A 53,732-nucleotide genomic window follows, 5' to 3' on the forward strand; every position below is an offset into this window, starting at 1 on the left:
TGCGGGAATAGCTCAGTTGGTAGAGCGCAACCTTGCCAAGGTTGAGGTCGCGAGTTCGAGTCTCGTTTCCCGCTCCAAATCCTGACCAGGCCCCGTTCTCGGGGTCTTGTTTTATAGGGTCACCGGCCTGGTGGCAGAGTGGTCATGCAGCGGACTGCAAATCCGCGTACGCCGGTTCAATTCCGACCCAGGCCTCCAGTAATTCGACAAACCCCGCTTCGGCGGGGTTTTTCGTTTCCGCCCTTCACCTCGCCCGGACGAGCACGCACCTACTGTGCAGTACCGTTTCGTGTCGAGGATGTTCGATGGATATCGCCTTGTGGTTTGCAGCCGTCGGCGCGCCCGGTTCGTTCTGGGATTCGCCCAGCAACGTCAGCGGCGTGGTCGTGCTGGGGTTTGGGCTGGCGGCGATCCTGCTCTCGTTCGGCCTGGCCAAGGTGTTCAAGCGCTTCAACGGCGTGGCCTGGATGGTACTGGGCGCCGGCGTGGCCATCAGCGCCTATGGCATCTGGCGGATGGGGGGCTGACCCCTCGCTGGGCCTTCGCGGGCTGACATCACGGTGTCAACAGCCGCGCGGCATCCTGCCTGCGTGGGCAGGGGCGTGCCTGAACCATTCAGGGCCTGTTTGATCGCCTGTTCACCATTGGTTGACTTGGCGAGAAGGGCATGAAAGGGTGGAGTGAAACGTGGGTGAAGTCCTGCCGCCTCCCAGCGGCGGGGCGACAGGCGCAAGCCTGGCAGGGGGAATTGCTCGTCTTCGATGCAGGGCAGGTCCAAGGGAGGTCGTATGCGATACGGCGCGAATGACTTGGCTGACGGCGTCCGCACCGAGCTGGAGGCCAGCTACAGCAAGCATGGGTGTGGGCCGGAGTTCTGGACCACCTACCAGCAGGTGCTTGAACGCCTGGTGCCGCAGGGCCGCGGCCGCACCCAGGTGACCAACGAACTGGCCCTGATCATTGAACAGCTCGGCATTGTCCGGCGCGCGCAGATGGTGCCGCCGCCCGACAACCGCACGCGCTGAAGCCAACCGCCCGGGGATGGCGGTTACAGGTAATGCAGCCCGATACCGAGCAGCGCGGCCAGGCTGAGCAGTGCCGCCAGCGTGCGCGGACGAAGCCACCGTCGCGGCCTGCCCTGCATCGCGTTTTCGCTGGCCAGCTGGACCAACCCGGTCGGAAACCGCCACGCGCGCATCTGCGCATCGCAGGCATCCACGCACGCGCCACAGGCGATGCACTCCGGCTGCGGCCCGGCGCGCACGTCCAGCTGCATCGGGCACACCTGGACGCAGGCACCGCAGTCCAGGCAATCGCCCAGCCGATCGTCGGCGAAGCGCGGCGGCGGGCCGGCCAAGGCCGGATGCGCCGCACGGAAGGCGTAGTCGCTGGCACTGGTCGGATCAAGCAGGCCACGACCACGTTGCTGCACCGAACCTTGTCCACGCTGGCGGGCGCCGCGCGGTTCGGCGCGGCGGGCGTCGTAGCAGACCTTCGGGGTGTCGGCATCGCACAGCATCGGGGCCACCCGCGCATACGGGCACAGGTCGATGCAGACCTGTTCGCGCAGGAAGCCGGCGTTGGCCCACGCGGCCGTGGCGTAGAACAGCACCCAGAACGTTTCCCAGCCGCTCCAGCGGGCCGGCCAGAAGCCGGCCACCAGCGGTTGGATCGGACTGAACAGGCCGACGAAGGTGATACCGGTCCATAGTGCGACCGCGGCCCACGCCAGGTGTTTGACCACGCGGGCCAGGGCCGGCGGTCGCAGTCGTCGCGTGGCGCTGCGTTCAATCCAGCGGAACAGGCCGCTCCACAACGTCTGCGGGCAGGCATGCCCGCACCAGACCCGCCCGGCCACGGTGGTGAGCAGCACCAGCGCGCAGGCCAGCACCGCGACCAGCCCGAACAGCACGCCGACATCCTGCGGCCACAGGGTCAGCCCGAACAGGTCGAAGCGGCGCGCCGGCAGGTCGAACAGCAGCGCCTGCCGCCCGTTCCAGCGCAGCCAGGGCAGGGCGTAGAACAGCATGAGCAGCGCTGCCCATACCAGGGCGCGCCAGCGCAGGGCAGGGGGCGCAGCCGGCGTCATCCCAGCGGCAGCTCGTCGTCATCGCGCGGCCGCGGCCGCAGCAGGTAGCCGGTAACCGCGCTGGCGGCAGCGGTGACCGACCAGAACATGAAGAAGCCCAGCGTGTAGCCCAGTTCGCGACTGAGCGCCTGGTCCGGAAAGGTGATGTCGCGCAGGCGCAACGGATCCACGAAGGCGAAAAACACCGCGCAGGCCAGCCCGGCGGCGACAAAGCTCGGCCACAGCACCGCACCCCACTGCTGGATCAGCAGGCGGCGGCGGTTGCCAGGCGGGGCGTTCAGCGTGTCCATGGCCTGCACGGTAGGCCCTGCGACAGCACGCCACATTGATCCTGATCAAGGCGGCGTAGCATCATGACCGAATGTCCTCGTCCGTCGCCCCCGTGCTGCCGGCCGCCTCCCTGGCGCTGTGCAGCGAGCAGGAAGTCACCCGCCTGGTGCACGACTTCTACGCCCGCGTGCGCCAGGACGAGCAGCTGGGCCCGGTGTTCGAGGCGCGCATCCACGAGTGGGACGTGCATCTGGCCCAGCTGGTGGATTTCTGGTCGGCCATGCTGCGCGGCACCCGCCGCTTCAACGGCAACCCGATGTCCAAGCACATGGCCATGCCCGAGCTGGAGCGCGCGCTGTTCGACCGCTGGCTGCTGCTGTTCCGGCGCACCACCGCAGTGCTGGGCAACCCGCCCATGCAGCAGCTGGCCGACGACGTGGCCACGCGCATCGCCGACACCTTCTGGCGGCGCATCCAGATGCAGCGCTGGCCCGAACTGCCGCTCGCCGGAAGACCGCGCCTGGATTGATCTGGCTCAATGCGGGGCCGCGCGCGGGCGCGCACGCTTGGGCCATGGATACCCTTTCGCCTGCCGCTGCCGGGCTTGCCTGGCACTTCGACCCGGACCTGCTGCGTCGTTACGACCGGCCCGGCCCGCGCTACACCTCCTATCCCACCGCGCCGCATTTCCACGACGGCTTCGATGAGCATGGGCTGCGTGCCGCGATCGCGGCCAGCAATGCCGAAGCGCTGCCGCTGTCGCTGTACGTGCATGTGCCGTACTGCAGCAGCCCGTGCTTCTACTGTGGCTGCAACCGGGTAATCACCCGCGACCATGGCAAGGGCGTGGCGTATGTCGCGCGCGTGCTCAGCGAAGCCGACCTGATCGCACCGCTGTTCGACGCCTCGCGCGAAGTGGTGCAGCTGCACTTCGGCGGTGGCACCCCGAACTTCCTCGCCGCGACCCAGATGCGCGAGCTGATCGAGGGCCTGCGCCAGCGCTTTTCGTTCAGCACCTCGGCCGGTCGCGACTTCTCGATCGAGCTCGATCCGCGCTTCGTCACCCGCGAGGACATTGCCCAGTTGGGCGCGTTGGGCTTCAACCGGGCGAGTCTGGGCATCCAGGATTTCGACCCGCTGGTACAGCGCGCGATCAACCGCGAGCAGGGCGTGGAGGCCACGCTGGAGGTGTTGCGTGCGTGCCGCGAACATGGCCTGCGCTCGGTCAACGTGGACCTGATCTATGGCCTGCCGCACCAGACCCTGGAGGGCTTCGCGCGCACCCTGGAAACGGTGCTGCGCGAACGCCCCGACCGGTTGGCGATCTACGGCTATGCGCACCTGCCGAACCTGTTCAAGGCGCAGCGGCAGATCCCCGATGCCACGCTGCCCAGCCCGGAACAGAAGCTGGCGCTGCTCGGCCTGGCGGTGCGTCGACTGTCGCTGGCCGGATACCAGTACATCGGCATGGATCACTTCGCACTGCCGGAAGAGAACCTCTCCCGCGCCCAGCGCGCCGGCCAGCTGCACCGCAACTTCATGGGGTACACCACCCACGCGCAGACCGACCTCGTCGGGCTGGGCGCCAGCGCGATCAGCCGCATCGGCAACTGCTACAGCCAGAACCCGCGCGACCTGCCGGGCTGGGAAACGGCGGTGGATGCCGGGCGCCTGCCGGTGTGGCGGGGGCTGACCCTGGATGCGGACGATGCGCTGCGCGCCGCGCTGATCAACCAGCTGATGTGCCAGGGCGAGGTGGATGGCCGCGCGCTGGGGGCACGCCATGGTGTCGATTTCGACCAGTACTTCGCCGATGCGCTCGCCGCATTGACGGCGCTGGAGGCCGACGGCCTGGCCGAGTACCGCGACGGCATTGTGCGCGCCACCGCGCGGGGGCGTCCATTGCTGCGCCTGCTCGCGATGTGCTTCGACCGTTATCTGGCCCAGCCGGATCAGCCGGTGCGCTATTCGCGGGCGATCTGAGGTGGTGCCCGGAGCCGGAATCGAACCGGCATGGGGTTGCCCCCGGCGGATTTTAAGTCCGATGCGTCTACCAGTTTCGCCATCCGGGCGGCGCTGCGGAGGGATTGTAGCGGAATCCTAGGGGGCGCTAGCATCAGGCTTTCCTGCTCCGGCCCATTCTGCATATGCTGAAACTGCACATCGGCAACAAGAACTACTCCTCGTGGTCGATGCGGCCGTGGGTGCTGATGACCCAGGCCGGCATTCCGTTCGACGAGGTCGTGCTGCGCTTTGACAGCTTCGACCCGGACTCGCAGTTCAAGCGCAGCGCCGAGGCGTTGTCGCCCTCGGGCACCGTGCCGGTGCTGGTCGATGGCGCGCTGGTCGTCTGGGATTCGCTGGCCATCGCCGAATACCTGGCCGAACGGTTTCCGGAATCGGCGTTGTGGCCGCAGGAGACCAGCGAACGTGCGCTGGCCCGCAGCGCGACCGCCGCCATGCACAGCGGGTTCGGCGCGTTGCGCTCGCACTTCCCGATGAACATCGAAGCACTGCTTCCCGAAGTGGGGGCGCGGGTACTGCGCGAGCAACCGGATGTGGTGGCCGACCTGCAGCGTCTGCAGGCGCTCTGGGAGCGGTTGCTGGCACGCCACGAGGGCCCGCTGCTGTTCGATCGTTTCAGCATCGCCGATGCGTTCTTCGCGCCGGTGGTGATGCGCCTGCACACCTACGCCGTGCCGGTGTCGCCGCGCGTTGCCGCCTACATGCAGCAGGTGCGGGCGCTGCCGGGCGTGCAGGCATGGATCGCGGCGGCGCTGGACGAGCACGATTTCCGCCCGTTTGAAGAGCCCTATCGGCAGGCACCGGACCCGGGCTGATCGGCACCGGGACTTGAGGCACGGTTTACCCCGCTGCGCTGCGCGCCGTACGCTGCACGGCAGGCGCACAGGAAGGTGGACAGGCATGGCGAAGAGGGCAGCAGCAGGCGCGTTGCTGGTGTGGCTGGCCTGTGCGGGTGTGCCTGAAGGCAGGGCGCAGCAGGCACCGCCCGAGGTGGTCGACCTGGCGCCGGTGGTGGTCTCCGGCGTGCAGCCCGGGCCGGGCATGTGGCGGGTCACCAATGCGCAGGGCCACACGCTGTGGATCCTGGGCACGGTATCGCCGCTGCCGGCCAGGCTGGACTGGCGCGCCGACGAGGTCAAGGCGGTCATCGCCAGCGCAGATGCCGTGTTGGGGCCGCCGGGCTGGACGCTGGATGCCGATGTCGGCTTTTTCAGCCGGCTCACCCTGCTGCCCTCGGCCATGAAGGCGCAGCACGACCCGCAGGGCAGGCGGCTGCAGGAGATTCTGCCGCCGGAGCTGTATGCGCGCTGGCAGCCGTTGAAGGCGCGTTACCTTGGGCGCGGCAATGGGGTGGAGAAGGACCGCCCGCTCGTGGCCGCCACGCGGCTGTACGTGGCTGCCCTGGACGAGGTCGGGCTCAGTCCCCGATCCGGCGTGGGCAAGCTGCTTGAAAAGGCGTACAAGGCCCGCGGCCTGACGCCCGTGGTGACCCGGGTGGAGGTCAAGGTGGACGATCCGCGCGCCGCGCTGAAGGAAGTGCGCGCCAGCCCGCTGCAGGACGTGGCCTGCCTGCAGCGGACGCTGGACGTGGTTGAACACCAGATGCCGCTGCTGGTCGAGCGCGCCAACGCCTGGGCGGCAGGGGATATCGACGCGCTCCAGCAGTTGGCCTTGAAGAGCCAGTACGACGCCTGTGTCGGCGCGATTGCCGACAGCGAGCTGGGGCGCCGGCGTGGCATGACCAACCTGGATGCACGCGCGGCGGAGAAGTGGATGGGCGCGGCACGCACAGCGCTGGCCGGCAACGCGGTCACCTTTGCGACCGTGCCCGTGCACACCCTGGTGGAACCGGGTGGCTATCTCGAGCGGCTGCGCCAGGCCGGCTACCACGTCGAGTCGCCCTGAGCCGGAAAACCATCTTTTCACCCCCGCGATCTTCATGGCATAGTCATGTGGACTTCACCGGGGGGTGCATATGGCGTTGCAGGCGTTCGCCTATGTAAGCGAGGCAGTCGACGGCATCGACGGTCCGGGCATCGACCGCATCCTCGCCGAGGCCTCCAACTTCAACCGCGTGGCCGGTGTGACCAGCGTGCTGATGTTCGATGGCCGGCGCTTCCTGCAGTACATCGAGGGCCCGGATGATGGCGTAGCCCCGGTCGAGCAGCGCGTGATCAACGCGCGCAGCCACCAGCAGATGCGCGAACTGGCACGCGGCGAGGTCGGCACGCGTCATTTCCCGCGCTGGACGATGGCCTCTGCCCGCATCGACCCGGACGTGATGAGCGCGATCATCGATGCCGACTGGACGGGGTTCGCCGCTTCCGCGCCCGTGGATGGCCAGCGCCGGGTCGGCTTCGCGCGTCTGCTCGAGGTATGGACCGGCGTCTCCGGCGAACTCGAACCCGCAGCCGTGACGCTGGGCTCGTGAGTGGCGTCGCTCGTAACACAAAGATCACAGTCCGCTTCGTACCATGTGTCTACCAGCTGTGACCGGTCCGGGGTATGCCCCGGGGTTGTCTGAAAGGGAAGTAACCGCAGCTGGACCACTTGTTGGCCGTCGTCCGTACTCTCCGCGGGCGGCGGCTTTGTTCTTTGTGGCGCAGCGCCTGCCGCGTTAGGCTTGTCGCAACTGTTTCCTGGTGGTGCCCCCGCATGATCGATCATTCCCCCGCGTACCTGCTGCCGCGCCTGCGTGCGCCTGCGGGGCTGGCCGGATGACGGCGGCCGACCGCGCCGCACAGGCACGCATCGGCGTGATCGGGCTGGGCTATGTCGGCCTGCCGTTGACGGTGGCGTTCGGCGCGCAGCTGCCCACGCTCGGCTACGACATCGACCATGCGCGCGTGGCCGAACTGCAGCAGGGCCGCGACCACACCCTGGAAATGTCGGCGGACGAACTCGCCGCTGCGGTGCAGGCGCGCTACAGCGTCGACCCGGCCGACCTTGCCGCGTGCACCGTTTACATCGTGACCGTGCCCACCCCGATCGACGCACACGAACAGCCGGATCTTGGCCCGCTGCGCGACGCGAGCATCCTGATCGGCAGCGTGCTCAAGCCCGGCGACCTGGTGATCTACGAATCCACCGTCTACCCCGGCACCACCGAAGAGGTCTGCGTGCCGCTGCTGGAAGCCGGCTCAGGGCTGCGCTTCAACCAGGACTTCCACTGCGGCTACAGTCCGGAACGGATCAACCCGGGCGACCGCCAGCGGCGCCTGCCCGACATCCGCAAGATCACCTCCGGGTCCACCCCGGAGATCGCCGCGCTTGTCGATGCGTTGTACGCGCGCATCATCACTGCGGGCACCTGGCCGGCACCGTCGATCCGCGTGGCCGAAGCGGCCAAGGTGATCGAGAACATCCAGCGTGACGTCAACATTGCGCTGGTCAACGAGCTGGCACTGATCTTCGACCGGCTCGGCATCGATACCCAGGATGTCCTGGATGCCGCCGGCAGCAAATGGAACTTCCTGCCGTTCCGCCCCGGCCTGGTCGGTGGCCACTGCATCGGCGTGGATCCGTACTACCTGCTGCACAAATCCGAAAGCGTGGGCTACCACCCGGACCTGATCCACACCGCGCGGCAGGTCAACAACCGCGTCGGCGCGCACGTGGCGCAACGCGTGCTGGCGCTGCTGGCCAGCCGCGGCAAGGCACCGCAGGGCGCACGCGTGCTGGTGCTGGGAGTGACCTTCAAGGAGAACTGCCCGGACCTGCGCAACAGCCGCGCGCTGGAACTGGCCCAGGCCCTGCAGTCCAGCGGCGCGCAGGTGCAGGTGCAGGACCCGTGGGTCGGTCCGGCCACGCTGGAAGGCAGCGGTGTGCAGTGGGTGGAACAGCCTGACCCGCAGGGCTACGACGCGGTGGTGCTGGCGGTGGCGCATGACCGCTTCCGCGCGATGGACACCGCACGGATCCGCGCGCTGCTCGCGCCGGATGGGATCGTCTACGACGTGAAGTCGGTCTGGCCACGGGACGTGGTCGACGACCGGCTGTAGACTCGAACCCGGTTGTTGATCGAGGAAAGCCATGCATCGTTACCTGGTCTACGTGCTCGCCATCCTGTTGCTCCCGGTCTCGCTGTATCTGGCCGGGTACTGGGCCGCCTGGTACTGGGGCGTGGGCATCAGCGCGGCGATGGTCATCGTGGGCACCTGGGACCTGCTGCAGAAACGCAGCACGCTGCGCCGCAACTACCCGGTGATGGCGCATTTCCGTTACGGGCTGGAATCGATCGGCCCGGAAATCCGCCAGTACTTCGTGCAGAGCGATCTCGAGGACGTGCCGTTCTCGCGCCAGCAACGCGCGCTGATCTACCAGCGCTCCAAGAACGAAATGGACGTGGTGCCGTTCGGCACGCTGCGCAGCACCTACGCGGTGGACTACGAATGGATCAACCATTCGCTGGCGCCGACCGAGGTGGCCGACCACGACTTCCGCGTGCTGATCGGGCCCAACTGCGCCAAGCCGTATTCGGCCAGCGTGTTCAACATCTCGGCCATGAGCTTCGGCTCGCTGTCGGCCAATGCGATCCGTGCACTCAACGAAGGCGCGCGCCGTGGCGGTTTCTACCATGACACCGGCGAAGGCTCGATTTCGCCCTACCACCGCGAGTTGGGGGGCGACCTGGTCTGGGAAATCGGCTCCGGCTATTTCGGCTGCCGCGACGAGCACGGCGGTTTCAGCGAAGAGCGTTTCGTCGCCAACGCCAACACCGACCAGGTGAAGATGATCGAGATCAAGCTGTCGCAGGGCGCCAAGCCCGGCCACGGCGGGGTGCTGCCGGCCGCCAAGGTCAGCGCCGAGATCTCCGCCACCCGCGGCGTACCGATGGGCGTGGACTGCGTGTCGCCGTCGAAGCACTCGGCGTTCAACACGCCGGTGGAACTGCTGCAGTTCGTGGTGCGCCTGCGCGAGCTGTCCGGTGGCAAGCCGGTCGGTTTCAAGCTGGCCATCGGCCACCCGTGGGAATGGTTCGGCATCGCCAAGGCAATGCAGGAAACCGGGCTGCTGCCGGATTTCATCGTGGTCGACGGTGCCGAAGGCGGCACCGGCGCGGCGCCGGCCGAGTTCATCGACCATGTCGGCGTGCCGATGCATGAAGCGCTGTTGCTGGTCCACAACACGCTGGTCGGCCTGGACCTGCGCGACCGGATCCGGGTCGGGGCGGCGGGCAAGGTCAGCAGTGCCTTCGAGATCGCGCGCACCATCGCGCTGGGCGCGGACTGGTGCAATGCCGGGCGAGGTTTCATGTTCGCGCTGGGCTGCATCCAGTCGCTGAGCTGCCACAGCGACCGCTGCCCGACCGGCATCGCCACCCAGAACCCGAACCGCTGGCGGCACCTGGACCCGGCCGACAAGGCCACCCGCGTGCACAACTACCACGAGAACACCCTGCGTGCGCTGCGCGACCTGCTGTGCGCGGCCGGCCTGCAACATCCGGCCGAACTGGGCCCGGAACACATCGTGCGCCGCGTGTCGCCGGTGGAGATCCGCTCGTTGGCCTCGCTGTACCGCTATCTCACCCCGGGCGAACTGCTGCGCCGGGTGCCCGACCACGCGGTATTCCACGACTTCTGGGCGGATGCACGCAGCGACTCGTTCCAGCCACCAGCGCGCATCCAGGCGCTACGCAACAGCAAATCGCGCTGACGCGCGATGTGCTGTTGCGCCGCCCGACCAACGGTCGGGCGCTACCGGCGTGTGCCGACCGCTGCCTGTACGCTACCGGTAGGTACCGACCGGTGGTCGGTACGCGGCGTCATCGCGCGAGGTACTCCACCACACCACGCCCGGCCCGCAATCCGCTGGCGAAACACGCGGTCAACAGATACCCGCCGGTAGGCGCTTCCCAATCCAGCATCTCCCCGGCGCAGAACGTGCCGGGCAGGTCGCGCAGCATCAACGTGTCATCCAGCGCTTCCAGCCGCACGCCGCCGGCGGTGCTGATCACCTCGTCGATCGGTCGCGGCCGCAGCGGCGACAGCGTCAGCCGCTTCAGCGCGGCGGCGATGGTTTCGGCCGGCAGCTGGCCGGCGTCCTTGCCCAGCACTTCAAACAACAGCGCCGATTTCACCCCACTGAGACCCAGCTGGCGGCGCAGGTGTTCGCCGAAGCTGCGGCCCTGGCGTGGCTTGTGCAGCTTGTCCAGCAGCTGCGCTTCGGTCTGCCCGGGCAACAGGTCCAGCTGCAGCTGCACCTGGCCATCGCGCGCCAGGCGGTCGCGCAGGTCCGCGGCAAGCGCGTAGATGAGGCTGCCTTCAATGCCATTGGCCGTGATCACGCACTCACCCTGCTGCGCGTGTTCCTGGCCGTCCAGCCCGAGCCAGTGCGCGACCACCGGCTTCAACGGGGCGCCGGCCTGGCGGTCGCGGAAGTAGGGCGTCCAGTCGATGTCGAAACCGCAGTTGGCCGGTTTCAGCGGTGCGATGTCGATGCCGCGCGCGGCCAGCGGCGCCACCCACGCGCCATCCGAGCCCAGCTCGGGCCAGCTGCCACCGCCCATCGCCAGCACCACTGCATCGGCCTGCACCGTGGCAACCCCGTCCGGCGTCTCGAAGCGCAGCGCACCGTCGACCTGCCAGCCGGTCCAGCGGTGCTGCACATGGAAGCGCACGCCCTGTTCCTTGAGCCGCCGCACCCAGCCACGCAGCAGCGGGGCGGCCTTGCGGTCGACCGGGAACACCCGCCCGGAGGTGCCAACATAGGTTTCCACGCCAAAGCCTGCCGCCCATTCGCGCAGTGCGGAGCCGTCGAAATCGGCCAGCCATGTGCCGACCTCGGTCGCACGCTCACGGTAGCGGGACACGAACACGTCCTGCGGATCGGAATGGGTGAGGTTCAAGCCGCCCTTGCCGGCGATCAGGAACTTGCGCCCGGGCGAGCCCTTGGCCTCGTACAGGTCCACGGCGTGGCCGGCGGCGCGCACGGTCTCGGCCGCCATCAGCCCGGCCGGGCCGCCGCCGATGATCGCCACGCGTCGCGCAGGGTGGGCGGGAGTGCTCATGCGGTTCAGCGCGGCTTGACGTCGAGCAGCTCGACATCGAACACCAGCGAGGCGTTCGGCGGGATCGGGCCGGCGCCGGAGGCACCATAGCCGTAGTCAGCCGGAATCATAAGGGTGCGCTTGCCGCCGACCTTCATGCCGGCAAAGCCTTCGTCCCAGCCTCTGATCACCCGGCCCTGGCCCAGCCCGAAGCTGAACGGCTCGCCGCGATCGACCGAGCTGTCGAACTTTTCGCCGTGCTTGTCGGCGGCTTTCTCGTCGTACACCCAGCCGGTGTAATGGACCACGATGGTGCTGCCCGGGGTGGCCTCGGCACCGGTGCCGGGCTGGGTGTCGATCTTCTCGAAGGCGGCGATGCTGCCACCCGGCGGCGGGCCGGGCGGGGTGCAGGCGGCCAGCAGCGACAGCAGCGCGGGAACGAGCAGGAACTTCGGCAGAGCACGCATGGGCGGCACCGGATGGAAAATGGGACGCAAGGGTAGCGCATCGCCGGGCGCTATCATGGGCGCATGTCGAAACTGCTGCTCAACCTGCGCAATGTCGCGGACGATGAAATCCAGGATGTGATCACCCTGCTGGACCGGGCGGGCATCGCCCATTACCGCACCGAACCCAGCCCGTGGGGAATCTCCTTTGGCGGGATCTGGATCCGCGACGACACCGACCAGCCCCGGGCCAAGGCCCTGATGGCCGAGTACCAGCAGGCGCGCGGCGAGCGGGTCCGCGCCGAGCGCCAGGCCGCGCTGGCCGACGGCAGCGCCGAAACCTTCAGCACGCTGCTGCGGCGCCGCCCGCTGTTCGTGGTGGCGGTGCTGGCCGGCATGCTGGTGGCCGCCGCGCTGGTACTGCTGCCGTTCGTGCTGCTGCGCGGCTGAATGGCCGGTTGGGCGGGTGGGGCGGGGCCCGGGTAAAATGGGCGGATGATCGCCAATACCGCCGCCTATCACTTCACCCCGATCGCCGACCCGGACGCGCTGTGTGCCACGCTGCTGGCGCGCGCCGAGGCGGCCGCACTGCGTGGCACCGTGCTGGTGGCGGGCGAGGGCATCAACCTGTTCCTGGCCGGCCCTGAAGCCGGCATCGACGGCTTCTACGCCGCGCTGCGCGCCGATCCGCGCTTCGAGGGGTTGCGGGTGAAGACCAGCTACAGCCGGATGCAGCCGTTCGCCCGGCTCAAGGCCAAGGTCAAGCCGGAGATCATCAGCTTCCGCATCGACGACGGCCAGCCGCTGGCCTATCCACGCGCCCCCTCGGTGGACCCGGCCACGGTGCAGCGCTGGCTGCGCCAGGGCCATGACGATGACGGCAAGCCGGTGGTCATGCTCGACACCCGCAACACCCAGGAAATCGAATACGGCACCTTCCAGGATGCGCTGGTGCTGCCGATAACAAAGTTCACCGACCTGCCCGAGGCACTGGCCCCGCACCGCGACGCGTTGCGTGACAGCACCGTGGTCAGCTTCTGCACCGGTGGCATCCGCTGCGAAAAGGCCGCGCTGTGGATGCGCAACGACGGCATGGACAACGTGCTGCAGCTGGACGGCGGCATCCTCGGCTACTTCGAGGCCGTGGGCGGCGAAGGCTACGACGGCCGCTGTTTCGTGTTCGATGAACGCGTGGCCCTCGACGCGGAATTGAAGCCGCTGGTTGACCAGGCCGCCGATTGATATCGCGCGGGAATCAGCATTCCGCCAGCGGCCATGGTGTCCTTCGAGCGGCGCCCCCATCAACAGGGGATAACCTTTGATGGAATGCCCCATGCAACTGTCGATTCTTGATCTGGCCCCGGTCTGCGAGGGCAGCGATACCACCCAGGCCTTTGCCAACATGCTGGACCTGGCCCAGCACGCAGAAGGCTGGGGCTTCCACCGCTACTGGCTGGCCGAGCACCACAACATGCCAGGCATCGCCAGCGCCGCCACTGCGGTGCTGATCGGCCACGTGGCCGGCGGCACCCAGCGCATCCGCGTCGGGGCTGGCGGGATCATGCTGCCGAACCACTCCCCGCTGCAGGTGGCCGAACAGTTCGGCACGCTCGCCTCGCTGTACCCGGACCGCATCGACCTCGGCCTGGGCCGCGCGCCGGGCACCGACCAGCCCACCGCACGCGCCCTGCGACGCTACTTCGACAGCGCCGACCAGTTCCCGCAGGACGTGCGCGAGCTGCTGCACTATTTCGAGCCGGCGCAGCCCGGGCAGGCCGTGCGCGCGGTCCCCGGCGCGGGCATCCCGGTGCCGGTGTGGCTGCTGGGCTCCAGCCTGTTCAGTGCACGCTTGGCGGCGGCAATGGGCCTGCCGTTTGCCTTCGCTTCGCATTTCGCCCCGGATGCGATGGACGAAGCGCTGGCGGTGTATCGCCGCGAGTTCCGCGCCTCGCAGTACCTCACCGCGCCGTACGCGGTGCTGGGCCTGAACGTGGTGGCGGCCGAATCCGAAGCCGAGGCCAAGCGCCTGTTCACCACCCAGCAGCAGAGCTTCGTCAACCTGCGTCGCGGCCTGCCGGGCCTGATTCCACCGCCGATCGACGACATCGAAGCCTTCTGGCAGCCGCACGAGAAGATCGGCGTGCAGAACGCGCTGGCCTGCGCGGTGGTCGGCGACCAGCGCCAGGTCAGCGAAGGCATGGCCGCGTTCGCCGCACGCCACAAGCCCGACGAACTGCTGCTGACCGCCAACATCTACGACCATGGCGCGCGCAAGCGCTCGTTCGGGTTGGCGATGCAGGCGTGGAAATCGGCGACGCGCTGATGGGTAAGCCAGCCCTGCGTGGCTGGCGCACTCCACACGCGAAGGCGACGTGACCATCCGGTTCACGTCGCCATTCCCACCCTTCCGGTGTGATGGAGCTCCTTATTCCAGGAGTCACCGCATGGCCGACCAAGATCGCCAGCAGCACATCGAACAGCTGGCCGAACTGATCCGCGACGTGGACATCGCCATGTTCACCACCACCGGCGTGGACGGGCGCCTGTACAGCCGCCCGCTGGGCACCCAGGAAGTCGAATTCGACGGCGACCTGTGGTTCGCCACCGCCGCCGACAGCCCCAAGGTGGCCGAGATCGCGCTCAACCCGCGCGTCAACGTGGCCTATGCCTCACAGTCGAAGAACACCTACGTGTCGGTGGCGGGCATCGCGCGCATCGTCGACGACCGCGCCAAGGTGGAGGAACTGTGGTCGCCGCCGATGAAGCTGTTCTTCCCCGGCGGCAAGGATGATCCGAACCTGCGCCTGATCCACGTGCGTGCCGAATCGGCAGAGTACTGGGACGGCCCCGGCACGCTGCTGGGCAAGGCGCTGAGCTTCGTGCTCTCCGCCGTCAGCGATGACCCGAGCACGTTGTCCGACAACGGCGTGGTCGACCTGCGTTAGAACCAGCGCTGGAACAGCTCGGTCAGGTAGTGCACCAACTGGCCGGAGCTGAAGCTGAAGAACAGCACCGCGGCAATCGCGCCGATCCAGTTGACCAGCATCAGGGTGCCGTCGCGTTCCAGCAGCGCCAGCGAGAACAGCAGCAGCTGGAACCCGAACAGGTAGTTGGTGAACGGGATCGGCAGCGACAGCAGCACGCCGGTCAGCACCAGCAGCAGGCCGGTGAACGCATGCGCCGGCAAGGGCACGAGAAGGGCCGGACGACGCGGCTTGAGCATGCGATCCAGACGGCGCAGCGCGCCGTCGATCTTCCCCAGGAATTTATGCATCGTGCCGCGTCGCGGCCCGCGGTTGGCGATGAACCCCGGCAGCCACGGGCGCCGCATGCCGCACAGCATCTGGACGCCGATCAGGACCACCAGCGGACCGCTCACGGCGCCCCCCAGCCCGGGAACCGGAATGAACGACGGCAGGATCGCAATGAACAGGAACACGCCGAACGCGCTCTGCTGCAGGCCCTGCAGGATCTGCCCCAGGCGCAGGCGTTCGTCGGGATCGCCGTGGTCGAACATCGCCAGCAGCGTACGGATGCCTTCGTTCTGGTATTCCGGCCGGCCCTGGTCCGGCGCCGGAGGCGGATCAGCCGGTGAGTTCATCAGTCTCCTCTTCGGCCAGCGTGCGCAGCAGCAGCTTGTCCACGCGCGCGCCGTCCAGGTCGACGATCTCGATGCGCCAGCCGGCCCAGTCGAAGTATTCCCCGGCATGCGGAATGCGGCCGAAGTAGTGGATGCACATGCCGGCAAGCGTGTAGTAGTCGCCGTCATCGGCATCGGGCAGTTCGGCGTTGCCCATCAGTTCGCGCAGGTCTTCGATCGACAATGACCCGTCCACCAGCAGCGAGCCGTCCTCGCGGGTCACCACCAGCGCGTCCTCGTCGACGTTCTCCACCGACTGCATGCGGCCGACCACCGCGCCCATCAGGTCGCTGATGGTCACCAGCCCCTGGATCTCGCCGTACTCATCCACCACCAGCGCCACCGACTGCTGCTCCTCGCGGAAGATCTCCAGCAGCTTCATCGCATGGGTGGATTCGGAGACATACAACGGCTCGCGCAGTTGCTGGAACAGCGAGTGCTCATCGCGCACCAGGCGGGTGACCAGGCTCTTGACCTCGAGCACGCCGACGATGTCCTGGTCGTTGCCGCGGAACACCGGGTAGCGCGAGAACTCGTGCTCGCGCATGGTGGCCAGGTTCTTCTCCGCGTCGGCCTGGGTATCCAGCCAGGCGATCCGGTTGCGCGGGGTCATCAGGCTGTCGGCAGTGCGGTCGCCCAGGCGCATGACCCGGTTCATCATGTCGCGCTCATGCGCGTCGATCACGCCGGCCTCGTGGCTTTCGGCCACCAGCATGCGGATCTCCTCTTCTGTCACGCTGGCCGCTTCGTCCTTGCCCAGGCCCAGCAGGCGCAGAACCAGCCGGGTAGTCTTGGACAGCAGCCAGACGAACGGGAAGGCCAGCTTGGCCAGCCAGCTCATCGGCAGGGCGACCAAGCCTGCGATGTCCTCGGAGCGGGTCAGCGCCAGGCGTTTGGGCACCAGTTCGCCGAAGATCAGCGTGACGAAGGTGATAAGGGTGACGGCCATGCCCTTGCCGACCAGTTCGGCATGGCCGAAGCCGGGCATCAGGCTCTTGATCCAGATGGCAATAGCCTCGCCGATGGCGTCGCCGCCGAGCAGGCCGGTCAGCACGCCGATCACGGTGATGCCGATCTGGACGGTGGAGAGGAAGCTTTCGGGCTTCTCGGACAGCTCCAGCGCCTTGGCGGCGCGCTTGGAGGTGCCGGCCATCTGCTTCAGGCGGCTCTTGCGCGAGGTCATGACCGACATCTCGGACATGGCGAAGAACCCGTTGAGCAGGATCAGGGCGAAAACAAGCAGGATCAGTTCAAACACGGGCGTCATCCCCGGTTGGTGGCAGGGAGGGCGTGTTCAAGCGCGGGCGGCTACCGGGCCAGGTCAGGCCTGGCGGGCGCGGCGGGGGATAAGGGTCGTCGTCCATAGAGTGCACCCGAAGGTGCCCGCGCATCTTAACAAAAGCCGGGGGGAGGGGTGCAAACAGGGTCGTTCAGGTGGCCCGGTGGCAGTGTGAAGACGACGGGAGTACCCGGATTGGACATCAAACCGTCATAATTCCGCCCGGTGCCGTCCTTCCTCGACGGCGAATAGGTTTCTCAATGTTCTCTCTGCAGACCATTTTCGGCTCCGGCAAACAGTTCTATACCCTGCTGGACGAGGCTGCCCAGGCGGCCTACGACAGCGCCAAGGCGCTGCATTCGATGCTGCGCGACGCCGACCGGCAGCCCGCGCTTGACGCGTTCAAGCTGGCCCGCCTGCGCGAACGCGCCGCCTCGGACAAGATCAGCCAGGCGCTGGTGGACAGCTTCATGACCCCGATCGAGCGCGAAGACATCGAAGCGCTGGGCTCGGCGCTGTACAAGATTCCCAAGCAGGTCGAGAAGTTCGCCGACCGCTACTCGCTGGCCACCAAGCATCTGGAACACATCGATTTCGCGCCGCGCGCGGCGATGCTCGAGCAGGCCGCCAGCGTGGTGGTGGAGATGGTCCACGACCTGCGCAACATGAACCTGGACCGGATGACCGCGCTCAACGAGAAGCTGCGTGCACTGGAGAACGAAGCCGACCGCCTGATGCTCGAGCTGTACCGCGACATCTACTCCGGTCGCCTGGACAACCTGCAGATGTTCCTGCTCAAGGAATTCTTCGAGATCCTGGAAAAGGCCATCGACCGTTGCCGCGAGGCCGGTGTGGTGGCCTACCAGATCGTGCTGAAGAACAGCTGACGGACGCCACAGCATGCTGACCCTCGTTCTGGTGGTGATTCTGGCCGCGCTCGTCTTCGAGTTCATCAACGGCTTCCACGACACCGCCAACTCCATCGCCACCGTGGTGGCGACCAAGGTGCTCTCGCCCGGCTGGGCGGTGATGCTCGCCGCCTTCATGAACCTCATCGGCGCCCTGACCGGCACCGCCGTGGCGCTGACCATCGCCTCGGGCCTGCTCAACACCGGCGTGGTGGACGTGACCCCGCAGGTGATCCTGTGCGCGCTGCTGGGCGGCATCATCTGGAACCTGATCACCTGGTGGAAGGGCCTGCCGTCGTCGTCCTCGCACGCGCTGATCGGTGGCCTGTGCGGCGCCGGCCTGGCCGCCGCCCACAACAACTGGGACGCGCTGATCTGGTCCGAACGCATCGGCACCTGGGCGCAGAACAAGGGCCTGCTGTGGAAGGTGTTCCTGCCGATGATCACCTCGCCGATCGCCGGCTTCCTGCTCGGCATCGTGGTGATGCTGCTGCTGTGGGCGATCATCGCGGGCATGGCCAAGGCCGGTGGCTGGCTGGGCCGCCTGGCCCGCCCGCGCATCGTCAACGCGTTCTTCGGCAAGGCGCAGATCGTCTCGGCGGCCTACATGGGCTTCGCCCACGGCCACAACGACGCGCAGAAGACCATGGGCATCATCGCCATGACCCTGATCGGCGCCGAGGCGACCGGCGCACTGAACGACCTGCCGTCCTGGCTGGCCTTCATGCACCCGGACGCGCACGCCGGTGACGGCATCGCGATGTGGATCGTGCTGACCTGCGCGGTGGTGATGGCCGCCGGTACCGCCTCGGGCGGCTGGAAGATCATCAAGACCCTGGGCCACAAGATGGTCAAGCTGCACCCGATCCACGGCTTCGCGGCCGAGACCAGCTCGGCCACGATCCTGACCCTGGCCGCGCACTTCGGCATGCCGGTTTCGACCACCCACAGCATCTCCACCGCCATCATGGGCGTGGGTTACGCCAAGAACCCGCGTTCGCTGCGCTTCGGCGTGATCGAACGCATCGTCTGGGCCTGGATCCTCACCATCCCGGCGGCGGGCGGCTGCGCCTACCTGATCCTGAAGCTGTTCGAGCTGTTCGGCTGGACCTGATCGGGGTTGGTTTGGAAACGCGAAAAACCCGGCTTCGGCCGGGTTTTTTTCTGCTGGCTGGTCGCGAAGAGCAGCGTTTTCATTCTTCCGAGCCGGGGCGGCCGACGGGCAGCCCCCGACAGATGGTCGCGTGCGGATGGGCACGGCAGACACGCATGGCGTGGCCCTACGCGGCAGGTACGCCGGTAGCGTCGGTTCCCGAACGACGGCACGGAACGCCACCGCGGCCGGTAACGCATGAAAATAATCGGCACCGCCGTTGATCTCCCATGGCCACCAACAAACCCTCGAGGGTCGGCGGGGGCGGGTTTGCGGGACTGTCAAAAACATGGATGTTTTTGCCAAGCCCCCATGGATGGGTTTACGGCGTGTCCCGCAAACCCGCACCCGCCGGCCCAGCTCAGGCCAAGCGACGGCCATCGGCTGTTCGCCCAGAAGCATGAAGCTGCCGGGCAGGGCCCGGCACTACAGGAGTGTCTGCAACCCCGACGTTTGCAGGCCACGCAGGCGGGCACCCAAAAAAAAATCCCGCCGAAGCGGGATTTTTCATCAGCAATCAAACTTCGAGGGAAGCCAGGTCGCCCTTGTTCTCCAGCCACTGCTTGCGGTCGCCCGCGCGCTTCTTGGCCAGCAGCATGTCCATCAGCGCGCTGGTCTGCTCCCCATCGTCCACCGTCAGCTGCACCAGGCGGCGCGTATCGGGGTGGATGGTCGACTCGCGTAACTGGTGCGGGTTCATCTCGCCCAGGCCCTTGAAGCGGGTCACGTTGACCTGGCCCTTGATCTTCTCGCGCTCGATCTTGTCCAGCAGCGAACGCTTTTCTTCCTCGTCCAGCGCGTAGAACACCTGCTTGCCCACGTCCACGCGGAACAGCGGCGGCATCGCCACGAACACGTGGCCCGCATCCACCAGCGACGGGAAGTGCTTCAGGAACAGCGCCGTCAGCAACGTTGCGATATGCAGGCCGTCCGAGTCCGCGTCGGCCAGGATCACCACCTTGCCGTAACGCAGCCCGCTGATGTCCTGCTTGCCCGGATCGCAGCCGATCGCGATGGCCAGGTTGTGCACTTCTTCCGACGCCAGCACGCTGCCCGACGACACTTCCCAGGTGTTCAGGATCTTGCCGCGCAGCGGCATGATCGCCTGGAAGTCCTTGTCACGCGCCTGCTTGGCACTGCCGCCGGCCGAATCACCTTCCACCAGGAACAGCTCCGTGCGCGACAGGTCCTGGCTGATGCAGTCCGCCAGCTTGCCTGGCAGGGCAGGGCCCTGGGTGACCTTCTTGCGCACCACCAGCTTTTCGGTCTTCAGGCGCGCACTGGCACGCTCGATCGCCAGCTGCGCGATCTGCTCGCCCAGCGCCACGTTCTGGTTCAGCAGCAGGCTGAAGGCGTCATGTGCCGCGCCTTCGACGAACCCGGCGGCCTGGCGCGACGACAGCCGCTCCTTGGTCTGCCCGCTGAACTGCGGGTCGGTCATCTTCAGCGACAGCACGAACGACACCCGGTCCCACACGTCTTCCGGGGCCAGCTTCACCCCGCGCGGCAGCAGGTTGCGGAAATCGCAGAACTCGCGCAGCGCCTCGGTCAGGCCCGTGCGCAGCCCGTTGGCGTGGGTGCCGTGCTGCGCGGTTGGAATCAGGTTGACATAACTTTCCTGGACCAGCTCGCCTTCCGGCAGCCACGCCACCGCCCAGTCCACCACCTCGGTATCTTTTTTCAGCTGGCCCACGAACAGCTCGGCCGGCAGCATTTCGCGCTCGCCCAGCTCAGCCTTCAGGTAATCGCTCAGGCCATCTTCGTAGTACCAGGTGTCCTGCTCGTCGGTGGCCTCGTCGCGCAGCTTCACTGTCAGGCCCGGGCACAGCACCGCCTTGGCGCGCAACAGGTGGCGCAGCGCCCGCAGGTTGTACTTGGGCGTGTCGAAGTACTTCGGGTCGGCCCAGAAGCGCACCCGCGTACCGGTGTTCTTCTTGCCCACGCTGCCGACCACTTCCAGCGGCGTGGCGCGGTCGCCATTGCGGAAGGTGATGCGGTGCTCGCTGCCATCGCGCCGGATATGCACTTCCACCAGCGTCGACAGCGCATTGACCACGCTCACGCCCACGCCATGCAGGCCGCCGGAGAAGGTGTAGTTCTTGTTGTTGAACTTACCGCCCGCATGCAGCCGGGTCAGGATCAGCTCCACGCCGGGCACCTTCTCTTCCGGGTGGATGTCCACCGGCATGCCGCGGCCGTCATCGGTGACCTCGCAGCTGCCGTCCTTGTACAGGGTGACCTCGACCGTCCGGGCGTGCCCGGCCAGCGCTTCGTCCACGGCGTTGTCGATCACTTCCTGCGCCAGGTGGTTCGGGCGCGCGGTGTCGGTATACATGCCCGGGCGGCGCTTGACCGGGTCCAGGCCGGACAGGACTTCAATATCGGCGGCGTTATAGCGGGTGTTCATCTGTCTTCATAAAGCGCATAGCGACGGCGAAGTTTGCGGTCTGGCCGGTTTTTTTGCACGCCGCACGTTCAGGGGCCGGCCGAAGAGCGCGCGATAGACTGTAGGGGATGGGAAAACCGGAGCCCCGGCGCCCCATCCCCAGCCATACGCGAGGAGACCCCCATGAAGAAGTTGCTGACCATCGTTGCCATTGCCGCCGCCGTCGTGGCCGTGCCGCTGGCAATGGCGCAGAACGCCGGACAGGGCCAGTCCACCGCGCAGCAGGGCGAGCAGGCCGAGGCCAAGGCGCAGTCCGAAGCCGACGCCAAGGCCAAGCGCCGCGCGGCCGCCAACGCCGAAATGAAGGCCAAGGGCCAGCAGGCGCCCCAGCAGGAAGAGGAAGAAGAGGCCAAGAAGAAGCGCTGAACCAGCGTTTCGGCTTCCCCGACGCCCCGGCTTGCCGGGGCGTCTTCGTTCGTGCCCCTTGGGCTGGGCGCCCTCAATCTGTAAACTATGGCTTTCCGGGAGCAGTGCGTGTCATCCATCAGCGAATGGACTGGTCTGGTCGTGCGCGGCCGCCAGCAGGGTAGGCAGGAGGTGACGGTCCCAACGGCGACCGGCACGGCCGACCCGACCTCGCCGACCGGCCGCCACGTCATCGCTCCCCTGATCCCGGCCCTGGCGCGTGAACATCCCGCCGCCGCCCGGATCCTCCCCGATTCCCCCTTCACGTCGTCCGCCGCCCCGCGCGCCGGCGCCGTTTCCCCCTTCCTGACAGGACACCCCCAGCCATGACTCCCTTGATCTTCGTAACCGGCGGCGTGGTTTCCTCGCTCGGCAAAGGCATTGCCGCCGCCTCGCTCGCCTCCATCCTCGAAGCCCGTGGCCTGAAGGTCACGATGATGAAGCTCGACCCGTACATCAACGTCGACCCGGGCACCATGAGCCCGTTCCAGCACGGCGAGGTGTATGTCACTGACGACGGCGCCGAGACCGACCTGGACCTGGGCCACTACGAGCGCTTCGTGCGCACCCGATTGAGCCGCAAGAACTCGGTCACCACCGGCCGCATCTACGAGAACGTGATCCGCAAGGAGCGCCGCGGTGACTACCTGGGCGCCACCGTGCAGGTCATCCCGCACATCACCGACGAGATCCGCCGCTGCATGGACGAAGCCACCGAAGGCTTCGACGTGGCGCTGGTGGAAATCGGCGGCACCGTGGGCGACATCGAATCGCTGCCGTTCCTGGAAGCCATCCGCCAGGTGCGCACCGAGCGCGGCCCGGAGAAGGCCCTGTTCATGCACCTCACCCTGGTGCCGTACATCGCCGCCGCCGGTGAGCTGAAGACCAAGCCGACCCAGCACTCGGTCAAGGAACTGCGCTCGATCGGCATCCAGCCCGACGTGCTGCTGTGCCGTTCCGAGCAGCCGGTGCCCGACTCCGAGCGCCGCAAGATCGCCCAGTTCACCAACGTCTCCGAGCGCGCCGTGATCAGCGTGCCCGACGTCGACGTGCTGTACCGCATTCCGATGGGCCTGCACGCGCAGGGCCTGGACGAGATCGTCATCAACCAGCTCAAGCTCGGCGACAAGGCCGGTCCGGCCGACCTGCACGAATGGGAAGCCGCGCTGGATGCCACCCTGCACCCGGTGGATGAAGTCACCATCGCCGTGGTCGGCAAGTACGTCGACCACCAGGACGCCTACAAGTCGGTCGGCGAAGCGCTCAAGCACGGCGGCCTGCGCCAGCGCACCAGGGTCAACCTGAAGTGGCTCGAAGCGCAGGACCTGGAAGGCACCGACATGGCCGCGCTGAAGGATGTCGATGGCATCCTGGTGCCGGGCGGCTTCGGCGACCGTGGTTTCGAGGGCAAGGTGCTCACCTCGCAGTTCGCCCGTGAACAGCAGCTGCCGTATTTCGGCATCTGCTACGGCATGCAGGCCGCCGTGGTCGATTTCGCCCGCAACGTGGTCGGCCTGGAGGGTGCCAACAGCACCGAGAACGACCGCCAGTCGCCCAACCCGGTGATCGGCCTGATCACCGAATGGCGCACCGCCACCGGCGATGTGGAAAAGCGCGATGACAAGAGCGATCTCGGCGGCACCATGCGCCTGGGCCTGCAGGAGCAGCGCCTGAAGCCGGGCACGCTGGCCCGCGAGCTGTACGGCAAGGACGTGGTGTCCGAGCGCCATCGTCACCGCTACGAGTTCAACAACCGCTACCGCACCCAGCTGGAAGATGCCGGCCTGGTGATTGCCGGCAAATCGATGGACGACACCCTGGTGGAAGTGGTGGAGCTCTCGCGCGACAAGCATCCGTGGTTCCTGGCCTGCCAGGCGCACCCGGAATTCCTGTCCACCCCGCGCGATGGCCACCCGCTGTTCATCGGCTTCATCCGTGCCGCGCGTGAGCGCAAGGCCGGCGGCGCGCTGCTGCAGGAAGCAAGCGCCTGAGCGAGGACCCGTGGGCGGCGCAGTTGGCCCGTCGCCAGCGCCGCCACTGGCGGGCGTGGCCCTGGGGCTGGGCAGCGTTGGTCCTGTCGACAGCCAGCTGGGGCTGCGCGTTCGTGCTCATGGTGCTGGTGTTTTCCGCAGTGGGTTCGCCCGGTGACGGCAGCCATGCCATCCAGGCCGTCGCCACGCCCATCAACCTGACCCTGGCGCTGGGCGCAACCTGCGCGCTGGGCACCGTGCTGGCCGGCGTGCTGGCGTTGCGCCTGCGCTGCCAGCCGGCCGGTGGCGGCGCCGCGCTTGGCCTGCTGGGCCTGCTGTTGCTGGTGCTGCTGCTGCCCTCCCTGCTGTAGCCCCGAACGCTTTCCGCGCGCGGATTTGGCAAGCGGGGGGCAGGTGGGGATAATCACGCGGCACGTTTCAACGCATTGATTTTTGGCGTTCCCCCTTTCTGACTGGTAACCGGCCCGCTATGACCACGATCCGCAGCATCCACGCCCGTGAAATCCTCGACAGCCGTGGCAACCCCACGCTGGAAGCCGAAGTCACCCTGGAGGACGGCTCGTTCGGCCGTGCCGCCGTGCCGTCGGGTGCCTCCACCGGCACCAAGGAAGCGGTCGAGCTGCGTGATGGCGACAAGACCCGTTACCTGGGCAAGGGCGTGCGCAACGCCGTCAACAACGTCAACACCACCATCGCCTCCGCGCTGAAGGGGTTCGACGCGGCCGACCAGGAAGGCCTCGACCGGCGCCTGATCGACCTGGATGGCACCGAGAACAAGGGCCGCCTGGGCGCGAACGCACTGCTGGCCGTGTCCATGGCCAATGCCCATGCCGCCGCTGCCGCCAACAAGCAGGCGCTGTGGCAGTACCTGTCCAAGGGCAGCACCGATGTGAGCCTGCCGGTGCCGATGATGAACATCATCAACGGCGGCGCGCATGCCGACAACAACGTCGACTTCCAGGAATTCATGGTGCTGCCGGTCGGCTTCACCTCGTTCTCCGAAGCGCTGCGCGCCGGTACCGAAATCTTCCATTCGCTCAAGTCGGTGCTCAAGGGCCACGGCCTGAGCACGGCGGTGGGCGACGAAGGCGGCTTCGCGCCGGACTTCCGCAGCAACGTCGAAGCGCTCGACACCATCCTCGAGGCGATCGGCAAGGCCGGCTACACCGCCGGCGAAGACGTGCTGCTGGGCCTGGACGTGGCCTCCAGCGAGTTCTACGAGAACGGCAAGTACAACCTGGTGGGGGAGAACAAGCGCCTGACTTCGGAGCAGTTCGTCGATTTCCTGGCCGACTGGGCCGCCCAGTACCCGATCATCACCATCGAAGACGGCCTGGCCGAGAACGACTGGGCCGGCTGGAAGCTGCTTACCGACCGCATCGGCAAGAAGGTGCAGCTGGTCGGCGACGACCTGTTCGTGACCAACCCGAAGATCTTCAAGGAAGGCATCGAGTCCGGCACCGCCAACGCGATCCTGATCAAGGTCAACCAGATCGGCACCCTGACCGAGACCCTGGAAGCGATCGCCATGGCGCACCACGCCAACTACGCTGCGGTGGTCTCGCACCGTTCGGGCGAAACCGAAGACACCACCATCGCCGACATCGCCGTGGCCACCACCGCCACCCAGATCAAGACCGGCTCGCTGTGCCGCAGCGACCGCGTGGCCAAGTACAACCAGCTGCTGCGCATCGAGGAAGCCCTTGGTGCCGGCGCGCGTTACGCCGGGCGTGACGCGTTCGTGTCGCTGAAGCGCTGATCCGCATGCGCAACTGGCGCTGGCTGCTGCTGGTGCTCGCGGTACTGCTGGCATGGCTGCAGTACCGCTTCTGGTTCGGCCCGGGCAATTCGGGAGAAGTGATGTCGCTCGAAGCCCAGGTCGAATCCCAGAAGCGCGACAACGCCGGCCTGCAACAGCGCAATGATGCGCTGGCGGCCGAGGTCAAGGACCTCAAGGAAGGCGAGGCCGCCATCGAAGAGCGCGCGCGCAGCGAGCTGGGCATGATCAAGCCCGGTGAGAAGTTCTACCGCGTGGTCGAGAACGCTTCGGTGGCGGCGCCGCGTGCGCCGGCGCTGGCCGCCGACCCGAACGCGCCACACCCGGACGTGCCCTGATGGGCAGTGTCTGGGCCGTGGTTCCGGCCGCCGGCCGAGGTACCCGCTTCGGCAGCGACACGCCCAAGCAGTACCTGGTCGCAGGCGACCGGGTGCTGTTGGCGCACACCCTGGAAGCCCTGCTGTCACACCCGGTCGTGGCCGGGGTGATGGTGGTCATCGCCGAGAACGATGTCGACTGGCCGGGCTGGCAGTCGTTGGCCGACAAACCGATCCTGACCTGCACCGGCGGGGCGACCCGCGCTGCCTCGGTGCTGGCCGGCCTGCAGGCGCTGCCTGACAGCGTGCGGGCCGACGATTTCGTGCTGGTCCACGATGCTGCGCGGCCGAACCTGGCCGCAGCCGACCTCGGTCGCCTGCTGGAAGTGGGGCGTGCCGATCCGGTCGGCGCGATCCTGGCCGCGCCGGTGCGCGATACCCTCAAGCGGGCCGGCGACGACGGCGGCATTGATGGCACCGAGCCGCGTGCGCGCCTGTGGCGCGCGCTGACCCCGCAGCTGTTCCGCCGCCACCAGCTGGCCCGCGCGCTGCAGGACGCGGCCGCCGCCGGCGTGGACGTCACCGACGACGCCATGGCGATGGAGCGTCAGGGCCTGCGCCCGTTGCTGGTCGAGGGCAACGAGGACAACTTCAAGGTCACCACCCCGGCCGATCTGTCCCGATTCGAATTCGAGCTGTCGCGCCGCGGCTCCTGAGCCCGTCCGCGCCGGCCATCACCGCAGGTTTTTTGCCATGAACACCCCGTTTCCTCCGGTCCGCATCGGGCAGGGTTATGACGTCCACGCCTTCGGCGAGGGCGACCACATCATGCTGGGCGGCGTGCGCGTCGCGCACAGCTGTGGCGTGCTGGCGCACAGCGATGGCGATGTGATCCTGCACGCCCTGTGCGATGCCATGCTGGGCGCGCTGTCGCTCGGCGACATCGGCCAGCACTTCCCGCCGTCGGACATGCGCTGGAAGGATGCCGACAGCAGCCGCTTCCTTGACCACTGCAACAGCCTGCTGCGCGAACGCGGCTGGCAGGTCGGCAACACCGACATCACCGTGATCTGCGAGCGGCCCAAGGTCGGCCCGCATGCCTTGGCCATGCGCGAGCGCATTGCCGGACTGCTTGGCATCGCGCTGGATGCGGTGAGCGTCAAGGCCACCACCTCCGAGAAGCTCGGTTTCACCGGGCGCGGCGAAGGAATCGCTGCCCAGGCCGTCGTACTGTTGGTGGCGCTGTGATCCCCTTGCCGCTGGCCTTCGGCGAGCCGCTGCTGCGCGCCGACATCCGCACCGTCCCGGAAGATTTCCAGGTGGACGAGCTGCCGGCGTTCGAGCCCACCGGGGAAGGGGAGCACCTGCTGCTGACGATCCGCAAGCGTGGTGCCAACACCGTGCATGTGGCCAAGCTGCTGTCGAAGTGGGCGGGGCTGCCGGACATGGCGGTCAGCTATGCCGGCATGAAGGACCGGCATGCGGTCACCACCCAGCGCTTCAGCGTGCACCTGCCCAAGCGCATCGCGCCTGACATCGCGCTGCTGGCCTCGGATGAAGTGGAGGTGGTCGAGTCCACCTGGCACAACCGCAAGCTGCAGCGCGGCGCGCTGGCCGGCAACCGGTTCCGGCTGGTGCTGCGCAGCGTGCAGGGCGAGGCGAAGGCGATCGACGAGCGGCTGTCGCTGATCGCCGCGCGTGGCCTGCCGAACTGGTTCGGCGAGCAGCGCTTCGGCCGCGATGGCGGCAACGTGCCGGCCGCACTGGCCATGTTTGGCGGCCGCCGCGTGCGCCCCGACCAGCGCTCGCTGCTGCTTTCGGCCGCGCGCTCGGCGCTGTTCAACCAGGTGCTGGCCGAGCGCGTGGCGCAGGGCAACTGGGACAGCCCGCTGGAGGGTGAAGTGTGGATGCTGGATGGCAGCCGCAGCGTGTTCGGTCCCGAACCGTGGACCGACCTGCTGGCGGATCGGTTGGGCCGCTTCGACATCCACCCCAGCGGTCCGCTGTGGGGCGAGGGTGAGCTGCGCAGCAGCGGCGCCGCCGCCGCGCTGGAGCTGGGCGCGATCAGCGACGAGCAGTCGCTGCAGCTGCGCACCGGGCTGGAAGGCGCGCGCCTGAAGCAGGAGCGCCGCGCGTTGCGGTTGCGCCCGGCCAACCTGCAGCATCGCTGGCTGGAAGCCGATGTGCTCGAGCTGACCTTCGCGCTGCCGCCGGGGTGTTATGCCACCGCCGTGCTGCACGAGCTGGGTCCGGTGGACGACGCCAGCAGCGCTTCGTCGAACGATTGATTTCTACGTGGTGCGGGCGATCACCGTCGCGCCAACAGCACCAACACCGCCCCCGTCCCGCCTTGCCCGGCGGGCGCCGAATGAAACGCCAGCACGTCATTGCGCTGGCGCAGCAGCCGGTCCACCAGGTTCTTCAACACCGGTGCACCGCCATCGGACTGCAGCCCCTTGCCGTGGATGATGCGCACGCAGCCGTGCTCGTGCGCATGCGCTTCCAGCAGGAACTGGCGCATCAGCGTCTCCGCCTGGGCCACCGTGGCACCGTGCAGGTCCAGCTCGTCCTGCACCGAATACTGACCGCGCTTTAGCCGCTGGAACATCCGTGCCGGCAGGTTCTCGCGCCGGTAGCTGGCGGTGTCGCCGGCCTCCAGCGGGCTGCTGTCGCGAAGCAGCCTGGCGAATTCCCCGCGCGCGGCGTCCTCGTCCTGTTCGGCCATGCGCGCACGCGGCTTCGGTCGGGGTGTCGCCGGTGGCGCAGCCACCGGTTTGCGCAGCGGCGTGACCTCGCCGATGGCGGCGCGGAACAGTGCGGCCGGATCTTCGTCTTCAGGATGTGACATGCGTACAGCCTAATGCCCTGAATCGGCCGTGCCTACCTCCCGCCGGGGTAGGCCGATCTGCCCGCTTGCGGCACAATAGCTGACGCACTTGCGCGGTCGGTGATCCCGAAACGGGTGAAGGCCGGCCCCGCCAACGCTGGAAAGTGATGGAAATGAAGTCTTGAACAATCAAGCGGTTAAAACCCAGATGCGGATCCTGGTCAGCAACGACGACGGCGTCGATGCCCCCGGCATCAGGATGCTCGCCTCCGTGCTGCGCGAGGCCGGCCACGAAGTGATGGTGGTTGCCCCCGACCGCGACCGCTCCGGCGCCAGCAACTCGCTGACCCTGGACCTGCCGGTGCGGGTCAAGCGCATCGACCACTACACCTGTTCGGTAGCCGGCACCCCGACCGACTGCGTGCACCTGGCGCTGACCGGCCTGCTCGAATACGACCCGGACATCGTGGTGTCGGGCATCAACAACGCAGCCAACCTGGGCGATGACGTCATCTACTCCGGGACCGTGTCGGCGGCGATGGAAGGGCGTTTCCTCGGCCTGCCGGCGGTGGCGATGTCGCTGGTCACCCACAACCACGACCCGCGCAATTTTGAAACCGCCGCGCGTGCCGCCGTGGAGATCGTCACCCGGCTCAAGGCCGATCCGCTGCCGGCCGACACCATCCTCAACGTCAACGTGCCCGACCTGCCGTGGGCGGAGGTGCGTGGCTTCGAAGTGACCCGGCTGGGCAACCGCCACCGTGCCGAAGGCTGCATTGCCCAGCGCGACCCGCGCGGCAATGAAGTGTTCTGGATCGGCCCGGCCGGCCGCGAACAGGATTCGGGCCCGGGCACGGACTTCCATGCCGTGCGCAACGGATTCATCTCGATCACGCCGATCCAGGTCGACCTGACCCGCTACCAGGCACTGGAGAAGGTGGCCAGCTGGGTAGGCGGGCTGACCGCCGCGCTGGACCGGCCGGCATGAGCCAGCGCCTGCGCCTGCAGCCCGAAGCGGTCGGGATTGGCATGACCTCCCAGCGCGTGCGCGACCGCCTGGTCGAACGCCTGCGCGAGAGCGGCATTGCCGACGAAGCCACCCTCAATGCGATCCGGGTGGTGCCGCGGCATCTGTTCATCGACGAGGCCTTGGCCTCGCGCGCCTACGAAGACACCGCACTGCCGATCGGCCACGGCCAGACCATCTCCCAGCCGTGGGTGGTGGCGCGGATGACCGAAGCGGTGCTGCAGTCGGCGCCGAAGAAGGTGCTCGAAGTGGGCACCGGCTCGGGCTACCAGGCCGCCGTACTCGGTGCGCTGGGGCTGGAGGTCTACACCGTCGAGCGCATCGGTGACCTGCTGCGCCAGGCGCGCAAGCGCTTCCGTGCGCTGGGCATGAACATCCGCAGCAAGCACGACGATGGCCGCATCGGCTGGGCCGAACACGGGCCGTTCGACGCCATCGTGGTGACCGCGGCCGCGCCGGCGCTGGTCGATGCGCTGGTCGAGCAGCTGGCCGTGGGCGGGCGCCTGGTCGCGCCGGTCGGTGGGGCAGGGGCGCAGTCGCTGATCCAGCTGACCCGCCGCGACGACGGCAGTGTTGAACAGCAGGTACTGGCACCGGTCACGTTCGTGCCGCTGCTGTCTGGCATGCTGGACTGATTCCAAGGAGCGTTGCGTCATGAAGATTTTTGGTCCGCTGTACGAGCGGGCGATGAAGTGGGCCGCGCATGAGCGCGCCCCGACCTACCTGACGGTGCTCAGCTTCATCGAGGCGATCATCTTCCCGGTGATGCCCGAAGTGATGCTGGCACCGATGTGCGTGGCCCAACCCAAGCGCGGCTGGTGGTTCGCCACGCTCAGCCTGGCCGGCTCGATGGCCGGTGCGCTGGTCGGCTATGCGCTGGGCCACTACGCGTTTGAAGCGGTCAAGCCGCTGTTTGCGGCGATGGGCATGCTGACCAGCATCGAAGGCGGCATCGCCATCGTGCAGGCCAAGATGGCCGAATCCCCGTGGGCGGTGTTCACCTTCCTGGTGCTGGGCGGCTTCATGCCCATCCCGATGAAGGTCTTCACGTGGGCATCGGGTATCGTCGGGGTGCCGCTGCCGCAGTACTTCCTGAGCATGTTGATCGGGCGGGGCAAGCGCGTGTACGTGCTGGCGGCCGTCATCCGCATTGGCGGGGCGCGCGCCGAAGCCGCGCTGCGGCGTTGGATTGAACCGCTGGGCTGGATTGCCACCGTACTGGTGGTGGGTCTGGTGGCCTGGCTTGTCTGGAGAGCGAAGTTCGCATGAGTGCTGATCGTATGCGCGGGGCCACACGGCTGACCGCCCTGCTGCTGGTGGTGTCCACCCTGAGTGCCTGCGGCACCGCCACGGTGGTCAAGCCGTCCGGCGGGCGCACCACGCACACCACGCCGCAGACGTCGGTAGCCAAGCCGGGGCAGACCGCCGTGGTGCGCCGTGGCGACACCCTCTACGCGCTGGCACGCATCCACAACATCACCCCGCGCGACCTGGCCGCTTGGAACGGGCTGGGCGAGCCGTACACCATCTATCCCGGGCAGGTCATCCGCCTGTACCCCGGCAGCAGCCCGGGCCGCGCGCCGACCACCGTGGTGACTGCGCCGCGTCCGGGCACCGGTTCGACGCCTGCGCCTGCGCCGACGCCGTCGCCGACCACCGCGATCAAGAGCAACATCGACTGGCGTTGGCCGGCCGATGGTGCGCTCGTGGGCCGCTTCGTCGGCGCCGATGTCACCAAGCAGGGCGTGGATATCGCCGGCAGCAGCGGCCAGCCGGTGCGCGCCACCGCGTCGGGCGTGGTGGTCTATTCCGGTGCCGGCCTGGTCGGCTTCGGTGAGCTGATCATCATCAAGCACAACGATCAGTGGTTGTCGGCCTACGGCCACAACCGCAAGCGGCTGGTCAACGAAGGCCAGAGCGTGAAGGCCGGCGAGCAGATCGCCGAGATGGGCCGCACCGGTACCACCCGCGACATGCTGCACTTCGAGATCCGCTACAACGGCAAGCCGGTCGACCCGCTGTTGTACCTGCCCCCCAAGTGATCGCGCAGCCACGCAGGGCGTGGCGCTACCGCGGCGGAACCCACAAAAAAGGCTGCCAACGGCAGCCTTTTCTGAACGAAATCACCCAATATCAGCCCGGCAGGAGGATCGCCGCCGCTACGTTGCGGCCTTCACCGGCAAGCAGGTTGAACGTCCTGGCGGCCGCTCCGTTGTCCATGACTTCAATGCCGATGTTGCGGGTCAGACAGGCCCCCATGACCGCCGCGGATGGGAATTGCTGCTTTTCCCCCGTTCCAAGGATGACCAGTTCCGGCTGCTGGGCCAGCACCGTGGCCAGGTGGTCCGGGGTCAGCTCCTTGACGCTGGCGGGTGCCGGCCAATCTTCCAGCAATGCCTGCGGGGTGACGATGAAGCTCTTCACCACCCGCCGGGTGCCGGCGTTCACGCGGTCTTCGAACACCACCGAGTCGGCGCCGACGATGCGGAACGCATAGGCAAAATCCGGGATTTCGTGGTTCAGCTGCATGGCGATCAGCCGCGCGGAAGCACGATCTGGCGCTGTTCCTTGCTGGGGCGGTAGAGCACGGCCACGTGGCCGATGCGCTGCACCAGCGCGCTTTCCGAGGCCTGGACCAGCTCGGCGATCATGGCGTCGCGTGCATCGCGGTCTTCGGCGGCCACCTTCACCTTGATCAGTTCGTGGCGCTCCAGCACTTCGTTCAGCTCGGTCAGGAAGGCCGGCGTGACCCCCTTGCCGCCGATCTGCAGCAGGGCGTTCAGACCATGGGCTTGGCCGCGGAGGAAGCGGGTCTGGGAGGAGGTCAGGACAATAGACATTCAGGAACAAGCGGTTAACTGGGGCGATCAGGGTATCATGACCACCCCGTCCGGCCCTATCTCCAATGGTTTCCCGCAGCAAGAGCAGCCAACGCTGGTTGAAAGAACACTTCGCCGACCCCTTCGTGAAGAAGGCCCAGGCCGAGGGCATGCGCTCGCGCGCGGCGTACAAGCTGGAGGAGCTGCTCGCGCGTGACCGGCTGCTGAAGCCGCATATGGTCGTGGTCGACCTGGGCGCCGCCCCGGGGGGCTGGTCCCAGCAGGTCCGGCGCCAGATCGGCGACACCGGAAGGGTGCTGGCCCTGGACATCCTGGAGATGCCGCCGCTGGCCGGGGTGGAGTTCCTTCACGGGGACTTCAGGGAGCAGGCCGTCCTATCGCAGTTTGAAGCCATGCTCGGGGACCAGCCGGTAGACCTTGTGCTCTCGGATATGGCCCCCAATAAAAGTGGTATGGACGCGGTAGACCAGCCGCGGATGATGCACCTGGCCGAGTTGGCGCTGGATTTTGCCGACAACCATCTCAAGCCGGGTGGCGCGTTCCTGATCAAGCTGTTCCAGGGCGTGGGCTTTGACGACTACGTGCGCGAGATGCGCCGCCGGTACGACAAGGTCGTGATCCGCAAGCCTGAAGCGTCCCGGAAGCGCTCGCCCGAGGTGTATGCCTTGGGGCAGGGCAAACGCACCCAGATCAAGTAAGCTCAACCATACCAATTGCGTCAGGCATTAGAGGAACACCGGAGCCAATGAGGATGAACGACTTGACCAAGAACCTCCTGCTATGGGTGGTCGTCGCCGTGGTGCTCATGGTGGTGTTCCAGAGCTTCTCGCCAAAGAGCAGCGGCGCCGGTGCCCAGGGCGCCACGTATTCGCAGTTCCTGGACCAGGTGGATGGCGGCAACGTCCAGAAGGTCACCTTCAGCGGCGACATGCGCAGCGGCACCAACCAGATCTCGTACACCACGCGCAGCGGCCAGTCGGCCACGATCACCGCGCCGATGGACCGCGACCTGATCAACATCCTGCGCGCCAAGAACGTGGAAATCGTCCAGGAAGAGCCGTCCAGCGGCATCTCGCTGGGCGCGATCCTGATGAACTTCCTCCCGGTGATCCTGATCATCGGCTTCTGGTTGTTCATCATGCGCCAGATGCAGGGCGGTGGCGGCGGTGCCAAGGGCGCGATGTCCTTCGGCAAGTCGCGCGCCAAGCTGCAGGGCGAAGACCAGATCAAGGTCACCTTCGCCGACGTCGCCGGCTGCGACGAAGCCAAGGAAGAGGTCGGCGAACTGGTCGACTTCCTGCGCGATCCGACCAAGTTCACCAAGCTGGGCGGCAAGATCCCGCGCGGCGTGCTGATGGTCGGCCCGCCCGGTACCGGCAAGACCCTGCTGGCCCGTGCCATTGCCGGCGAAGCCAAGGTCCCGTTCTTCTCGATCTCCGGCTCGGACTTCGTGGAAATGTTCGTCGGCGTCGGCGCCAGCCGCGTGCGCGACATGTTCGAGCAGGCCAAGAAGCAGGCCCCGTGCATCATCTTCATCGACGAAATCGACGCCGTCGGCCGCCATCGCGGCGCCGGCCTGGGCGGCGGACATGACGAGCGCGAGCAGACCCTGAACCAGCTGCTGGTGGAAATGGACGGCTTCGAGGGGGGCGAGGGCGTGATCGTCATTGCCGCCACCAACCGTCCCGACGTGCTGGACCCTGCGCTGCTGCGCCCGGGCCGCTTCGACCGCCAGGTCGTGGTCGGGCTGGCCGACGTCAAGGGCCGTGAGCAGATCCTCAAGGTGCACATGCGCAAGCTGCCGCTGGCCGACGATGTCGAGCCGATGGTGATCGCGCGCGGTACCCCGGGCTTCTCCGGCGCCGACCTGGCCAACCTGTGCAACGAGGCGGCGCTGTTTGCCGCGCGCGGCAACGAGAAGGAAGTGCGCATGGAGCACTTCGACCGCGCCCGCGACAAGATCCTGATGGGTGCCGAGCGTCGTTCGATGGCTATGAGCGAGGAAGAAAAGACGCTTACCGCCTACCACGAAGCCGGCCATGCCATTGTCGGCCGCCTGGTGCCCGAGCACGATCCGGTCTACAAGGTCACCATCATTCCGCGCGGCCGCGCGCTGGGCGTGACCATGTACCTGCCGGAAGGCGACAAGTACTCGATGAACCGCGTGGCGATCGAATCGCAGCTGTGCTCGCTGTACGGCGGCCGCGTCGCCGAAGAGCTGATCTTCGGCGCCGACAAGGTCACCACCGGTGCCTCCAACGACATCGAACGCGCCACCAAGATGGCCCGCAACATGGTCACCAAGTGGGGCCTGTCCGACGAGCTCGGCCCGATCGCCTATGGCGAAGAGGACGATGAGGTGTTCCTGGGCCGTTCGGTGACCCAGCACAAGAGCGTGTCCGACGATACCGCGCGCCGCATCGATGAAGTGGTGCGCAGCATCCTGGACAAGGCCTACGCCCGCACCACCGAGCTGGTCACGGCCAACCTCGACAAGCTGCACACGATGTCCCAGCTGCTGCTGCAGTACGAGACCATCGATGCGCCGCAGATCGACGCCATCATGGAAGGCCGCGATCCGCCGCCGCCGATGGGCTGGGGCAAGTCCAACAAGGACGGTGGCAGCAACAACAACGACAAGGGCGGCGACGCCCGTCCGGTGCCGCCGATCGCCGGGCCTGCCGAACAGCTCTGACGATGAACAGGTAACGCATGGAGGCCGGGGAAACCCGGCCTTCATCGTTTCTGGCGCGGGCGATCCGGGCGACAATGCTTGCCCTACACCTGTCCCGGAGTATCCATGTCCACGCCGCCGCCCCCGGTCTCGCACACCACGGAAATGGTGATCGCCACGGTGGTCGGTGCCGCCGCAGGCCTGCTCAGTGGAAACTACCTGCTCGGCGGCATCGTAGGGATCGTGATCGGCATCGGCCTGAGCGTGGCCAAGACCTTGTACCTCGACCGCAAGCGCCGCCGCCGCTGAGCCCTTGCGCCGCTGCGTGGCAATCGGCACGATGCGCGGGCGCGGTTGCATGAGGCAGCCGCGGCCAACATTCCAGGGGGAATACCATGCGTCACTCACGGTACGCGGCGACAGCCGTGCTGCTCTGCCTTGCCACGCCTGCCATGGCGGACACCATCCACGTGCAGGATCCGATTCCGTTCTCGGAGTCCGCTTACATCGCCGATAACATCAAGGCCGAATGCCGCATGGGGGCGCAGCTTGCGACCGCGCTGGGCAGCAACGCCCCGAAATTCGGCAATACGATCGCGTTCGACGCGCAGCCCGTCTCCACGGGTCGGGCGCTGAAGCTGGAGCTGGTGGAGGCACAGAGTGCCGGCAATGCCTTCAGCGGTCACTTCAAGTCGGCGACCGTGCGCGGCGTGCTGACGCAGGACGGCCAGAAGGTTGCCACCGTGACCGCGCGACGGGTTTCCCGCGGCGGCGCATTCGGCGGGTTCAAGGGCTCCTGCGACGTGCTGGAACGGGTTGTCACCGCCATAGGCAACGACCTCGCCGAATGGCTGGCCAAGCCGACCGACGAGGCCAAGCTGGGCGATTTCTAGTCCGCCAGGGCCTGCGGGCCGCGGGCTATCGGAGTACGCCGGCGTAAACTAGGCGCTGGCGTATTTCGTGGAAAGCCCATGTTCGATACTTCTCCCCAGCTGGACTGCGCCGGCCGCGTGCTGCGGCTGGACCGCCCGCGCGTCATGGGCATCGTCAACGTCACCCCGGATTCGTTCTCGGATGGTGGCGCGCACGACAATACCGAAGCCGCGGTCGCCCATGGACTGCAACTGGTGGCCGAAGGCGCCGACCTGCTCGACATCGGCGGTGAATCGACCCGGCCCGGTGCCGCACCGGTGCCACTGGAAGAAGAGCTGCGCCGGGTGGTCCCGGTGATCGAACAGCTCGCGCGCCAGACGCAGGTGCCGATCAGCATCGACACCTTCAAGCCGGAGGTGATGCGCGCGGCGGTGGCCGCCGGTGCCGGCATGATCAACGACATCCATGCACTGCGGCAGGACGGGGCCCTGGCCGCCGCCGCCGAACTGGGCGTGCCGGTGGTGCTGATGCACATGCAGGGCGAGCCCGGCAGCATGCAGGACACCCCGCACTACGACGACGTCGTGGCCGAGGTGCACCGCTTCCTGGTCGATCGGATGTTCTCGGCCGAGATGGCCGGCATTGCAAAGAAGAACCTGGTGATCGACCTGGGCTTCGGCTTCGGCAAGACCACCGACCACAACATGATACTGCTGGCGCGCTCGGCGCGCTTCCTGGAACTGGGCGTGCCGATGCTGGCCGGCCTGTCGCGCAAGCGCAGCATTGGCGAACTGACCGGGCGCGAGGCGCCGCGCGAGCGCGTGGCCGGCTCGGTCGCCGCGCACCTGATCGCCGCCCAACGCGGCGCCACGATCCTGCGCGTGCACGACGTCGCCGCCACCGTGGACGCGCTGAAAGTGTGGGCAGCGGTCGATGCGGTGCCGATGCCGCGGGTGGATGCCGCGCCGGCGATGCCGCGCTGGCCGGACGAGGGCTGATGGGCGCCGACCGGCGCCCGCTGGCGATCGCGGTGATGGGCCCGACCGCGTCGGGCAAGACCGCCACCGCCATCGCACTGGCGCGGCAGCTGGACGGAGAGATCGTCAGCGTCGATTCGGCGCTGGTGTATCGCGGACTGGATATCGGCTCGGCCAAGCCCGATGCCGCCGAGCGCGCGCAGGCGCCGCACCACCTGCTCGACCTGCGCGATCCGTGGCAGACCTATTCAGCGGCGGAATTCGCCGTTGATGCCGCCCGCGTGGTGGCCGACATCGTCGCGCGCGGACGCATGCCGATCCTGGCAGGCGGCACCGGCTTGTACTTCCACGCGCTGCTGCAGGGGCTGTCGCCGATGCCGCCGGCCGACCCGGCTACCCGCGTGGCGATTGGTGCCGAGGCCGCCGAACGCGGATGGCCCGCCCTGCATGCTGAGCTGGCCGGGATCGACCCCGCCGCCGCAGCGCGCATCCATGCGACCGACCCGCAGCGCATCCAGCGGGCGCTGGAGGTGTATCGCCTGACCGGCACGCCGATCAGCGAATGGCAGAAGCTGCCCGGCGTGGACCGGCTGCCGGTGCGCTGCCTGAAGCTGGTGCTGGCCCCGCGCGAGCGCAGCGTGCTCCACCAGCGCATTGAAACCCGCTTCGACCACATGCTCGCCCAGGGTTTCCTGGACGAGGTGCTGGCACTGCGTGCGCTGCCGGAGATGGCGGCGGCGGCCGCGCCGCTGGACCTGCCGGCGGTCCGGGCGGTCGGCTATCGCCAGGCCTGGGAGTTCCTGGACGGGCAGGGCAGTGCTCGCGACTTCCGCGACAAGGCCATCCAGGCCACCCGGCAGCTGGCCAAGCGCCAGTTGACCTGGCTGCGCGGCGAGCTTGATGCACGCTGGTTCGATCCCCATATAGACGGGGATTCCCTGGCAGATGCCGTAGCGGCCTTTGTTGCCCGTTGAGCCACAGCGCCTTGCCCTTGGCCCGTGTACCATCGGGGGTTCCGGTGGCGGGGGCCGTGGCAGTTGCCGGAAGACCATAAAAACAATAATGAGGAGTGTGCAATGTCCAAGGGGCAATCGCTGCAGGATCCGTTTCTGAATGCACTTCGGCGCGAACGCGTGCCGGTGTCGGTGTATCTGGTCAATGGCATCAAATTGCAGGGAACGATCGAATCGTTCGACCAGTTCGTTGTCCTGCTGCGCAATACGGTCAGCCAGATGGTGTACAAGCACGCCATTTCGACCGTGGTGCCGGCACGCAACGTCCGGGTGGGCCCCGGTGGTGGCTATGTGCAGTCCAATGAAGGTGGCGCCGACGGCGCCCAGGAAGAAGACGACGTTGAATGAAGTAAGCAACTGCGGAGACGCGCGTGTTTGACCGTTCCAAGCGAGGCGAACACGCGCTCCTGATCCAGCCGCATTCCGGCCGGCTGGAAGACGATGTGCTGGAAGAGTTCACCGATCTGGCCCGCTCTGCCGGGGCCAGCATCGCCGCCACCCTGACCGCGCGCATCGACCGGCCCAACCCGTCGATCCTGATCGGCTCGGGCAAGCTGGACGAGATCAAGGCGGCCGCCGAGGCCACCGGCGCCGACCTGGTGCTGGTCAACCATGCGCTCTCGCCCTCGCAGGAGCGCAACCTGGAGCGCTTCCTGGAGCGCCGGGTGATCGACCGCACCGGCCTGATCCTGGACATCTTCGCCCAGCGTGCGCACAGCCACGAAGGCAAGCTGCAGGTGGAACTGGCGCAGCTGCGCCATATGTCCACCCGGCTGGTCCGTGGCTGGACCCACCTGGAGCGCCAGCGCGGCGGTGCCATCGGCCTGCGCGGTCCGGGTGAAACCCAGCTCGAAACCGACCGCCGCCTGCTGCAGAAGCGGGTGGAACAGCTGCAGAAGCGGCTGGAAAAGGTCGAAGTGCAGCGCACCCAGATGCGCCGTGCCCGCGTGCGCAGCGAACTGCCGCGCGTGGCGCTGGTGGGCTATACCAATGCCGGCAAGTCGACGCTGTTCAATGCGCTGACGGGTGCGGAGGCGTACGCCGCCGACAAGCTGTTCGCCACCCTCGACCCGACCGTGCGCCGCATCGCGGTGCCGGGCGGCAACGTGGTGCTGGCCGATACGGTGGGCTTCGTCCGCGACCTGCCGCACGAACTGGTGGCCGCGTTCCGCGCGACTTTGAGCGAAGCGCGCGAGGCCGACTTCCTGCTGCACGTGGTCGATGCGGCCGATCCGCACCGTGAGGAGCGCATCGCGCAGGTCGACGAAGTGCTCAACGAAGTGGGTGCGGGCGAACTGCCGCAGCTGCTGGTGTTCAACAAGATCGACCGCATCGAAGGCAGCGAAGTCCGCCACGACGCCCAGGACGGTATTCCCGATACCGCACGCCGCGAACGCGTCTGGATCTCGGCGCGCGATGGGGTGGGCCTGGACCTGCTGCAATCGGTGCTGGGCAAGCGCCTGGGCCTGCAGCACGTCAGTGGCGACCTGCGCCTGCCGCCGACCGCCGGCCGCCTGCGTTCGCGCCTGCACCAGCTGGAAGTGGTGCGTGGCGAACGCAGCGACGAGGACGGCTGGCTGCTGCAGGTCGAGATCCCGATCGCCGAAGCCGAGAAACTGGCTGCCGCCGACGACGGCGCGCCCATCCGCGCACTGCTTCCGGAAAAACTGCCCGAATGGTGAGTCCGTGACTGTCCCCACCGATGCCGAACTCGGCGACCTGGCCCGTGACGTCGGCCAGCAGCTGCAAGCGGCTGCGCTGCAGCTGGTCACCGCCGAAAGCTGCAGCGGCGGCTGGATCGCCAAGGCGATGACCGACATCGCCGGCTCGTCGGCGTTCTTCGACTGCGGCATGGTGGTGTACAGCTACGAGGCCAAGCAGCGCCTGCTGGGCGTGCGCGCGCAGACCCTGGAACAGTTCGGCGCGGTCAGCCGCGAAACCGTGCTGGAAATGGTGTCCGGCGCGCTGATCAATTCCGGTGCCGGCATGGCCGTGGCCGTGACCGGCATCGCCGGCCCCGGTGGCGGCAGCCCGGACAAGCCGGTGGGCAGCGTCTGGATCGGCTGGAAGCAGCGCGGTGGCTATGCCCGCGCGCAGCTGTTCCAGTTCGAGGGCGACCGCGAAGCCATCCGCCGGCAGACCGTGCAGCAGGCGCTGACGGGAATTTTCCCGGCGCTGTGACATCCTGAGCCCTGCTGTCGAACGAGGGTGCACCGATGTGGGAAACGCTGGGAACCGTCCGTGACCTGGGGCGTCTGCAGGAAATCGCCTCGGTCCTGATCCGCTATGGCTTCGGCGACCTGGTGCGCCGCATCGGCCTGGCCGACGTGCTGGAGCGTGCCGGCCGCCTGCTGCACTGGAACGATACCCAGCAGATCCTGCGCATGACCGCCCCGGTGCGGGTGCGGCGGGCGATGGAAGAGCTCGGCCCTACCTTCGTCAAACTCGGCCAGGTGCTGGCCACCCGCGTGGATCTGTTCCCGCCGGACTGGATCGCCGAATTCTCCGAATTGCAGAACGCGGTGCCGGCGTTGCCGTATGCGCAGGTCCGCGAACAGCTGGAAGCCGACCTGGGGGCGCCGGCTACCGAGGTGTTCGCCTGGCTCGATGAAACCCCTCTGGCGGCGGCCTCGCTGGCCCAGGCGCACCGGGCCACGCTGCACGATGGCAGCGAGGTGGTGCTGAAGATCCGCCGCCCCGGCATCCGCGAGGTGATCGAAGCCGACCTGCGCCTGCTCGCGCGGTTGGCCGAAATCGTCGAAGCGCGGCTGCCGGACATGCGCCGCTATCGGCCGTCCGAGGTGGTCCAGCAGTTCCAGGTGTCGCTGCGGCGCGAGCTGGATTTCGCCGCCGAGTGCCGCAATGCCGAGCGCATCGCGCGCAACTTCGCCGGCCGCAACGACATCCTGATTCCCAAGGTGCACTGGCAGTGGACCTGCGAGAGCCTCAACGTGCAGGACTTCGTGGACGGCATCCCCGGCCGCGACCTCGCCGGCGTGGATGCGGCCGGGCTCGACCGGGTCCGGCTGGCCCGCACCGGCGGCCGCATCGTGCTCAAGATGGTGCTCGAGGACGGCTGCTTCCACGCCGACCCGCACCCGGGCAACATCATCTACCTGCGGGATGGCCGGATCGGCGTGATCGACTTCGGCATGGTCGGGGCGATCTCCGAGCAGCGCCGCTTCCAGGTCGCGCAGCTGCTGCACGGGCTGGTCAGCCAGGAGCCGGAGTCGGTCACCGACGTGCTGCTGGACTGGTCCGGTGGCGTGGACGTGGACGAATCGCGGCTGCAGCAGGACATCAGTACCTTCGTCGACCAGTACCGGGGCGTGCCGCTGAAGGACCTGCACATGGGCCTGATGCTGGGCAACATCACCCAGCTGCTGCGCCAGTACGCGCTGACCCTGCCGGCCGACCTGGCGCTGATGATCAAGACGTTCCTGACGCTGGAAGGCATGGGCCGCCAGCTCGACCCGCAGTTCGACATGGCCACCGCCGCGCGCCCGTTCCTGGAGCGGGTGATGTGGCAACGGTTTGCGCCGACGGCCCTGCTCAAGCGCGGGAAGCGCAGCGTGGCCGGGCTGCTGGACCTGGCCGGTGACCTGCCGCGCGATGTGCGCCAGCTGGTGCAGATGGCGCGGCGGGGGCGTCTGCAGTTGAAGGTGGAGACGACTGCGCTGCAGGGCTTCGGCGAGCAGGTCAACCGGGCGGCGAACCGGCTGGTGGTGGGGATCGTCACCGCTGCGTTGATCATTGGGTCGTCGATCGTGATGCACAGCGTGGGTGGGCTGTCGAGCCGCTGGCTGCTGGCGCTGGGCGTGGCCGGGTTCGTGGGGGCGGGGTTCTGCGGGGTGTGGATACTGGTGTCGATCTGGCGGTCGGGGCGGAATCCGTGATGGCCGGCGACCGCCTGCCAGGCGCGTAGGGACACGCCATGCGGGTCCGCTCTCCGTTTCGGGGTCATTGACGCCTGAGGGGCGGCTCCGGATCGTGTAAACGCCGGTTGGCGCGTGCCGGATGATGGTGGCCGTCTTCGGATGCTTGTGCCGCGCTGCGCGCGGTTGCCGACTGACAGTCGGCACTACGAGTTGCTACGGGCTCGCGGCGAGATCGGGATACGGGGGTTGGCGTTGCTTTTTTCTGGTCGGGGCTTGCGTGTGTCGGGTGTTAGTAGTATTACTACTAACCATGGACCTTACCGATACCCAGCAGGCGATCCTGCAGTTGATCGCCGAGCGCATCGAGACCGACGGCGCGCCGCCGTCGCAGACGGAAATCGCCCGTGCGTTCGGCTTCAAGGGCGTGCGGGCCGCGCAGTACCACCTGGAAGCGCTGGAGCAGGCCGGGGCGATCCGTCGCATTCCCGGCCAGGCGCGCGGTATCCGGCTGGTGCAGGCGCCGCCGCTGCAGGACGGCCTGCCGGCCTCACTGGCAGTGCCCGCGCTGCCCGACCACGTGCTGCGGCTGCCGGTGCTGGGCCGGGTCGCGGCCGGCCTGCCGATTGGGGCGGACATCGGCTCGGACGATTTCGTGGTGCTGGATCGGGTGTTCTTCTCGCCCGCACCGGACTACCTGCTGAAAGTCCAGGGCGACTCGATGATCGACGAAGGCATCTTCGACGGCGACCTGATCGGCGTGCACCGTACCCGCGACGCCCGCTCGGGCCAGATCGTGGTGGCGCGCATCGATGACGAGATCACCGTCAAGCTGCTGAAGATGGGCAAGGACCGGATCCGGCTGCTGCCGCGCAATCCCGATTACAAGCCGATCGAAGTGCTGCCCGACCAGGACTTCGCCATTGAAGGCCTCTATTGCGGGCTGCTGCGCCCGAACCGCTGATCTCTTCAACGCACGACATGCACGGTCTTTTGTGGCGATTCTCTGGTTTGGCTGAGGTTGGTACGGATGTCCGATAATTTTTTTCCGAACGCCGGGCAGAATCTCAGCCTGTGCGATACGCCAACCTTAAAGTGACCCCGTGGCCAAGAAGACCTCCAAAGACAACACCTCCAACGACATGACCTCTGCAAGGACCAATCCGATGGACGAGAACAAAAAGCGTGCCCTGACCGCCGCCCTGAGCCAGATCGAAAAGCAGTTCGGCAAGGGCTCCGTCATGCGCATGGGCGACCGTGTCATCGAGGCCGTCGAGGTCATCCCGACCGGTTCGCTGATGCTGGACATCGCGCTCGGCATCGGCGGCCTGCCGAAGGGGCGTGTGGTGGAGATCTACGGTCCGGAGTCCTCGGGCAAGACCACCCTGACCCTGCAGGCGATCGCCGAATGCCAGAAGAAGGGCGGCACCGCTGCCTTCATCGACGCCGAGCACGCGCTGGACCCGATCTACGCCGCCAAGCTGGGCGTGAACGTGGACGACCTGCTGCTGTCCCAGCCGGATACCGGTGAGCAGGCGCTGGAAATCGCCGACATGCTGGTCCGTTCCGGCTCGGTGGACATCGTGGTGGTCGACTCGGTCGCCGCGCTGACCCCGAAGGCCGAAATCGAAGGCGAAATGGGCGACCAGCTGCCGGGCCTGCAGGCCCGCCTGATGAGCCAGGCGCTGCGCAAGCTGACCGGCAACATCAAGCGCTCCAACACGCTGGTGGTCTTCATCAATCAGCTGCGCATGAAGATCGGCGTGATGATGCCGGGCCAGAGCCCGGAGGTGACCACCGGCGGCAACGCATTGAAGTTCTACGCCTCGGTGCGCCTGGACATCCGCCGCATCGGCGCGATCAAGAAGGGCGACGAGATCATCGGCAACCAGACCAAGATCAAGGTCGTCAAGAACAAGCTGGCGCCGCCGTTCAAGCAGGTCATCACCGAAATCCTGTACGGCGAAGGCATCAGCCGCGAAGGCGAGCTGATCGACATGGGCGTGGAAGCCAAGCTGGTCGAGAAGGCCGGTGCCTGGTACAGCTACGGCGAAGAGCGCATCGGCCAGGGCAAGGACAACGCCCGCGGTTACCTGCGTGACAACCCGCAGGTGGCCCAGCGCCTGGAAGCCGAGCTGCGCGAGAAGTTCCAGCCGGCCGAGGCTGCCCGCGAGAGCGGTGACAGCGACGGTGACGACGACGCCGAGTAAGTTTCCTGCGGGGCAGGGCAGCGCCGTCAGTGACGCTCGCCCTGTCCCGGGGGTTCAACCTTCCCCCGACGGGGGGAGCGCCACGGACGGCGCATTTCATCGAGGTGCCCATGCACGACCCAGACGCCCCGGCACCCGGCCGCAAGCGCCGCGTCCGTGAACAGACCCCGGTCCAACGCGCGCTTGGCCTGCTGGTACGCCGTGAGCATTCGCGCAAGGAATTGACCCGCAAGCTCACTGCCCGCGGCATCGAAGGCGACGCCGCCACTGCCGCCGTGGACAAGCTCACCGAGGCCGGCTGGCAGGATGACACCCGCTTTGCCGAGAACCTGGTCCGCATCCGTGCGAACACCGGCTATGGCCCCCTCCACATCCGCGCCGAACTGGGCACCCATGGGCTGGACAGCGAGCAGGTCGCCGCCGCCATGGACACCTTCGAAGGCGACTGGACAGAGAACGCCCGGGACCTGGTCTGCCGCCGCTTTGGCGAGGCGGGCCCCCAGGAGCTGCCCCAGCGCCGCAAAGCCGCTGATCTGCTGGCCCGCCGTGGGTTTGATGGCGACACCATCCGCCGTGCCACCCGCTACGACCCGGATGACTGAAGGGCGCGCAGCGCGCCCGTCACCCGGACGTGTCCCGGGGGCCCGGGCCTGATACCCTTTGTGGTTTCGGCGGTCCTGCTCTCGACACCCGGCCATTGGGGCTGTGTGCGAAGGACCGGCCGGCCCGCATGAAGCCAGCCCCCATGAACGCACCCGTCAAATTCACTACCTCCCAGATCCGCAGCGATTTCCTTGAGTTCTTCAAGGGCAAGGGCCACACCATCGTGCCGTCGGCACCGCTGGTGCCGGGCAATGATCCGACCCTGTTGTTCACCAACTCCGGCATGGTGCAGTTCAAGGACGTGTTCCTTGGCGCCGAGAAGCGCAGCTATGTGCGCGCGGCGGACGTGCAGCGCTGCCTGCGGGCCGGCGGCAAGCACAACGACCTGGACCAGGTCGGCTACACCGCGCGCCACCACACCTTCTTCGAAATGCTGGGCAACTGGTCGTTCGGCGACTACTTCAAGAAGGACGCCATCGCCTGGGCCTGGGAGCTGCTGACCCAGGTCTGGAAGCTGCCGGCCGACCGCCTGCTGGTCACCGTCTACCAGACCGATGACGAGGCCTACGCGCTGTGGCGCGACATGGTCGGCATTCCGGAAGAACGCATCGTGCGCATCGGCGACAACAAGGGCGCGCCGTTTGCCTCGGACAACTTCTGGCAGATGGCCGATACCGGTCCGTGCGGCCCGTGCACCGAAATCTTCTACGACCATGGCGACCATATCGCCGGTGGCCCGCCGGGTTCGCCGGATGAAGACGGCGACCGCTACATCGAAATCTGGAACCTGGTGTTCATGCAGTTCGACCGCCAGCCGGACGGCACCCTGGTGCCGCTGCCGGCGCCGTGCGTGGACACCGGCATGGGCCTGGAACGCCTGGCCGCGATCCTGCAGCACGTGCATACCAACTACGAGATCGACCTGTTCCAGGCGCTGATCCGCAAGGCCAGCGAACTGACCGGCATGGCCGACCTGGAGAACAAGTCGCTGCGCGTGATCGCCGATCACATCCGTGCCTGTTCGTTCCTGATCGTCGACGGCGTGCTGCCGTCCAACGAAGGCCGCGGCTACGTGCTGCGCCGGATCATCCGCCGCGCCCTGCGCCATGGCTGGATGCTGGGCGTGCGCCAGCCGTTCTTCAGCAAGCTGGTGCCGACCCTGGTCGAGCAGATGGGCGAGGCCTACGCGGAACTGCCGGCACAGGCCGACACCGTGGTGCGTGCGCTGCAGGCCGAGGAAGAGCGCTTCGCGCAGACGCTCGATTCGGGCATGAAGATCTTCGACGACGTCGCCGCGCAGGTGACCAATGGCGTCATTCCGAGCGCGGATGCCTTCCGCCTCTATGACACCTACGGCTTCCCGCTCGACCTGACCCAGGACATCGCGCGCGAGCGCGACCTGACCGTGGACATCGACGGTTTCAATGCCGCAATGGAGAAGCAGCGTGAGGACGGCCGCAAGGGCGGCAAGTTCGGCGGCGGCGTCACGCTGTCGGCCGAGCTGGTCGCCACGCTCAAGCCCACCACGTTCCTGGGTTACGACCGCCTGCAGGCCGACGGCCTGACCGTGGTGGCGCTGCTCAAGGACGGGCGCCCGGTGGACGCGGTGCAGGCCGGCGACGAGGTCATCGTGCTGACCGACCAGACCCCGTTCTATGCCGAATCGGGTGGCCAGGTGGGCGACACCGGCAGCCTGGCCGGCAACGGCGTGCAGCTGCAGATCACCGATACGCAGAAGTTCGCGGGCCAGTTCCACGGCCACGTCGGCACCGTCACCCAAGGCAGCCTGAAGCTGGGCGATGTGCTGGGCGGTGTGGTGGACGACCAGCGCCGCGGCGCCACCATCCTCAACCACTCGGCCACCCACCTGCTGCACGCCGCACTGCGTGAAGTGCTGGGCACCCACGTGCAGCAGAAGGGCTCGCTGGTGGCACCGGACCGCCTGCGCTTCGACTTCTCGCACTTCCAGCCGATCAGTGCCGCGGACCTTGCCGTGATCGAGCGCAAGGTCAACGAGCAGGTGCGCGCCAACAATGCGGCCGAAGTGCACAACATGGGCATGCAGGAAGCGCTCGATTTCGGCGCGATGGCACTGTTCGGCGAGAAGTACGGCGAAAACGTGCGCGTGCTGAAGATGGGCGATTACTCCACTGAACTGTGTGGTGGCACGCACGTAACGCGCACCGGCGACATCGGCCTGTTCAAGATCACCTCCGAAGGCGGCGTGTCGTCGGGCGTGCGCCGTATCGAAGCGGTGACCGGGCAGGGCGCGCTGGACTACGTGGCCCACGAAGAAGCCCAGCTAGCCGAAGCGGCCGCGCTGCTCGGCGGCAATGCGGGCGAAGTGGTCGACAAGATCCGCCAGCTTGGCGAGCGCCAGAAGAAGCTGGAACGCGAACTGGAGGCCATGAAGGCCAAGCAGGCGGCGGGCGCGACCGCCGACCTGGGCACTGGCGCAGTTGAGGTCAAAGGCGTCAAGGTGCTGGCCGCGCGCCTGGAAGGTTTCGATGCCAAGGCACTGCGCGAAGCGATCGACCGCCTCAAGCAGCAGCTGGGCGATGCGGTGATCGTGCTGGCCGGCACGCAGGACGGCAAGGCGGCCCTGGTCGCCGGCGTGAACGGCAGTGCAACGGGCAAGGTAAAGGCCGGGGAACTGTTGTCCCACATCGCCAGTCAGATCGGGGGCAAGGGCGGCGGCCGCCCGGACCTCGCCCAGGGTGGTGGCGAGGACGGGCCCGCCCTTGCTTCTGCACTGGCTGCCGTCGTCGACTGGGTCACCCCTCGTATCTGAACGCCTGAATCCTCCTGCTCCTTGATGGCGCAGGAGGGCTGACGGTACTATGGCTAATCTTTTCCCTTTGTCGTGTGGCGTTCCTTGGCTGGGCGCCGAGCCGGTCGGGAAAATCCACCGGTTCCCTGGAGACTTGCAAAAATGTTGATCCTGACTCGCCGTGTTGGCGAAACCCTGATGATCGGTAACGACGTCAGCGTCACCGTGCTCGGCGTCAAGGGCAATCAGGTGCGTATTGGCATCACCGCCCCGAAGGACGTGGCCGTGCACCGCGAAGAGATTTACCAGCGCATCCAGCGAGGCGACGAGCCGAATGCATCGGGAAGTGAAAATTCTTCCGATTAAGGCTTTACCTCGGGGTGTGAAAAACGTTATTCTTCGCGCCCCCGCTGAGAAGAAACATCGAAGCGGCGGAACCAGAATACTGGAGCGGTGCCCGAGTGGCTGAAGGGGCTCCCCTGCTAAGGGAGTATACGGCCAAAAACTGTATCGAGGGTTCGAATCCCTCCCGCTCCGCCAGTTGTAGAAAAGGCCTTCGTACGCAAGTACGAAGGCCTTTTTCTTTGTGTGCTGTTGCCGCAGCGTTGACGTGTTGCCCGCACGCCGTGCACTGGCATTCTGCGAGGGTGGTTGCTCCCCCGCACCCGGAGTCGCCGTGAACGCACGTCGCCACTTCCTTTCCGCCGCCGCTGCCGGTACCGCCGCATTGGCCAGTTCACCGTTGCTGGCGCAGTCCGGCGCCGCCGCGCCCGGCAGCGTGCTGCCAACACGTGGCCGCAGCGCCGCGCAGCCGCTGGCCACCCACGCCGCCGGCAAGGGCGGGCGCTTTCGGCCGCGCACGCGCCTCGGGCTGGGCGGGGTGGCCATCGGCAACGGCTTTGCCCCAGCCACCGACGCGCAAAGCGAACAGACCCTGGCCGCAGCCTATGCCGCAGGCGTGCGCTACTTCGACACGTCGCCCTGGTATGGCCTGGGCCTGAGCGAACGGCGGATGGGGCATCACCTGCACAACCACCCGGTGGGTGAGTACACGCTGTCGACCAAGGTCGGTCGACTGCTGACCGCCACCGCTGGCGAGCTGCAGGACACCATGTGGAAAGACCCGTCGCCGTTCCACTACCGCTATGACTATTCCGCCGACGGCGTTCGTCGTTCGGTGGAAGACAGCCTCAACCGGCTGGGGGTCGCGCAGCTGGATGTGGTCTTCATCCACGACCTGTCGCCGGATAACGAGAAGGACCTTGGCATGCCGTGGGAGCAGCGCTTCGCCGAGGCGGCCAAGGGCGCGATGCCCGCGCTGACCCGGATGCGCGAGGAGGGTCTGATCAAGGGATGGGGTTTTGGCGTGAACCGCCCGGAGCCGGCGCTGCGCGCGATCCAGGAAGCCGATCCTGACATCTTCCTGCTCGCCTGCCAGTACTCGCTGCTCGACCACGATCAGGCGTTGCACGACACCTTCCCGGCCATCGCCCGGCACGGTGCGTCGGTGGTGGTGGGTGCGCCGCTGCTCGCCGGCTACCTGGCCGGCCGCGATCGGTACCTCTACGACGGCAAGGTGCCCGAGTGGGCGCCGAAGAAGCGTGCGGCCGTGCAGGCCATCTGCGACCGCCACGGCGTCGATCTGCGCACCGTGGCGTTGCAGTTCGCGGATGCGCCAGAGGTCGTGTCCGCGGTGATTCCGGGTGCACGCACGCCCGGACAGGTGCAGGCCAACGTGGCGTCCATGTCGGTGGCGATCCCGTCCGCGCTCTGGGCGGAGTTGAAGCAGGCGAAGCTGATTGCCGACGACGCCCCGGTGCCCGGGTCCTGAGCCCAGACATGACAACGCCCCGATCAGCTCGGGGCGTTGGTGAGGGCCGCTGCGGTTACAGCGGCAGGTCGAACACCAGCACTTCGGCGTCGCTGGCATTTTCCAGGGTCACCTGCGCTTCGTCGGTGATCTGCAGCGCGTCGCCGGTGTCCAGGGTGATGCCGTTGACCTGCAGCTGGCCGCGGGCAACCTGCACATAGGCGCCGCGGCGCGGGGCCAGGGCCAGGTGGGCGCGGTCGTCGCCGTCCAGGATCGTGGCGTAGATGTTGGCGTCCTGGTGGATCAGCAGCGAACCGTCACGGCCATCCTTCGAGGCGATCAGGCGCAACTGGCCGCGCTTGGCGTCCGGGGCGAAATGCGTTTCCTGGTAGCTCGGGGCGATGTTCTCGGTATCCGGGAACAGCCAGATCTGCAGGAAATGCACGGTCTCGTCGGCCGAGTGGTTGAACTCGCTGTGGCTGACCCCGCTGCCGGCGCTCATGCGCTGCACGTCGCCGTAACGCAGCACCGAGCCGGTGCCCATCGAGTCCTTGTGCTCCAGCGCGCCGCCCAGCACGTAGGAGATGATCTCCATGTTGCTGTGGCTGTGGGTGCCGAAGCCCTGGCCGCCGATCACCTTGTCTTCGTTGATCACGCGCAGCGGGCCGAAGCTGGTGTAGCGCGCGTCGTAGTAACCGGCGAAGGAGAAGGTGTGCTGGGAGTTCAGCCAGCCATGGTTGGCCTGGCCACGGGTGGCGCTCTTGCGGATCTGCAGCATGGTGGTTCTCCTCGGGTGTTCGATGGTTTCGATGGCGGTCCGGGGCGGTGTTTGCTGTCCCTTTCCTGTTGGCGCCAGTATCCGCTTGCGCCTGCCGCTTGAAAAACGGATAGTTTTGCAAGCCATCATCGAAAAATTCGAATGCTCAAGCTCAGCCTCGACGCCCTGCAGATCCTGGATGCCATCGACCGCCGTGGCTCGTTCGCGTCTGCCGGCAAGGAGCTGCACAAGGTGCCCTCGACCATCTCCTACACCGTCTCCAAGCTGGAGCAGGACCTGGGGGTGCAGCTGTTCGACCGGATCGGCCCGCGCGCGCATTTGACCGAGGCCGGGGTCGCGCTGCTGGACGAGGGCCGGCACCTGCTGCGCGCCGCCCGCGAGCTCGAGATGCGGGTACGGCGGGTGGCTTCCGGGTGGGAGGCCGAGCTGACCGTGGCGGTGGATTCGCTGTTCCAGCCGGCGCTGCTGGCCGAGGATGTGCGGGCCTTCAGCACGGTCGCCGAGCAGACCCGGATCCGCCTGATCAGCGAAGCCCTGTCGGGTACGTGGGAGGCGCTGCTGGACCGGCGTGCGGATCTACTGGTCGGCGCAGCCGGGGAGGGCCCCAGTGGCGGTGGCTACGTGGTGGAGCCGCTGGGCGTGGTGCGGTTCGTGTTCGCGGTGGCGCCGGGACACCCGCTGGCGGTGCTGCCGGAACCACTCGGGCGGGAACAGCTGGCCGCGCACTGCGCCATTGCCGTGGCCGATTCCGCGCGCCGGCTGCTGCCGCGCACGGTCGGGCTGCTGATGGGGCAGGAGACGGTGACCGTGCCCGATACGGTCAGCAAGTTCCGCCTCCAGTGCGCGGGGCTGGGCTTCGGCTTCCTGCCCGAACCCTATGTGCAGGCAGCGGTGGCGGAGGGGCGGCTGGTGGTGCGGCAGGTGGAGGAGCCCAAGCCGGACGAGACCTTCTGGCTGGCCTGGCGCACCGGCGAGGAGGGGGCGGCGCTGCGCTGGTGGCGCGAGCGGATGCGCCAGCCGGGGTTGATGGAGGGATGGTGGGGGCAGATGTCGGCATGGCTGTGACCGCCGATGGCTGAACCCCGGCTGGGGTGTCACGATTTGGTCATCTGGTTGCGGTAGAGCGCCCGACGCGCCGTCGCTACGCTGCGCGGCTCAATGTGAACTCCTGTGCCCATGAAACGCCTGCTGCTGCTCGCGCTGGCCGGGGCCGGCCTGTGGCTGGCCGCGTGCTCATCGCTCACCTCATCCGCTGCCTCCACCTCGCTCAGCGACCGCCTGGTCGCGCCCGGCGGCGTTTCCACGCTGCTCGATACCGCGCGCATCGCCGAAGCGGTGGAGGCGGTCCCCAACCGCCATGGGTTCGTGACCGGCCGCGCCGGCGTGCCGCTGTTCTGGCGCGCCTTCGATCCGGGCCGCTACGGGCTGCGCTATCACTACCTGGCGCAGCAGCATGACAACGGCGAGCCCCTGAACACCGGGCTGCAGCTGGCCCTGCCGCAGCCGTTCCAGCCGCAGGCGCCGCGTGGCACCGTGGTGCTGCTGCACGGCTGGATGATGAATGGCGATTCGATGCTGCCGTGGTCGCTGCAGTTGGCCGAATCCGGCTACCGGGTGGTGACCATCGACCTGCGCAACCATGGCCATTCCGGTGCCGGGCCGTCGGGCTACGGCACGTTCGAATCCGATGACGTGATCGATGTGATCGACGCGCTGCAACGCCGCGGGGAAGTGGTCGGGCCGCTGTACCTGTTCGGCGTGTCCTATGGTGCGGCCACCGCGCTGTTCACCGCCGACAAGCTGGGCGACCGGGTCACCGGCGTGGTGGCGATGGAGTCGTTCGCAAATGCCGGCGATGCGATCCGCAGCATGATTCCGCACCTGATGTCGCTGCAGCCCACCGCGTGGAAGGCGCAGGCGATGGCCGCCTACGGTCGCTGGCGCTATGGCGGGCAGGACATCAACGCGGTGATCGCCGCTGCCAGCCAGCGCCTGGACCTGGATCTGGACACGGTGGACGTGGCCCGTGCGCTGGCCGATACGCGCGCCTGCGTGCTGCTGCTGCACGGCCAGGATGACGCACACGTGCGGGTGGACCAGGGGCGTGCGCTGGCCGCCGCCAGCCCGCGCGTGCATTACATCGAGATGCGTGGCGAAGACCACATCACCCTGCCACTTCGGCTGGACCTGCTCGGCGGCGTGGTCGACGACTGGCTGGCGCATGACGAGCATGCCGGTGGCCGCTGCCCGGCGCCGGAGATCCCGCGCGAAGCGGACCGGATGGCCATGTCCGCAGTACGTGTCGGCGACCCGATCCGGTCATGAACGCACACACGAAAAAGGCAGCCCGTGGCTGCCTTTTTTCGTCTTCGATGCAATGGTGCGCCCGGAGAGATTCGAACTCCCGACCGCCTGGTTCGTAGCCAGGTACTCTATCCAACTGAGCTACGGGCGCGTCAACAGGAGCGGAATTATGCGGATCGACGCCGCATCCGTCAACGCTTTTGTGAAGGACTTCATTCAAATGAATGAAAAAGTGCCTTCACCACGGCCTCCGGCGACTTCATCCATGCGAAGTGATCTGCCCGGGTTCCCAGTGCGCCTGCGGGCAGGACCGACAATGTGGAAACGACCAGGGGCAGCTTCACCAGCAGCCCCTGCATCGAGCCCGGCGGAGCGAACCAGTCGTCGGCCATCACCACCGCGCTGGCCTGGCCGCGCAGTCGCCGCATGCCGCCCTCCAGGTCCGCGTGGATGCCGGTGCCGGCGTAGTGGTTGTTCAGGCCCACGCGTGCCCAGTCGCGAATCAGGCCACGCGCCTCGGTGCCCCCGAAGCCGAGCCGGCGCCCGTGCAGGACGCCCTGGCGCTGCGCCAGCCAAGGCAGGAACCGGTACACCAGCGGCAGGGCCCAGCAGCGCGGGGCGGGGAACGTTCGCCAGAACGGGGTGCCGGTGGCCACCAGCCAGAACCGGGCGAACAGGTCCGGGTGCTGCCCGGCGAACACGCAGGCCAGCTGCCCGCCCAGGCTGTGCCCGCCGATGATCAGCGGCACGTTGCCGTGCAGGCGCACCGCCGCCAGGCTGGCTGGCAGGTCCTGCTCGAGGATTTCCCGATAGCCCCAATCCTGCGTGCGCGACGGGCGCAGGCTGCTGCTGCCGTTGCCGCGCCACTCGTGCAGGAACACGCTGATGCCGCATGCCGCCAGTGCATCGGCGAACGCCTGGTAATTGCGCGCCGACACGCCCAGCGCCGGCAGCCACAGCAGCTGCGCGCGCGGCTGCGCGGGCACGCGCCCGATCAGTTCGAAGCGATGGCCATCGTCGCTCTGGACCGGTACCGCCAGCGCGCGCGTCATGCCGGCCGCGCCGCGCCGAAGTGATCCAGCACCAGCACTTCGCTGCGGCCGGGCGTGTAGCCGCCCTGCAGGCCACGCGCGACGTAATCGATGGCGGCTTCGCAGGCGTTGGGCAGCGACAACCCGCAGCACAGCTGCGCGGCGATCGCCGAGGCCAGCGTGCAGCCGGTGCCGTGCGCGTCTACCGGCAGGCGGGCGTGGCTGAACTCCTCGCGGGTGACACCATCGAAGTAGCGATCGATCACGCGCGCGCCTTCGGCCATGTGGCCACCCTTGAGCAATACCGCACCGGCGCCGAGGTCGAGCAGTGCGATGGCGGCATCCTCCGCGTCATCGGCGCTGACGATACGACGGCCGAGCAGCAG

58 protein-coding genes and 5 tRNA genes (1 of these 63 running past the window's edge) are annotated in these 53,732 nt (G+C 67.5%); 48 read left to right on the top strand and 15 right to left on the bottom strand.

Features of this window, described 5'->3' with window-relative positions; all coding sequences use genetic code 11:
• Position 1: 1 nt before the first annotated feature.
• The 4 genes from ACQG3P_RS13955 (at position 2) to ACQG3P_RS13970 (ending at position 1,025) form a co-directional block, all read left to right on the top strand.
• A tRNA-Gly gene (locus ACQG3P_RS13955) sits at positions 2-77 on the top strand.
• Between the two features lie 47 nt (positions 78-124).
• Positions 125-198: transfer RNA gene (locus ACQG3P_RS13960), tRNA-Cys, on the top strand.
• A 107-nt stretch (positions 199-305) separates the two neighbouring features.
• Positions 306-527: a hypothetical protein gene (locus tag ACQG3P_RS13965; protein WP_426805424.1), complete on the top strand. Its 222-nt coding sequence runs from the start codon at positions 306-308 to the stop codon at positions 525-527.
• Between the two features lie 261 nt (positions 528-788).
• The gene (locus ACQG3P_RS13970; RefSeq protein WP_068850770.1) at positions 789-1,025 is read left to right on the top strand and encodes a hypothetical protein; all 237 of its coding nucleotides are present in this window, start codon (positions 789-791) and stop codon (positions 1,023-1,025) included.
• Between the two features lie 23 nt (positions 1,026-1,048).
• Here the strand turns inward: ACQG3P_RS13970 and ACQG3P_RS13975 are convergent, their stop codons facing one another.
• Entirely contained in the window at positions 1,049-2,089 is a 1,041-nt protein-coding gene (locus tag ACQG3P_RS13975; RefSeq protein ID WP_426805425.1) for a 4Fe-4S dicluster domain-containing protein, read from the bottom strand.
• Positions 2,086-2,379, bottom strand: coding sequence for a hypothetical protein (locus ACQG3P_RS13980; protein ID WP_414715901.1), 294 nt, complete (start codon positions 2,377-2,379; stop codon positions 2,086-2,088). The genes ACQG3P_RS13975 and ACQG3P_RS13980 overlap by 4 nt, the downstream gene beginning before the upstream one ends.
• Before the next feature lie 71 nt (positions 2,380-2,450).
• Between ACQG3P_RS13980 and ACQG3P_RS13985 the strand changes: the two genes are divergently transcribed.
• Together ACQG3P_RS13985 and hemN are read left to right on the top strand one after the other, a co-directional pair.
• Positions 2,451-2,888 (top strand): group III truncated hemoglobin, encoded by a 438-nt coding sequence (locus ACQG3P_RS13985; RefSeq protein ID WP_426805426.1) that lies wholly within the window; start codon positions 2,451-2,453, stop codon positions 2,886-2,888.
• Between the two features lie 44 nt (positions 2,889-2,932).
• Positions 2,933-4,342, top strand: coding sequence for an oxygen-independent coproporphyrinogen III oxidase (gene hemN / locus ACQG3P_RS13990; RefSeq protein WP_426805427.1), 1,410 nt, complete (start codon positions 2,933-2,935; stop codon positions 4,340-4,342).
• A 2-nt stretch (positions 4,343-4,344) separates the two neighbouring features.
• On the opposite strand, the gene ACQG3P_RS13995 is transcribed toward hemN, so the two are convergent.
• Positions 4,345-4,431, bottom strand: a tRNA-Leu gene (locus ACQG3P_RS13995).
• A 75-nt stretch (positions 4,432-4,506) separates the two neighbouring features.
• Between ACQG3P_RS13995 and ACQG3P_RS14000 the strand changes: the two genes are divergently transcribed.
• The 5 genes from ACQG3P_RS14000 (at position 4,507) to ACQG3P_RS14020 (ending at position 10,039) form a co-directional block, all read left to right on the top strand.
• Positions 4,507-5,199 carry a glutathione S-transferase family protein gene (locus ACQG3P_RS14000; RefSeq protein WP_093534074.1) on the top strand — a complete coding sequence of 231 codons (693 nt, stop codon included), beginning with the start codon at positions 4,507-4,509 and terminating at the stop codon, positions 5,197-5,199.
• A gap of 85 nt (positions 5,200-5,284) precedes the next feature.
• A complete protein-coding gene (locus ACQG3P_RS14005; RefSeq protein ID WP_093534076.1) occupies positions 5,285-6,289 on the top strand; it encodes a TraB/GumN family protein in 1,005 nt (334 codons plus the stop codon).
• A gap of 70 nt (positions 6,290-6,359) precedes the next feature.
• Entirely contained in the window at positions 6,360-6,815 is a 456-nt protein-coding gene (locus ACQG3P_RS14010) for a BLUF domain-containing protein (protein WP_249834047.1), read from the top strand.
• 286 nt (positions 6,816-7,101) lie between these two features.
• Complete coding sequence (locus ACQG3P_RS14015; RefSeq protein WP_068850786.1) at positions 7,102-8,385, top strand: nucleotide sugar dehydrogenase; 1,284 nt, start codon at positions 7,102-7,104, stop codon at positions 8,383-8,385.
• Positions 8,386-8,416: 31 nt separating this feature from the next.
• Entirely contained in the window at positions 8,417-10,039 is a 1,623-nt protein-coding gene (locus tag ACQG3P_RS14020; RefSeq protein ID WP_426805428.1) for an FMN-binding glutamate synthase family protein, read from the top strand.
• Positions 10,040-10,148: 109 nt separating this feature from the next.
• Here ACQG3P_RS14020 and ACQG3P_RS14025 read toward each other — a convergent pair whose 3' ends face one another.
• The gene (locus ACQG3P_RS14025; protein WP_426805429.1) at positions 10,149-11,393 is read right to left on the bottom strand and encodes a TIGR03862 family flavoprotein; all 1,245 of its coding nucleotides are present in this window, start codon (positions 11,391-11,393) and stop codon (positions 10,149-10,151) included.
• A 5-nt stretch (positions 11,394-11,398) separates the two neighbouring features.
• Complete coding sequence (locus ACQG3P_RS14030; protein ID WP_068850796.1) at positions 11,399-11,839, bottom strand: FKBP-type peptidyl-prolyl cis-trans isomerase; 441 nt, start codon at positions 11,837-11,839, stop codon at positions 11,399-11,401.
• A 63-nt stretch (positions 11,840-11,902) separates the two neighbouring features.
• On the opposite strand from ACQG3P_RS14030, the gene ACQG3P_RS14035 reads away from it, so the two are divergent.
• From ACQG3P_RS14035 to ACQG3P_RS14050, 4 genes are all read left to right on the top strand, one after another.
• Positions 11,903-12,268, top strand: a complete 366-nt coding sequence (locus ACQG3P_RS14035; protein WP_426805430.1) for a DUF6164 family protein — start codon at positions 11,903-11,905, stop codon at positions 12,266-12,268.
• Positions 12,269-12,313: 45 nt separating this feature from the next.
• A complete protein-coding gene (locus ACQG3P_RS14040) occupies positions 12,314-13,060 on the top strand; it encodes a sulfurtransferase (protein ID WP_068850802.1) in 747 nt (248 codons plus the stop codon).
• A gap of 91 nt (positions 13,061-13,151) precedes the next feature.
• Positions 13,152-14,141 (top strand): LLM class flavin-dependent oxidoreductase, encoded by a 990-nt coding sequence (locus ACQG3P_RS14045; protein WP_093534515.1) that lies wholly within the window; start codon positions 13,152-13,154, stop codon positions 14,139-14,141.
• Between the two features lie 121 nt (positions 14,142-14,262).
• Positions 14,263-14,763 (top strand): pyridoxamine 5'-phosphate oxidase family protein, encoded by a 501-nt coding sequence (locus ACQG3P_RS14050; RefSeq protein ID WP_068850805.1) that lies wholly within the window; start codon positions 14,263-14,265, stop codon positions 14,761-14,763.
• Here ACQG3P_RS14050 and ACQG3P_RS14055 read toward each other — a convergent pair.
• Together ACQG3P_RS14055 and ACQG3P_RS14060 are read right to left on the bottom strand one after the other, a co-directional pair.
• Positions 14,760-15,419: an exopolysaccharide biosynthesis protein gene (locus tag ACQG3P_RS14055; protein ID WP_093534090.1), complete on the bottom strand. Its 660-nt coding sequence runs from the start codon at positions 15,417-15,419 to the stop codon at positions 14,760-14,762. The genes ACQG3P_RS14050 and ACQG3P_RS14055 overlap by 4 nt on opposite strands.
• Positions 15,403-16,725, bottom strand: coding sequence for a hemolysin family protein (locus ACQG3P_RS14060; RefSeq protein ID WP_426805431.1), 1,323 nt, complete (start codon positions 16,723-16,725; stop codon positions 15,403-15,405). Before ACQG3P_RS14060 ends, ACQG3P_RS14055 begins: the two co-directional genes overlap by 17 nt.
• A gap of 272 nt (positions 16,726-16,997) precedes the next feature.
• On the opposite strand from ACQG3P_RS14060, the gene ACQG3P_RS14065 reads away from it, so the two are divergent.
• A complete protein-coding gene (locus ACQG3P_RS14065; RefSeq protein ID WP_068850813.1) occupies positions 16,998-17,624 on the top strand; it encodes a DUF47 domain-containing protein in 627 nt (208 codons plus the stop codon).
• 13 nt (positions 17,625-17,637) lie between these two features.
• A complete protein-coding gene (locus ACQG3P_RS14070; RefSeq protein WP_068850816.1) occupies positions 17,638-18,759 on the top strand; it encodes an inorganic phosphate transporter in 1,122 nt (373 codons plus the stop codon).
• Positions 18,760-19,315: 556 nt separating this feature from the next.
• Here ACQG3P_RS14070 and parE read toward each other — a convergent pair.
• Positions 19,316-21,205: a DNA topoisomerase IV subunit B gene (gene parE / locus ACQG3P_RS14075; protein ID WP_068850819.1), complete on the bottom strand. Its 1,890-nt coding sequence runs from the start codon at positions 21,203-21,205 to the stop codon at positions 19,316-19,318.
• Between the two features lie 162 nt (positions 21,206-21,367).
• On the opposite strand from parE, the gene ACQG3P_RS14080 reads away from it, so the two are divergent.
• The 8 genes from ACQG3P_RS14080 (at position 21,368) to truD (ending at position 28,022) form a co-directional block, all read left to right on the top strand.
• The gene (locus ACQG3P_RS14080) at positions 21,368-21,610 is read left to right on the top strand and encodes a hypothetical protein (protein ID WP_068850822.1); all 243 of its coding nucleotides are present in this window, start codon (positions 21,368-21,370) and stop codon (positions 21,608-21,610) included.
• Positions 21,611-21,975: 365 nt separating this feature from the next.
• Positions 21,976-23,640 carry a CTP synthase gene (locus ACQG3P_RS14085; RefSeq protein ID WP_426805432.1) on the top strand — a complete coding sequence of 555 codons (1,665 nt, stop codon included), beginning with the start codon at positions 21,976-21,978 and terminating at the stop codon, positions 23,638-23,640.
• A 77-nt stretch (positions 23,641-23,717) separates the two neighbouring features.
• A complete protein-coding gene (locus ACQG3P_RS14090) occupies positions 23,718-23,990 on the top strand; it encodes a hypothetical protein (protein ID WP_426805433.1) in 273 nt (90 codons plus the stop codon).
• Positions 23,991-24,109: 119 nt separating this feature from the next.
• The gene (eno, locus tag ACQG3P_RS14095; RefSeq protein WP_068850835.1) at positions 24,110-25,399 is read left to right on the top strand and encodes a phosphopyruvate hydratase; all 1,290 of its coding nucleotides are present in this window, start codon (positions 24,110-24,112) and stop codon (positions 25,397-25,399) included.
• A gap of 5 nt (positions 25,400-25,404) precedes the next feature.
• Entirely contained in the window at positions 25,405-25,755 is a 351-nt protein-coding gene (gene ftsB / locus ACQG3P_RS14100; protein WP_426805434.1) for a cell division protein FtsB, read from the top strand.
• Complete coding sequence (gene ispD, locus ACQG3P_RS14105) at positions 25,755-26,450, top strand: 2-C-methyl-D-erythritol 4-phosphate cytidylyltransferase (RefSeq protein ID WP_419403729.1); 696 nt, start codon at positions 25,755-25,757, stop codon at positions 26,448-26,450. Before ftsB ends, ispD begins: the two co-directional genes overlap by 1 nt.
• A 37-nt stretch (positions 26,451-26,487) precedes the next feature.
• Positions 26,488-26,982, top strand: coding sequence for a 2-C-methyl-D-erythritol 2,4-cyclodiphosphate synthase (ispF, locus tag ACQG3P_RS14110; protein WP_095364046.1), 495 nt, complete (start codon positions 26,488-26,490; stop codon positions 26,980-26,982).
• A complete protein-coding gene (gene truD / locus ACQG3P_RS14115) occupies positions 26,979-28,022 on the top strand; it encodes a tRNA pseudouridine(13) synthase TruD (protein WP_426805435.1) in 1,044 nt (347 codons plus the stop codon). The genes ispF and truD overlap by 4 nt, the downstream gene beginning before the upstream one ends.
• 20 nt (positions 28,023-28,042) lie before the next feature.
• Here truD and ACQG3P_RS14120 read toward each other — a convergent pair whose 3' ends face one another.
• Positions 28,043-28,582, bottom strand: a complete 540-nt coding sequence (locus ACQG3P_RS14120; protein ID WP_426805436.1) for a Smr/MutS family protein — start codon at positions 28,580-28,582, stop codon at positions 28,043-28,045.
• A 187-nt stretch (positions 28,583-28,769) separates the two neighbouring features.
• On the opposite strand from ACQG3P_RS14120, the gene surE reads away from it, so the two are divergent.
• Genes surE through ACQG3P_RS14140 form a run of 4 tightly spaced genes read left to right on the top strand, consistent with a single transcriptional unit; the run spans position 28,770 to position 31,630 of the window.
• Positions 28,770-29,549, top strand: a complete 780-nt coding sequence (surE, locus tag ACQG3P_RS14125; RefSeq protein WP_184124344.1) for a 5'/3'-nucleotidase SurE — start codon at positions 28,770-28,772, stop codon at positions 29,547-29,549.
• On the top strand, positions 29,546-30,223 hold the full coding sequence (locus ACQG3P_RS14130; RefSeq protein ID WP_068850856.1) for a protein-L-isoaspartate(D-aspartate) O-methyltransferase: 678 nt from the start codon (positions 29,546-29,548) through the stop codon (positions 30,221-30,223). Before surE ends, ACQG3P_RS14130 begins: the two co-directional genes overlap by 4 nt.
• 19 nt (positions 30,224-30,242) lie before the next feature.
• The gene (locus ACQG3P_RS14135) at positions 30,243-30,857 is read left to right on the top strand and encodes a YqaA family protein (protein WP_068850859.1); all 615 of its coding nucleotides are present in this window, start codon (positions 30,243-30,245) and stop codon (positions 30,855-30,857) included.
• Positions 30,854-31,630: a peptidoglycan DD-metalloendopeptidase family protein gene (locus ACQG3P_RS14140; RefSeq protein ID WP_217535985.1), complete on the top strand. Its 777-nt coding sequence runs from the start codon at positions 30,854-30,856 to the stop codon at positions 31,628-31,630. The genes ACQG3P_RS14135 and ACQG3P_RS14140 overlap by 4 nt, the downstream gene beginning before the upstream one ends.
• A 91-nt stretch (positions 31,631-31,721) precedes the next feature.
• On the opposite strand, the gene ACQG3P_RS14145 is transcribed toward ACQG3P_RS14140, so the two are convergent.
• Together ACQG3P_RS14145 and yhbY are read right to left on the bottom strand one after the other, a co-directional pair.
• Positions 31,722-32,117 (bottom strand): Mth938-like domain-containing protein, encoded by a 396-nt coding sequence (locus ACQG3P_RS14145; RefSeq protein WP_068850864.1) that lies wholly within the window; start codon positions 32,115-32,117, stop codon positions 31,722-31,724.
• A gap of 5 nt (positions 32,118-32,122) precedes the next feature.
• Positions 32,123-32,428, bottom strand: a complete 306-nt coding sequence (gene yhbY / locus ACQG3P_RS14150) for a ribosome assembly RNA-binding protein YhbY (RefSeq protein WP_426805437.1) — start codon at positions 32,426-32,428, stop codon at positions 32,123-32,125.
• A 65-nt stretch (positions 32,429-32,493) separates the two neighbouring features.
• On the opposite strand from yhbY, the gene rlmE reads away from it, so the two are divergent.
• The 17 genes from rlmE to ACQG3P_RS14235 all read left to right on the top strand — a co-directional run bounded on the left by rlmE (position 32,494) and on the right by ACQG3P_RS14235 (position 49,254).
• The gene (rlmE, locus tag ACQG3P_RS14155) at positions 32,494-33,126 is read left to right on the top strand and encodes a 23S rRNA (uridine(2552)-2'-O)-methyltransferase RlmE (RefSeq protein ID WP_068850870.1); all 633 of its coding nucleotides are present in this window, start codon (positions 32,494-32,496) and stop codon (positions 33,124-33,126) included.
• A gap of 53 nt (positions 33,127-33,179) precedes the next feature.
• On the top strand, positions 33,180-35,123 hold the full coding sequence (gene ftsH / locus ACQG3P_RS14160; RefSeq protein WP_176472670.1) for an ATP-dependent zinc metalloprotease FtsH: 1,944 nt from the start codon (positions 33,180-33,182) through the stop codon (positions 35,121-35,123).
• A gap of 105 nt (positions 35,124-35,228) precedes the next feature.
• On the top strand, positions 35,229-35,411 hold the full coding sequence (locus tag ACQG3P_RS14165; RefSeq protein ID WP_068850876.1) for a hypothetical protein: 183 nt from the start codon (positions 35,229-35,231) through the stop codon (positions 35,409-35,411).
• 116 nt (positions 35,412-35,527) lie between these two features.
• A complete protein-coding gene (locus ACQG3P_RS14170) occupies positions 35,528-35,995 on the top strand; it encodes a hypothetical protein (protein WP_426805438.1) in 468 nt (155 codons plus the stop codon).
• A 78-nt stretch (positions 35,996-36,073) separates the two neighbouring features.
• Positions 36,074-36,973, top strand: a complete 900-nt coding sequence (folP, locus tag ACQG3P_RS14175) for a dihydropteroate synthase (RefSeq protein WP_184124095.1) — start codon at positions 36,074-36,076, stop codon at positions 36,971-36,973.
• Entirely contained in the window at positions 36,973-37,926 is a 954-nt protein-coding gene (gene miaA, locus ACQG3P_RS14180) for a tRNA (adenosine(37)-N6)-dimethylallyltransferase MiaA (protein ID WP_426805439.1), read from the top strand. The genes folP and miaA overlap by 1 nt, the downstream gene beginning before the upstream one ends.
• Before the next feature lie 102 nt (positions 37,927-38,028).
• Positions 38,029-38,313, top strand: coding sequence for an RNA chaperone Hfq (gene hfq / locus ACQG3P_RS14185; protein WP_068850887.1), 285 nt, complete (start codon positions 38,029-38,031; stop codon positions 38,311-38,313).
• A gap of 23 nt (positions 38,314-38,336) precedes the next feature.
• Entirely contained in the window at positions 38,337-39,647 is a 1,311-nt protein-coding gene (gene hflX, locus ACQG3P_RS14190) for a ribosome rescue GTPase HflX (protein ID WP_426805440.1), read from the top strand.
• Positions 39,648-39,651: 4 nt separating this feature from the next.
• Positions 39,652-40,146, top strand: coding sequence for a CinA family protein (locus tag ACQG3P_RS14195; protein ID WP_426805441.1), 495 nt, complete (start codon positions 39,652-39,654; stop codon positions 40,144-40,146).
• A gap of 35 nt (positions 40,147-40,181) precedes the next feature.
• Positions 40,182-41,861 carry a 2-polyprenylphenol 6-hydroxylase gene (gene ubiB / locus ACQG3P_RS14200; RefSeq protein WP_426805442.1) on the top strand — a complete coding sequence of 560 codons (1,680 nt, stop codon included), beginning with the start codon at positions 40,182-40,184 and terminating at the stop codon, positions 41,859-41,861.
• A 292-nt stretch (positions 41,862-42,153) separates the two neighbouring features.
• Entirely contained in the window at positions 42,154-42,804 is a 651-nt protein-coding gene (gene lexA / locus ACQG3P_RS14205) for a transcriptional repressor LexA (RefSeq protein ID WP_093534120.1), read from the top strand.
• A gap of 202 nt (positions 42,805-43,006) precedes the next feature.
• Entirely contained in the window at positions 43,007-44,050 is a 1,044-nt protein-coding gene (gene recA / locus ACQG3P_RS14210) for a recombinase RecA (RefSeq protein ID WP_068850903.1), read from the top strand.
• A 110-nt stretch (positions 44,051-44,160) separates the two neighbouring features.
• Positions 44,161-44,652, top strand: a complete 492-nt coding sequence (recX, locus tag ACQG3P_RS14215; protein ID WP_426805443.1) for a recombination regulator RecX — start codon at positions 44,161-44,163, stop codon at positions 44,650-44,652.
• A gap of 143 nt (positions 44,653-44,795) precedes the next feature.
• On the top strand, positions 44,796-47,444 hold the full coding sequence (gene alaS, locus ACQG3P_RS14220; protein WP_426805444.1) for an alanine--tRNA ligase: 2,649 nt from the start codon (positions 44,796-44,798) through the stop codon (positions 47,442-47,444).
• A 141-nt stretch (positions 47,445-47,585) separates the two neighbouring features.
• Positions 47,586-47,789 carry a carbon storage regulator CsrA gene (csrA, locus tag ACQG3P_RS14225; protein ID WP_068850911.1) on the top strand — a complete coding sequence of 68 codons (204 nt, stop codon included), beginning with the start codon at positions 47,586-47,588 and terminating at the stop codon, positions 47,787-47,789.
• Between the two features lie 81 nt (positions 47,790-47,870).
• Positions 47,871-47,963, top strand: a tRNA-Ser gene (locus ACQG3P_RS14230).
• A gap of 136 nt (positions 47,964-48,099) precedes the next feature.
• Entirely contained in the window at positions 48,100-49,254 is a 1,155-nt protein-coding gene (locus ACQG3P_RS14235; protein ID WP_426805445.1) for an aldo/keto reductase, read from the top strand.
• 55 nt (positions 49,255-49,309) lie between these two features.
• Here the strand turns inward: ACQG3P_RS14235 and ACQG3P_RS14240 are convergent, their stop codons facing one another.
• On the bottom strand, positions 49,310-50,011 hold the full coding sequence (locus ACQG3P_RS14240) for a pirin family protein (RefSeq protein WP_068850916.1): 702 nt from the start codon (positions 50,009-50,011) through the stop codon (positions 49,310-49,312).
• A gap of 141 nt (positions 50,012-50,152) precedes the next feature.
• On the opposite strand from ACQG3P_RS14240, the gene ACQG3P_RS14245 reads away from it, so the two are divergent.
• Both ACQG3P_RS14245 and ACQG3P_RS14250 read left to right on the top strand, forming a co-directional pair.
• A complete protein-coding gene (locus ACQG3P_RS14245; protein ID WP_426805446.1) occupies positions 50,153-51,076 on the top strand; it encodes a LysR family transcriptional regulator in 924 nt (307 codons plus the stop codon).
• 111 nt (positions 51,077-51,187) lie between these two features.
• The gene (locus tag ACQG3P_RS14250; RefSeq protein WP_426805447.1) at positions 51,188-52,336 is read left to right on the top strand and encodes an alpha/beta fold hydrolase; all 1,149 of its coding nucleotides are present in this window, start codon (positions 51,188-51,190) and stop codon (positions 52,334-52,336) included.
• Between the two features lie 53 nt (positions 52,337-52,389).
• Here ACQG3P_RS14250 and ACQG3P_RS14255 read toward each other — a convergent pair.
• The 3 genes from ACQG3P_RS14255 to thiD all read right to left on the bottom strand — a co-directional run.
• A tRNA-Arg gene (locus ACQG3P_RS14255) sits at positions 52,390-52,466 on the bottom strand.
• Between the two features lie 61 nt (positions 52,467-52,527).
• Positions 52,528-53,367: an alpha/beta fold hydrolase gene (locus tag ACQG3P_RS14260; protein WP_426805448.1), complete on the bottom strand. Its 840-nt coding sequence runs from the start codon at positions 53,365-53,367 to the stop codon at positions 52,528-52,530.
• On the bottom strand, positions 53,364-53,732 hold the end of the coding sequence (thiD, locus tag ACQG3P_RS14265; RefSeq protein WP_068850928.1) for a bifunctional hydroxymethylpyrimidine kinase/phosphomethylpyrimidine kinase. Its footprint extends 441 nt past the window's final position; 369 of the gene's 810 nt are visible here — the last part of the coding sequence; the start codon falls outside the window, past its right edge; it ends in the stop codon at positions 53,364-53,366. The genes ACQG3P_RS14260 and thiD overlap by 4 nt, the downstream gene beginning before the upstream one ends.

It is taken from the genome of Stenotrophomonas sp. SrG (genome assembly GCF_050031795.1).
Lineage (GTDB): Bacteria > Pseudomonadota > Gammaproteobacteria > Xanthomonadales > Xanthomonadaceae > Stenotrophomonas > Stenotrophomonas rhizophila_A.

Excerpts from the sequence above, each read along its gene's own strand:
- ACQG3P_RS13965 (WP_426805424.1), top strand. The coding sequence starts at position 306 with ATGGATATCGCCTTGTGGTTTGCAGCCGTCGGCGCGCCCGGTTCGTTC.
- ACQG3P_RS13970 (WP_068850770.1), top strand. The coding sequence starts at position 789 with ATGCGATACGGCGCGAATGACTTGGCTGACGGCGTCCGCACCGAGCTG.
- ACQG3P_RS13975 (WP_426805425.1), bottom strand. The coding sequence starts at position 2,089 with ATGACGCCGGCTGCGCCCCCTGCCCTGCGCTGGCGCGCCCTGGTATGG.
- ACQG3P_RS13980 (WP_414715901.1), bottom strand. The coding sequence starts at position 2,379 with ATGGACACGCTGAACGCCCCGCCTGGCAACCGCCGCCGCCTGCTGATC.
- ACQG3P_RS13985 (WP_426805426.1), top strand. The coding sequence starts at position 2,451 with ATGTCCTCGTCCGTCGCCCCCGTGCTGCCGGCCGCCTCCCTGGCGCTG.
- hemN (WP_426805427.1), top strand. The coding sequence starts at position 2,933 with ATGGATACCCTTTCGCCTGCCGCTGCCGGGCTTGCCTGGCACTTCGAC.
- ACQG3P_RS14000 (WP_093534074.1), top strand. The coding sequence starts at position 4,507 with ATGCTGAAACTGCACATCGGCAACAAGAACTACTCCTCGTGGTCGATG.
- ACQG3P_RS14005 (WP_093534076.1), top strand. The coding sequence starts at position 5,285 with ATGGCGAAGAGGGCAGCAGCAGGCGCGTTGCTGGTGTGGCTGGCCTGT.
- ACQG3P_RS14010 (WP_249834047.1), top strand. The coding sequence starts at position 6,360 with ATGGCGTTGCAGGCGTTCGCCTATGTAAGCGAGGCAGTCGACGGCATC.
- ACQG3P_RS14015 (WP_068850786.1), top strand. The coding sequence starts at position 7,102 with ATGACGGCGGCCGACCGCGCCGCACAGGCACGCATCGGCGTGATCGGG.
- ACQG3P_RS14020 (WP_426805428.1), top strand. The coding sequence starts at position 8,417 with ATGCATCGTTACCTGGTCTACGTGCTCGCCATCCTGTTGCTCCCGGTC.
- ACQG3P_RS14025 (WP_426805429.1), bottom strand. The coding sequence starts at position 11,393 with ATGAGCACTCCCGCCCACCCTGCGCGACGCGTGGCGATCATCGGCGGC.
- ACQG3P_RS14030 (WP_068850796.1), bottom strand. The coding sequence starts at position 11,839 with ATGCGTGCTCTGCCGAAGTTCCTGCTCGTTCCCGCGCTGCTGTCGCTG.
- ACQG3P_RS14035 (WP_426805430.1), top strand. The coding sequence starts at position 11,903 with ATGTCGAAACTGCTGCTCAACCTGCGCAATGTCGCGGACGATGAAATC.
- ACQG3P_RS14040 (WP_068850802.1), top strand. The coding sequence starts at position 12,314 with ATGATCGCCAATACCGCCGCCTATCACTTCACCCCGATCGCCGACCCG.
- ACQG3P_RS14045 (WP_093534515.1), top strand. The coding sequence starts at position 13,152 with ATGCAACTGTCGATTCTTGATCTGGCCCCGGTCTGCGAGGGCAGCGAT.
- ACQG3P_RS14050 (WP_068850805.1), top strand. The coding sequence starts at position 14,263 with ATGGCCGACCAAGATCGCCAGCAGCACATCGAACAGCTGGCCGAACTG.
- ACQG3P_RS14055 (WP_093534090.1), bottom strand. The coding sequence starts at position 15,419 with ATGAACTCACCGGCTGATCCGCCTCCGGCGCCGGACCAGGGCCGGCCG.
- ACQG3P_RS14060 (WP_426805431.1), bottom strand. The coding sequence starts at position 16,725 with ATGACGCCCGTGTTTGAACTGATCCTGCTTGTTTTCGCCCTGATCCTG.
- ACQG3P_RS14065 (WP_068850813.1), top strand. The coding sequence starts at position 16,998 with ATGTTCTCTCTGCAGACCATTTTCGGCTCCGGCAAACAGTTCTATACC.
- ACQG3P_RS14070 (WP_068850816.1), top strand. The coding sequence starts at position 17,638 with ATGCTGACCCTCGTTCTGGTGGTGATTCTGGCCGCGCTCGTCTTCGAG.
- parE (WP_068850819.1), bottom strand. The coding sequence starts at position 21,205 with ATGAACACCCGCTATAACGCCGCCGATATTGAAGTCCTGTCCGGCCTG.
- ACQG3P_RS14080 (WP_068850822.1), top strand. The coding sequence starts at position 21,368 with ATGAAGAAGTTGCTGACCATCGTTGCCATTGCCGCCGCCGTCGTGGCC.
- ACQG3P_RS14085 (WP_426805432.1), top strand. The coding sequence starts at position 21,976 with ATGACTCCCTTGATCTTCGTAACCGGCGGCGTGGTTTCCTCGCTCGGC.
- eno (WP_068850835.1), top strand. The coding sequence starts at position 24,110 with ATGACCACGATCCGCAGCATCCACGCCCGTGAAATCCTCGACAGCCGT.
- ftsB (WP_426805434.1), top strand. The coding sequence starts at position 25,405 with ATGCGCAACTGGCGCTGGCTGCTGCTGGTGCTCGCGGTACTGCTGGCA.
- ispD (WP_419403729.1), top strand. The coding sequence starts at position 25,755 with ATGGGCAGTGTCTGGGCCGTGGTTCCGGCCGCCGGCCGAGGTACCCGC.
- ispF (WP_095364046.1), top strand. The coding sequence starts at position 26,488 with ATGAACACCCCGTTTCCTCCGGTCCGCATCGGGCAGGGTTATGACGTC.
- ACQG3P_RS14120 (WP_426805436.1), bottom strand. The coding sequence starts at position 28,582 with ATGTCACATCCTGAAGACGAAGATCCGGCCGCACTGTTCCGCGCCGCC.
- surE (WP_184124344.1), top strand. The coding sequence starts at position 28,770 with ATGCGGATCCTGGTCAGCAACGACGACGGCGTCGATGCCCCCGGCATC.
- ACQG3P_RS14130 (WP_068850856.1), top strand. The coding sequence starts at position 29,546 with ATGAGCCAGCGCCTGCGCCTGCAGCCCGAAGCGGTCGGGATTGGCATG.
- ACQG3P_RS14135 (WP_068850859.1), top strand. The coding sequence starts at position 30,243 with ATGAAGATTTTTGGTCCGCTGTACGAGCGGGCGATGAAGTGGGCCGCG.
- ACQG3P_RS14140 (WP_217535985.1), top strand. The coding sequence starts at position 30,854 with ATGAGTGCTGATCGTATGCGCGGGGCCACACGGCTGACCGCCCTGCTG.
- ACQG3P_RS14145 (WP_068850864.1), bottom strand. The coding sequence starts at position 32,117 with ATGCAGCTGAACCACGAAATCCCGGATTTTGCCTATGCGTTCCGCATC.
- yhbY (WP_426805437.1), bottom strand. The coding sequence starts at position 32,428 with ATGTCTATTGTCCTGACCTCCTCCCAGACCCGCTTCCTCCGCGGCCAA.
- rlmE (WP_068850870.1), top strand. The coding sequence starts at position 32,494 with ATGGTTTCCCGCAGCAAGAGCAGCCAACGCTGGTTGAAAGAACACTTC.
- ftsH (WP_176472670.1), top strand. The coding sequence starts at position 33,180 with ATGAACGACTTGACCAAGAACCTCCTGCTATGGGTGGTCGTCGCCGTG.
- ACQG3P_RS14165 (WP_068850876.1), top strand. The coding sequence starts at position 35,229 with ATGTCCACGCCGCCGCCCCCGGTCTCGCACACCACGGAAATGGTGATC.
- folP (WP_184124095.1), top strand. The coding sequence starts at position 36,074 with ATGTTCGATACTTCTCCCCAGCTGGACTGCGCCGGCCGCGTGCTGCGG.
- miaA (WP_426805439.1), top strand. The coding sequence starts at position 36,973 with ATGGGCGCCGACCGGCGCCCGCTGGCGATCGCGGTGATGGGCCCGACC.
- hfq (WP_068850887.1), top strand. The coding sequence starts at position 38,029 with ATGTCCAAGGGGCAATCGCTGCAGGATCCGTTTCTGAATGCACTTCGG.
- ubiB (WP_426805442.1), top strand. The coding sequence starts at position 40,182 with ATGTGGGAAACGCTGGGAACCGTCCGTGACCTGGGGCGTCTGCAGGAA.
- lexA (WP_093534120.1), top strand. The coding sequence starts at position 42,154 with ATGGACCTTACCGATACCCAGCAGGCGATCCTGCAGTTGATCGCCGAG.
- recA (WP_068850903.1), top strand. The coding sequence starts at position 43,007 with ATGGACGAGAACAAAAAGCGTGCCCTGACCGCCGCCCTGAGCCAGATC.
- recX (WP_426805443.1), top strand. The coding sequence starts at position 44,161 with ATGCACGACCCAGACGCCCCGGCACCCGGCCGCAAGCGCCGCGTCCGT.
- alaS (WP_426805444.1), top strand. The coding sequence starts at position 44,796 with ATGAACGCACCCGTCAAATTCACTACCTCCCAGATCCGCAGCGATTTC.
- csrA (WP_068850911.1), top strand. The coding sequence starts at position 47,586 with ATGTTGATCCTGACTCGCCGTGTTGGCGAAACCCTGATGATCGGTAAC.
- ACQG3P_RS14240 (WP_068850916.1), bottom strand. The coding sequence starts at position 50,011 with ATGCTGCAGATCCGCAAGAGCGCCACCCGTGGCCAGGCCAACCATGGC.
- ACQG3P_RS14245 (WP_426805446.1), top strand. The coding sequence starts at position 50,153 with ATGCTCAAGCTCAGCCTCGACGCCCTGCAGATCCTGGATGCCATCGAC.
- ACQG3P_RS14250 (WP_426805447.1), top strand. The coding sequence starts at position 51,188 with ATGAAACGCCTGCTGCTGCTCGCGCTGGCCGGGGCCGGCCTGTGGCTG.
- ACQG3P_RS14260 (WP_426805448.1), bottom strand. The coding sequence starts at position 53,367 with ATGACGCGCGCGCTGGCGGTACCGGTCCAGAGCGACGATGGCCATCGC.